Source organism: Perlucidibaca sp., from assembly GCF_057084925.1.
Genome location: NZ_JBXMRC010000011.1, coordinates 55,919 through 113,589, shown reverse-complemented (window position 1 = coordinate 113,589; position 57,671 = coordinate 55,919). Strand labels below are relative to the sequence as shown.

At 57.3% G+C, this 57,671-nt stretch carries 40 protein-coding genes, 1 tRNA gene and 1 riboswitch (2 of these 42 running past the window's edge); of the genes, 22 read left to right on the top strand and 19 right to left on the bottom strand.

The genetic code is table 11. From position 1 onward, the window contains the following. Positions 1–705: the 5' portion of an adenosylmethionine--8-amino-7-oxononanoate transaminase gene (locus AC14IB_RS03735; RefSeq protein WP_484230622.1), read on the bottom strand. The gene continues 681 nt to the left of window position 1, outside the view; 705 of the gene's 1,386 nt are visible here — the first part of the coding sequence; the start codon lies at positions 703–705; its stop codon lies off the left edge, out of view. A 56-nt stretch (positions 706–761) separates the two neighbouring features. On the opposite strand from AC14IB_RS03735, the gene chrA reads away from it, so the two are divergent. The 3 genes from chrA to AC14IB_RS03720 are packed head-to-tail and all read left to right on the top strand — an operon-like array spanning position 762 to position 2,840. Next, positions 762–2,114 carry a chromate efflux transporter gene (gene chrA / locus AC14IB_RS03730; protein ID WP_484230621.1) on the top strand — a complete coding sequence of 451 codons (1,353 nt, stop codon included), beginning with the start codon at positions 762–764 and terminating at the stop codon, positions 2,112–2,114. Positions 2,115–2,169: 55 nt separating this feature from the next. Beyond that, complete coding sequence (locus tag AC14IB_RS03725) at positions 2,170–2,427, top strand: type II toxin-antitoxin system Phd/YefM family antitoxin (protein WP_484230620.1); 258 nt, start codon at positions 2,170–2,172, stop codon at positions 2,425–2,427. After that, on the top strand, positions 2,424–2,840 hold the full coding sequence (locus AC14IB_RS03720; RefSeq protein ID WP_484230619.1) for a PIN domain-containing protein: 417 nt from the start codon (positions 2,424–2,426) through the stop codon (positions 2,838–2,840). Before AC14IB_RS03725 ends, AC14IB_RS03720 begins: the two co-directional genes overlap by 4 nt. Positions 2,841–2,859: 19 nt before the next feature. Here the strand turns inward: AC14IB_RS03720 and AC14IB_RS03715 are convergent, their stop codons facing one another. The 7 genes from AC14IB_RS03715 to ahcY all read right to left on the bottom strand — a co-directional run bounded on the left by AC14IB_RS03715 (position 2,860) and on the right by ahcY (position 10,422). Continuing rightward, positions 2,860–3,711, bottom strand: coding sequence for a GIY-YIG nuclease family protein (locus AC14IB_RS03715; RefSeq protein WP_484230618.1), 852 nt, complete (start codon positions 3,709–3,711; stop codon positions 2,860–2,862). A gap of 23 nt (positions 3,712–3,734) precedes the next feature. Beyond that, entirely contained in the window at positions 3,735–4,247 is a 513-nt protein-coding gene (locus AC14IB_RS03710; protein WP_484230655.1) for a uracil-DNA glycosylase, read from the bottom strand. Between the two features lie 199 nt (positions 4,248–4,446). After that, positions 4,447–5,688, bottom strand: coding sequence for a dicarboxylate/amino acid:cation symporter (locus AC14IB_RS03705; RefSeq protein WP_484230617.1), 1,242 nt, complete (start codon positions 5,686–5,688; stop codon positions 4,447–4,449). Positions 5,689–5,708: 20 nt separating this feature from the next. Next, positions 5,709–7,463 carry a gamma-glutamyltransferase family protein gene (locus AC14IB_RS03700; RefSeq protein ID WP_484230616.1) on the bottom strand — a complete coding sequence of 585 codons (1,755 nt, stop codon included), beginning with the start codon at positions 7,461–7,463 and terminating at the stop codon, positions 5,709–5,711. Beyond that, positions 7,460–8,095 carry a hypothetical protein gene (locus tag AC14IB_RS03695; protein WP_484230615.1) on the bottom strand — a complete coding sequence of 212 codons (636 nt, stop codon included), beginning with the start codon at positions 8,093–8,095 and terminating at the stop codon, positions 7,460–7,462. Before AC14IB_RS03695 ends, AC14IB_RS03700 begins: the two co-directional genes overlap by 4 nt. Positions 8,096–8,168: 73 nt before the next feature. Then, entirely contained in the window at positions 8,169–9,008 is an 840-nt protein-coding gene (gene metF / locus AC14IB_RS03690; protein WP_484230614.1) for a methylenetetrahydrofolate reductase [NAD(P)H], read from the bottom strand. A 1-nt stretch (position 9,009) separates the two neighbouring features. Continuing rightward, positions 9,010–10,422 carry an adenosylhomocysteinase gene (gene ahcY, locus AC14IB_RS03685; protein ID WP_484230613.1) on the bottom strand — a complete coding sequence of 471 codons (1,413 nt, stop codon included), beginning with the start codon at positions 10,420–10,422 and terminating at the stop codon, positions 9,010–9,012. 15 nt (positions 10,423–10,437) lie between these two features. Further along, positions 10,438–10,524, bottom strand: a riboswitch (S-adenosyl-L-homocysteine riboswitch). A gap of 145 nt (positions 10,525–10,669) precedes the next feature. On the opposite strand from ahcY, the gene AC14IB_RS03680 reads away from it, so the two are divergent. Beyond that, the gene (locus AC14IB_RS03680; RefSeq protein WP_484230612.1) at positions 10,670–11,305 is read left to right on the top strand and encodes a hypothetical protein; all 636 of its coding nucleotides are present in this window, start codon (positions 10,670–10,672) and stop codon (positions 11,303–11,305) included. Positions 11,306–11,337: 32 nt separating this feature from the next. Here AC14IB_RS03680 and AC14IB_RS03675 read toward each other — a convergent pair whose 3' ends face one another. Then, complete coding sequence (locus AC14IB_RS03675; RefSeq protein ID WP_484230611.1) at positions 11,338–11,679, bottom strand: DMT family protein; 342 nt, start codon at positions 11,677–11,679, stop codon at positions 11,338–11,340. A 112-nt stretch (positions 11,680–11,791) separates the two neighbouring features. On the opposite strand from AC14IB_RS03675, the gene AC14IB_RS03670 reads away from it, so the two are divergent. Next, the gene (locus AC14IB_RS03670; protein WP_484230610.1) at positions 11,792–13,609 is read left to right on the top strand and encodes a metallophosphoesterase family protein; all 1,818 of its coding nucleotides are present in this window, start codon (positions 11,792–11,794) and stop codon (positions 13,607–13,609) included. A gap of 17 nt (positions 13,610–13,626) precedes the next feature. Next, positions 13,627–15,357, top strand: a complete 1,731-nt coding sequence (locus AC14IB_RS03665; RefSeq protein WP_484230609.1) for an alkaline phosphatase D family protein — start codon at positions 13,627–13,629, stop codon at positions 15,355–15,357. Between the two features lie 7 nt (positions 15,358–15,364). Here AC14IB_RS03665 and AC14IB_RS03660 read toward each other — a convergent pair whose 3' ends face one another. From AC14IB_RS03660 to AC14IB_RS03645, 4 genes are all read right to left on the bottom strand, one after another. Next, on the bottom strand, positions 15,365–16,036 hold the full coding sequence (locus tag AC14IB_RS03660) for a sterol desaturase family protein (RefSeq protein WP_484230608.1): 672 nt from the start codon (positions 16,034–16,036) through the stop codon (positions 15,365–15,367). Continuing rightward, positions 16,033–17,661, bottom strand: a complete 1,629-nt coding sequence (locus AC14IB_RS03655) for a phytoene desaturase family protein (protein WP_484230607.1) — start codon at positions 17,659–17,661, stop codon at positions 16,033–16,035. Before AC14IB_RS03655 ends, AC14IB_RS03660 begins: the two co-directional genes overlap by 4 nt. A 177-nt stretch (positions 17,662–17,838) precedes the next feature. Further along, complete coding sequence (metK, locus tag AC14IB_RS03650) at positions 17,839–19,065, bottom strand: methionine adenosyltransferase (protein ID WP_484230606.1); 1,227 nt, start codon at positions 19,063–19,065, stop codon at positions 17,839–17,841. 13 nt (positions 19,066–19,078) lie between these two features. Then, on the bottom strand, positions 19,079–20,080 hold the full coding sequence (locus AC14IB_RS03645; RefSeq protein ID WP_484230605.1) for an ArsR/SmtB family transcription factor: 1,002 nt from the start codon (positions 20,078–20,080) through the stop codon (positions 19,079–19,081). Positions 20,081–20,255: 175 nt separating this feature from the next. On the opposite strand from AC14IB_RS03645, the gene tkt reads away from it, so the two are divergent. From tkt to AC14IB_RS03615, 6 genes are all read left to right on the top strand, one after another. Then, on the top strand, positions 20,256–22,256 hold the full coding sequence (gene tkt / locus AC14IB_RS03640; protein ID WP_484230604.1) for a transketolase: 2,001 nt from the start codon (positions 20,256–20,258) through the stop codon (positions 22,254–22,256). Continuing rightward, positions 22,222–23,295, top strand: a complete 1,074-nt coding sequence (locus AC14IB_RS03635) for a type I glyceraldehyde-3-phosphate dehydrogenase (protein ID WP_484230603.1) — start codon at positions 22,222–22,224, stop codon at positions 23,293–23,295. Before tkt ends, AC14IB_RS03635 begins: the two co-directional genes overlap by 35 nt. A gap of 360 nt (positions 23,296–23,655) precedes the next feature. Then, positions 23,656–24,846 (top strand): phosphoglycerate kinase, encoded by a 1,191-nt coding sequence (locus AC14IB_RS03630; RefSeq protein WP_484230602.1) that lies wholly within the window; start codon positions 23,656–23,658, stop codon positions 24,844–24,846. Positions 24,847–24,865: 19 nt separating this feature from the next. Further along, positions 24,866–25,930: a class II fructose-bisphosphate aldolase gene (gene fba / locus AC14IB_RS03625; RefSeq protein ID WP_484230601.1), complete on the top strand. Its 1,065-nt coding sequence runs from the start codon at positions 24,866–24,868 to the stop codon at positions 25,928–25,930. A 13-nt stretch (positions 25,931–25,943) separates the two neighbouring features. After that, positions 25,944–26,897: an alpha/beta hydrolase gene (locus tag AC14IB_RS03620; RefSeq protein WP_484230600.1), complete on the top strand. Its 954-nt coding sequence runs from the start codon at positions 25,944–25,946 to the stop codon at positions 26,895–26,897. Positions 26,898–26,983: 86 nt separating this feature from the next. After that, complete coding sequence (locus AC14IB_RS03615) at positions 26,984–27,415, top strand: SRPBCC family protein (RefSeq protein WP_068857952.1); 432 nt, start codon at positions 26,984–26,986, stop codon at positions 27,413–27,415. A 14-nt stretch (positions 27,416–27,429) separates the two neighbouring features. Here the strand turns inward: AC14IB_RS03615 and AC14IB_RS03610 are convergent, their stop codons facing one another. Continuing rightward, positions 27,430–28,449, bottom strand: coding sequence for a hypothetical protein (locus AC14IB_RS03610; protein WP_484230599.1), 1,020 nt, complete (start codon positions 28,447–28,449; stop codon positions 27,430–27,432). Between the two features lie 188 nt (positions 28,450–28,637). Between AC14IB_RS03610 and AC14IB_RS03605 the strand changes: the two genes are divergently transcribed. After that, on the top strand, positions 28,638–31,250 hold the full coding sequence (locus tag AC14IB_RS03605; protein ID WP_484230598.1) for a hypothetical protein: 2,613 nt from the start codon (positions 28,638–28,640) through the stop codon (positions 31,248–31,250). Here the strand turns inward: AC14IB_RS03605 and AC14IB_RS03600 are convergent. The 3 genes from AC14IB_RS03600 to AC14IB_RS03590 form a co-directional block, all read right to left on the bottom strand. Next, positions 31,240–31,911: a nitroreductase gene (locus AC14IB_RS03600; protein WP_068857955.1), complete on the bottom strand. Its 672-nt coding sequence runs from the start codon at positions 31,909–31,911 to the stop codon at positions 31,240–31,242. The two genes, AC14IB_RS03605 and AC14IB_RS03600, sit on opposite strands and share 11 nt — an antisense overlap. A gap of 54 nt (positions 31,912–31,965) precedes the next feature. Beyond that, positions 31,966–33,249 carry a DUF3422 family protein gene (locus AC14IB_RS03595; protein ID WP_484230597.1) on the bottom strand — a complete coding sequence of 428 codons (1,284 nt, stop codon included), beginning with the start codon at positions 33,247–33,249 and terminating at the stop codon, positions 31,966–31,968. Positions 33,250–33,276: 27 nt separating this feature from the next. Continuing rightward, positions 33,277–33,355: transfer RNA gene (locus AC14IB_RS03590), tRNA-Ile, on the bottom strand. 294 nt (positions 33,356–33,649) lie between these two features. On the opposite strand from AC14IB_RS03590, the gene AC14IB_RS03585 reads away from it, so the two are divergent. The 5 genes from AC14IB_RS03585 to AC14IB_RS03565 all read left to right on the top strand — a co-directional run bounded on the left by AC14IB_RS03585 (position 33,650) and on the right by AC14IB_RS03565 (position 50,361). Continuing rightward, a complete protein-coding gene (locus tag AC14IB_RS03585) occupies positions 33,650–34,090 on the top strand; it encodes a hypothetical protein (protein ID WP_484230596.1) in 441 nt (146 codons plus the stop codon). A 34-nt stretch (positions 34,091–34,124) separates the two neighbouring features. Beyond that, the gene (locus AC14IB_RS03580; protein ID WP_484230595.1) at positions 34,125–36,713 is read left to right on the top strand and encodes a hypothetical protein; all 2,589 of its coding nucleotides are present in this window, start codon (positions 34,125–34,127) and stop codon (positions 36,711–36,713) included. Positions 36,714–36,793: 80 nt separating this feature from the next. Next, the gene (locus tag AC14IB_RS03575; RefSeq protein WP_484230594.1) at positions 36,794–43,180 is read left to right on the top strand and encodes a hypothetical protein; all 6,387 of its coding nucleotides are present in this window, start codon (positions 36,794–36,796) and stop codon (positions 43,178–43,180) included. Beyond that, positions 43,177–44,283, top strand: coding sequence for an OmpA family protein (locus tag AC14IB_RS03570; protein WP_484230593.1), 1,107 nt, complete (start codon positions 43,177–43,179; stop codon positions 44,281–44,283). The genes AC14IB_RS03575 and AC14IB_RS03570 overlap by 4 nt, the downstream gene beginning before the upstream one ends. Then, positions 44,284–50,361, top strand: a complete 6,078-nt coding sequence (locus AC14IB_RS03565; protein WP_484230592.1) for a DUF7933 domain-containing protein — start codon at positions 44,284–44,286, stop codon at positions 50,359–50,361. On the opposite strand, the gene AC14IB_RS03560 is transcribed toward AC14IB_RS03565, so the two are convergent. After that, positions 50,345–50,971 carry a TetR/AcrR family transcriptional regulator gene (locus AC14IB_RS03560; RefSeq protein ID WP_484230591.1) on the bottom strand — a complete coding sequence of 209 codons (627 nt, stop codon included), beginning with the start codon at positions 50,969–50,971 and terminating at the stop codon, positions 50,345–50,347. The genes AC14IB_RS03565 and AC14IB_RS03560 overlap by 17 nt on opposite strands. Positions 50,972–51,041: 70 nt before the next feature. Here AC14IB_RS03560 and AC14IB_RS03555 point away from each other — a divergent pair, with 70 nt between their 5' ends. From AC14IB_RS03555 to AC14IB_RS03545, 3 genes are all read left to right on the top strand, one after another. After that, on the top strand, positions 51,042–53,063 hold the full coding sequence (locus AC14IB_RS03555; RefSeq protein ID WP_484230590.1) for an oxidoreductase: 2,022 nt from the start codon (positions 51,042–51,044) through the stop codon (positions 53,061–53,063). A gap of 78 nt (positions 53,064–53,141) precedes the next feature. Further along, on the top strand, positions 53,142–53,969 hold the full coding sequence (locus tag AC14IB_RS03550; protein WP_484230589.1) for an SDR family NAD(P)-dependent oxidoreductase: 828 nt from the start codon (positions 53,142–53,144) through the stop codon (positions 53,967–53,969). A 6-nt stretch (positions 53,970–53,975) separates the two neighbouring features. Further along, a complete protein-coding gene (locus AC14IB_RS03545; protein ID WP_484230588.1) occupies positions 53,976–54,884 on the top strand; it encodes an alpha/beta fold hydrolase in 909 nt (302 codons plus the stop codon). A gap of 7 nt (positions 54,885–54,891) precedes the next feature. Here AC14IB_RS03545 and metE read toward each other — a convergent pair whose 3' ends face one another. Further along, positions 54,892–57,198: a 5-methyltetrahydropteroyltriglutamate--homocysteine S-methyltransferase gene (gene metE / locus AC14IB_RS03540; protein WP_484230587.1), complete on the bottom strand. Its 2,307-nt coding sequence runs from the start codon at positions 57,196–57,198 to the stop codon at positions 54,892–54,894. Positions 57,199–57,302: 104 nt separating this feature from the next. On the opposite strand from metE, the gene AC14IB_RS03535 reads away from it, so the two are divergent. Further along, positions 57,303–57,671 carry the beginning of a LysR substrate-binding domain-containing protein gene (locus AC14IB_RS03535; RefSeq protein ID WP_484230586.1) on the top strand. The gene runs 546 nt beyond the window's last position, so the window shows 369 of its 915 coding nt (coding positions 1–369); it begins with the start codon at positions 57,303–57,305; the stop codon falls past the right edge of the window.

The following is a 57,671-nucleotide window of genomic DNA, read 5'->3' as shown; positions in this document are numbered from 1 at the left end:
GTAGATCGGGTGGTACATGCGCATGCCGGCCGCACCCTGAATCAGGGGCTCGACGATGACGGCGGCGACCTCGTGTGCATGCTCGGCGAGCAGCAGCTCCATCGCCGCCATGGCGCGGCGGGCTGCGCTCACACAATCCTCATCGGGCAGGCGGCTGGCCGGCGATGGCGCGCGCAACGGCGGCTGCAGCATCGGCCGATACGTCTCGGAAAACAACGGAATGTCGGTGACGCCGAGCGCGCCAATAGTCTCGCCGTGATAGCTGTTTTCCAGTGCGATGAAACGCGTCTTGCCCGCCTGCCCGAGGTTGCGCCAGGCATGTAGGCTCATTTTCAGCGCGACCTCGATGCCGGAGCTGCCGTTGTCGGCATAGAAGCATTTGCTCAGGCCGGGCGGTGCCAGCGCGACCAGGCGCTCGCTGAGTTCGACGATGGCCTCATGCGTGAAGCCGGCGAGGATGACATGCTCCAGCGTATCGGCCTGCTGCCGGAGTGCAGCGTTGAGCTCGGGGTGGGCATGCCCGAAGAGATTGACCCACCACGAGCTGATGGCGTCCATGTAGCGCTTGCCGTCGAAGTCCTCCAGCCAGATGCCCTCGCCACGGCGAATCGGTACCAGCGGCAGCTGCTCGTGATCGTGCATCTGCGTGCAGGGGTGCCAGACATGTTTCAGGTCGCGGCGGGCAATGTCGTGGTTGCTGGTCATCTGGATATCGTCAGGCTCTGGCACAATAGCGCAACTCTACCAACAGGGCCCGCCACATGCAGCCTGTCGATGCGCCATCCCCCGTTTCTTTTCGCGAAGCCCTGAGTTTCTGGTTCAAGCTCGGCTGGATCAGCTTCGGCGGCCCGGCCGGGCAGATCGCGCTCATGCATCAGGAGCTGGTCGAACGCCGGCGCTGGCTGTCCGAGCGCCGCTTTCTGCACGCGCTGAACTACTGCATGGTGCTGCCGGGGCCGGAGGCGCAGCAGCTGGCGACTTACATCGGCTGGCTCATGCACCGGACCTGGGGTGGCATCGCGGCCGGCGCGCTGTTCGTGCTGCCGTCGCTGTTCATTCTGATCGCGCTGTCGTGGATCTATCTCGCCTTTGGTGAGCTGCCGGTGGTCGCCGGTATCTTCTATGGCATCAAGCCGGCGGTCACCGCCATCGTGCTGCACGCGGCGCATCGCATCGGCTCGCGGGCGCTGAAGAATGGCTGGCTCTGGGCCATCGCCGCCGCTGCTTTTGTTGCCATCTTTGCGCTGCAGCTGCCGTTTCCGCTCATCGTGGTCACGGCGGCTTTGGTCGGCTGGCTGGGTGGGCACTATCGGCCGGATGCCTTCGCACTCGGCGGCGGCCACGGCGGTCAGGTTAAAGCACGAACTGCATCAGCTCTGATCGACGATGATACGCCGACCCCCAACCATGCCCGCTTTCGCTGGACGAGCCTGCTCAAGGTCGTCAGTGTCGGCGCGCTGCTCTGGCTGCTGCCCATGGCCGCGCTCATGCTCACGCAAGGCTGGGACGGCACGCTGACGCAGATGGCCTGGTTCTTCACCACCGCCGCGCTGATGACCTTCGGCGGCGCCTACGCCGTGCTGCCCTATGTCTATCAGGGCGCGGTTACGCACTACGGCTGGCTCACACCCACGCAAATGATCGACGGCCTCGCACTCGGCGAAACCACGCCCGGCCCACTGATCATGGTCGTTGCCTTCGTGGCCTTTGTCGGTGGCTATGTGAAGGCCGTGTTTGGCCCCGACCAGCTGTTTCTCGCCGGCGCTGTCGCCGCCTGCCTGGTGACCTGGTTCACTTTCCTGCCCTCGTTCCTGTTCATTCTCGCCGGTGGCCCGTTGGTCGAATCCACGCACGACGACCTCAAATTCACCGCGCCGCTGACCGCGATCACGGCCGCCGTGGTCGGCGTCATCGTCAACCTCGCGCTGTTCTTTGCTTGGCATGTGTTCTGGCCAAAAGGCGTCGCTGGTGGCGTGCTTGCCAGCGCTGATTGGGGCTCGATCGTGATTGCTGGATTGGCGGCGCTGGCGCTATTTCGCTATCAGCGCAGTGTCATGCAGGTGATTTTGGGGGCGGCGGTGTTGGGGTTGGGGTGGTCGTTGGTGGTGGTTTGACGGCAGCTGTAAAAACTAACAGACTAGTTATATGACTAGTTTTTTGGGGTGTGAAATGCATACATGGCCAGTTCAAGATGCGAAAGCGCGGTTCAGCGAATTCCTGGATGCGTGCTTGGTGGAAGGTCCGCAAATGGTGACCAGAAGAGGCGCTGAGGCAGCCGTGCTGGTGCCAGTGCAAGAGTGGCGTCGCTTGCAGTCGGCCGCCCGCCCGTCCTTGAAGCAGCTGCTTCTTTCTGACCAGGCTCGTGCCGACATGATCGTGCCGGCGCGGGGTCGAGCGAAGCGTCGTCCTGTGGAGCCAATGCTTTGAGCGTCTCGTTCTTGCTTGATACCAATGTGGTTTCAGAGCTCCGCAAGCAGCGCCCACACGGTGGCGTTGTTGCCTGGCTGGAATCAATAGATGACGCCCAGCTGTATTTATCTGCGGTGACACTCGGCGAGATTCAAGCAGGCATCGAGCTGACGCGAGAGCAAGACCCTGACAAAGCCAATGAAATTGAGGCCTGGCTGGAGTTGGTTTCTGGGGCGTATAACATCTTGCCGATGGATACGGCAGCGTTCAGAGCTTGGGCGCGACTGATGCACAGAAAGTCCGATACGCTCTATGAAGACGCCATGATCGCTGCGATAGCGAAGGTACACGGGCTGACAGTTGCCACGCGAAATGTGGCTGATTTCAATGCGCTGGGATTGGAGGTTATTAATCCATTTGCGGCTGCGTAGGCCGTAGTTTCAGGGTTGGTTAATTTTCTAAGCTTTCAAGCTGCTTAAGTTGCAGCCCATCTTTGTTTACCCATGCAGTTAACCCATTTGCACTTCCCCCGTGAATTGTTGCTGCAGCGGAACTAGGGCTGGAAAACTCCACATCTTTAGTAAATATGTATGCACCTTCTTTCTCAGTTAACGCACCTTCATCAATGAGTTTTTTTCGCTGAACAAGCACGCTCGGCCACTTTTTAGCAGAGGTCCTTTCTTCTAATACTGCATGAGATCCTTTCAAGACAACAATGCCATTTGGGGTCAGATAACCTGTAGCAATCAGACCTTTTATATTGCAGTTAAGAAGATCTTTCTTAATCCTTCCGGAAGCAGTAAATGATTGATCAAGAAACGCATCAACACCCAAAACGGGTAATATTTGCTGCATTTTTTCAAGAAAAACCTCCATTTCCTCCCTGTCGGACTCTGGCAGTCTAGCCCCGCTACTTTGGCTGTTTATAACAATTGACCGTTCAGTTTTTCTAGCAATATCAATTAAACGGCCTTCAAGATATTTAATATGGGCTTTAGTTAGATTTTCATCTTTTGTGCTGAAGAAGGTGATGTTATTCCAGAAATCTTTGGATAGATGCGATTTTACCCTGTCTCTGATGCACTCGGCCTCACCAATGTATATGGCGCTCTTATTAGTCTCTGGGTCAAATCCAGTTAGAAAATAAACCCCAGATGCTTTTGACTCCTCTCGTTCAAGAAGTTTTTCAAACTCACTACGTGGCCCGGAAACAGCTTTCCCAGTCCAATTTGAAAGCTCGACAGTTCGAAGCCGCTTAGGGTCCCCATATGCAAGAAACATTTTCAGTGTTGCTGTTGGCACAGAGTCTCCTTAGACCTAAGGCATTAGCTAAGCGGAGCGCTTAGAAATTCAGTTCTAGCATCTTGACTATCAATATGCTCGCAAACTTGGAGGAAAACCGAAAGTAGTTTTTCGCGATTACCCGGGGCATTATTTACAAATAGCGGGCTCGGATGCGGTGAAGTAAATACTCGATACTTTTCAGAGTTGAAATGAGTCCGGGCATTCTCGGCTTTCCGGCCGAGCAGAACTATGGTTGTTACCTTGGGCAGCAATTTCATCAATCGATGTAACGGCTTAAGCCCTTCAAGGAGATCGAAGGGGGTCGCAGCGCGAATCTTGGTGCCGTTACCAATGTACCAAGGCACAACACTCCAGAGGACAGTCTTGTTTCGTTCGATGCCCGCCTCTTGAAGAAGCTCAAACAAGTTCTTTGCAGTTTCGTCTGGATTATTTTGTGAAATGAATCCAGAGCTGACGGCCATAGATCCCGGCGCTTCGAGTAAAAGTAGCACTGTCGCATCGACTCCTCCATCCCATGGGTTGAAGTATGGGATGTCAGCATTTAGGCCTGTTCCTGTCGTAATGTCTCGACAAAATCCGTGAGAGGAGTGATGTGCCGCTCTCGCAGTTGATGCATGCGCTCTGCCTTGACTCGAGGGTTGCCGAGTAGCTTGGGGGCATCAGTTAGCATGCTTATGATCCAACTTAGAAAGTGTCACAGCCCAAGGGCATAATAATTTCAACTTACACAGATTAGCGACGAGAGTGACTTGTTTGATGCGCAAACCTAGCCACCATCCGCGCCGCCACCGAATCACTCCACACATTCACCGCCGTGCGACACATGTCCAGCGGCCTATCCGTAATCAGCAATAGCCCCAGCGCCTCCGCCGGCATGCCCAGTCGTTGCAGAATCAGCGCTATGGCGACCAGGCTGGCAGCCGGAATACCAGCCATACCAATCGATGTCGCCAGTGACAGCGCGACCACCACGACTTGGTCCGCAAGGCTGAGGTCGAAGCCCAGCAGCTGAGCCAGAAATAGCACGGCCACGCATTCATAAAGCGCGGTGCCATCCATGTTCAGCGTCGCGCCCAGCGGCACGGTCAGGCTGGTCACGCCGGGATCGACGCCGGCGCGTTCGTTCAGGCAGCGCAGAGTCAGCGGGAGGGTGGCGGTGGACGATGCCGTGGAGAAGGCCATCCACAGGGCCGGGCTCATGGCGCGGGCATGGTCGCGCGGGGAGACGCGGGCCAGTTGCCAGAGCACCAGCCCGAGACTGACGCCGGCGTGCAGCAGCAGGCCGACGATGACCGTGGCCATGAACCACGCCAGCGGCTGCAGTGCGGCCCAGCCCATCTGGCTGGCGCTGTTGCACACCAGTGCCGCCACGCCAATCGGTGCGGCTTTTAGCAGCCACAGCACCAGGGTTAGCAGCACCTGCTGCAGACCGTCCCAGAACTGCCGCTGCACCTCGCGCAGGGCCTCCGGCAGGGTGCGAATGGCCATGCCCACGAGCAGCGCGAAAAGTACCAAAGCGAGCAAATTGGCCTCGTTGGCCGCCTTGAACAGATTGCTGGGCACGATGGCGAGCAGCGAGTCTGCCCAGCTCGGCGATGTCAGGGCGGGCAGGCTACCTGCCGCACCCGCCGAGGCCAGCCAGCCGCCAGCCGGTGCGGTGGCGTGCAGGCCGGGGGCAATGGTATTAGCCACGAACAAGCCGACCAGTACGGCGAGCAAGGTGCTGAGGCCGTAGAAGCTGATCGCCAGCGCGCCTAGGCGCCCGAGGCGTTGATTCAAGTTGCCGATGCCGGCAATCAGCGTGACCACCACCAGCGGCAGGGCTACCGCTTTCAGCGCATTCAGGAACAGGTTGCCGATAACGCGACTGATCTCAAGCGTCAGGGCTTTGGTCGCTGGCTCAACATAATTCAGCCCGGCGGCGAGCAGAATGCCGACGGTGAGGGCGATGAATATCTGGCGGTGTAGGGGCATGATGGTCTCTCGGTCAACAATCAATAGCCGGCGGCGCGACCTTCGCGACGGGGATCGGCAGCACCTTGCAAGCCTTTTGCATGACGCACGATGACGCCGAGGCCGCTGGCCATCTCGACATCGCGGATGTCATGGCCGCGCTCCGCCAGATCAGCGCGGCGTTCGGCCGGGAAGCCATTCTCCAGCTCGGTGATGCCGTTGCGATTCAGCACATGCAGCGCGCTGACCAGCGCACCGGCATCGTGCTCGCCGTTAAGCCATCGCGCAATCACGCCGGTATTAAAGCCAATGATGCGGCTGCCCCCGGGCGAGCCAACGCTGAGCACGGGCTTGCCGGCGGCGTTTAGCACCAAGGTGGGTGACATGGCGCTGCGCGGGCGCTTGCCGGCCGCCACGCGATTCGCCAAGAGCAGACCATCAAGCGCTGGCACAAAGCTGAAGTCGGTGAGCTGATTATTCATGAGTAGGCCATTCACCATGAGGCGGCTGCCAAACGCATCTTCAATGGAGCTGGTCATGGCCAGCCAATGGCCACGAGCGTCCACAATAGTGAAATGACTGGTGCCATGCTCCAGCACTTGCGGGTCGGTGGCCAGGCTCAGGGAGGGAAAAACATACCCTGCGGAGACGTTTCCAGCGGCTCGTTCACCGATCAGCGCGGCACGGGCTTGCACATAAGCAGAGCTGAGCAGGCCATCTACGGGAACGGGCACAAACGCGGGGTCGGCGCTGTAGCGCTGGCGATCGGCAAAACCCAGGCGCTGGGCTTCAATGAGGCGATGATCCAGCGGCAAGGCGGCATTGGCCTGCGTCATCAATAAGATATTTTCGATCACGGTGAGGCCGCCTGCCGGCGGTGGCGAGGAACAGATGCGACCGGCGTGTGCAGCCCAGGTTAGCGGTCGGCAAAGCGCAGGCGTGACCTTGGCTTGATAGGTTTGCCAGTCCGCAGGGCTGATGTCGCTACCGGCAGCTTGCAGTTGCTGCACAAACGAGTCGGCCCATTTTCCCTGATAGAACGCGCGAGGACCTTCTTTCGCTAACGACTTCAGCAGGGTTGCGTAGGCAGGGTTTTTTAAGCGCGTACCGGATGGCCAAGGTTGGCCTTCGGGGTCTAAAAAGTACGATGCCGTGCTCGGGCTGCGCGCTAACAATTCATCTTGTGCAGACAATCGGTACAGCCGATCGGAGACCGGCGCGCCCGTTTCCGCTAAGGCGATGGCGGGTGCGAGTAGCTTAGACCATGGCAGTCGGCCCCAACGCTGGTGTGCTTCTGCCAGTGCCGCTACCGTACCGGGAATGCCCACGGCGCGGGCATCAGTTAAGGCCTCATTGAATTGCATGGGCTGTTGATCGGCCTGTAAAAATCGATTCACCGTGGCTGCAGCAGGTGCGGATTCGCGGCCATCAATTGCAGTGACCTCGCCGTGATGAGCATGCAGCAAAAAGCTGCCGCCGCCAAAGCCGGAAGACTGAGGCTCCACGAGACCCAGTACGGCTTGCGCGGCTACGGCGGCATCTGCGGCTGATCCACCGGCTCGCAGCATAGACAAGGCTGCTGCGGTGGCCAGTGGGTGAGCCGTGACCACCATGGCTTGTTTACCGCTGGCGACACTCAGCGGATAGCGACCGGTTGCGGCTTCGGGCGTGGCTTGCCGCTGCGCTATCGCTGCTAAGGCTTGAGCGTGAGCGGCAGATGAAGCGGTAGATGGGGCGGCATGAACGGTGGCCACCGAAAGGGCTAAGGCTAAGCCGAGCCAAGGGAACTGAGTCATGGTGCGCTCACCACTTTGCTGATGATGTCGGTCACGGCGCCGTTTAGGGCGGCTTGGACTACCTGTGCGGCATACGCCGGATCGCTACCGATGCGGGCGCAACTATAGGCAACCTTATCGCTCAGACGGCTGTTCGCGTAACCGCTGCTCCAGACGAGCTTTCCAGCGTTATCAATGAGATCGGCACGCATGAACCACATGGCTTCGCAGCGTGTATTGGCGATGTCTTTGCCAAAGATGGCCACGCGCCGAACATCAAAGCGCCAGGCGACTTGGGCGGATGCGGTTTTCTGTGCGGCCAGTGCAGGGGCATTCACCTGCAGCTGACGGAGGAATTCGGCGTTAACGTATTGGTTAACGTTAAATAATTTATCTAAAGCTTGTACGGCAAAAGCGGGCTGATTCGGGTCAGGATTGGCCATCAAGCCGTACTGCGGTGCGCGGCTGGCCAGTGAAGCGTAACGCGTCTGAGCAGGGTAGCGTACGGGTTGATCGAGACGAAAGCCGCCGTGCTTTTGAAGTTTGGCGCTGTCTAAGCCCGCCACGAAGAACGGTTGTACTGGCTTGGTCGGCGCAGTTTGGCAGGCGGCCAACAAGCCAAAGACGCTGATGAAGAAAAGCAGGCGACACATAAGCAAGTCCGAAAAAACAAAAGGCAGGCCTGCTCAATTAGCAGACCTGCCTTTGCGGTACAAGCGTCCGTGCTTATCGAACTTCTGCTAGTCCTAAGTTTTTCCACAAAGTCTGCGTCGGCTCGGCCAGGTTCATGCTGTAGAAGTGCAGACCCGGTGCACCGCCATCGAGCAGCTGGCGGCACAGACGAGTAATCACTTCTTCACCGAATTGCTGGATGCTGACGCTGTCATCACCAAAGCTGGCAACTTGCTTGCGGATCCAGCGCGGAATCTCGGCGCCACAGGCATCCGAGAAGCGCACGAGGTTGGCGAAATTGGTGATTGGCATGATGCCGGGAATCACCGGAATATCGCAGCCCGCCGCACGCACGCGCTCGACAAAGTGGAAGTAGCAATCCGCATTGAAAAAGTACTGGGTGATGGCGCTGTTGGCTCCCGCATTCGCCTTGGCCGCAAAGTGTTTCACTTCGCTGGCCAAATCGGGCGATTGCGGATGCGACTCGGGGTAGGCCGCCACTTCAATTTTGAAGTGATCGCCATGCCGCTCGCGAATAAAGCGCACCAAATCTGCCGCGAATGGCAGCTCGCCTAAGCCACGACCCATGCCCGAGGGAAGGTCGCCGCGCAGTGCCACGATGCGCTTCACGCCCAGCGAGTGATAGAGATCGAGCAAATCGCCGACCTCTTCTTTGCTGTCACCAATGCAAGACAGGTGCGGGGCCACATCGTATCCCAGCGCCAGCACATCCTTGACCGTACCCAGCGTGCGATCACGCGTGGAGCCACCGGCACCATAGGTCACCGAAAAAAATTCGGGGCCTAAGGTGCCAAGGCGCCGCGCAACTTCACGCAGCTTCTCGGCGCCGACATCGGTCTTAGCCGGGAAAAATTCAATGCTGAAATGGCTCATATTAGTACTTGTAGGACTCTGGCTTGAACGGACCATCCACAGGCACGCCGATATACTCGGCCTGAGCGCTGGTGAGCTTGGTCATGACGCCACCGAAGCCGGCGACCATGGCCGCAGCCACTTCTTCGTCCAGCTTCTTCGGCAGCACTTCTACACGAATCTTGCCTGGCTTCTGCTCGGCTGGCAGATCAGCAAAACGCTCGCCATAGAGATGGATTTGCGCCAGTACTTGGTTCGCGAACGAGCCATCCATGATGCGCGATGGGTGGCCAGTGGCGTTGCCGAGGTTCACCAGGCGGCCTTCCGAGAGCAGAATCAGATAGTTGGGATCGGTTGGGCTGGCTTCTGCGCCGGGAGCCGTGCGATAGACCTTGTGAACCTGTGGCTTGATTTCTTCCCAAACCCAGTTTTTGCGCATGAAGGCGGTATCGATCTCGGTGTCGAAGTGGCCGATGTTGCAGACCACGGCGCCGTTCTTCAGCGCGCCCAGCATGGCGCTGTCGCAGACCTTGTCGTTGCCGGTGGTGGTCACGATCAGGTCGGTCTCGCCGAGCAGGCGGGCATCCACGTCTTCGGCGCGGCCGGTGACGATGCCGTTCTTGTAGGCCGACACGACTTCATAGCCGTCCATGCAGGCCTGCATGGCGCAGATCGGGTCGATCTCGGTCACGCGTACGATCATGCCTTCCTGACGCAGCGAGGCGGCCGAGCCCTTGCCCACGTCGCCGTAGCCGATGACCAGGGCGCGACGGCCCATCAGCAGCATGTCGGTGCCGCGCTTGATGGCGTCGTTGAGCGAGTGACGGCAGCCGAACTTGTTGTCGTTCTTCGACTTGGTGACCGAATCGTTGACGTTGATCGCCGGCACCTTGAGTTCGCCCTTGGCGGCCATCTCGATCAGGCGCATCACGCCGGTCGTGGTCTCTTCGGTGATGCCGTGGATCGTCTCCAGCATCTGTGGGTATTTCTGGTGGATGAGGCCGGTCACATCACCGCCGTCATCGAGAATCATATTGGCCGCCCACGGCTTGCCTTCGCTGAGCACGGTCTGCTCAATGCACCACCAGAACTCTTCTTCGGTCTGACCCTTCCAGGCGAACACCGGCACACCGGCGGCAGCAATAGCGGCGGCAGCATGATCTTGCGTGGAGAAAATATTGCACGACGACCAACGCACTTCGGCACCGAGCGCGACCAGTGTTTCGATCAGCACGGCGGTTTGGATGGTCATGTGAATGCACCCGATGATCTTCGCGCCCTTGAGCGGTTGAGTCGGTGCGTAGCGAGCGCGTAAGCCCATCAGGGCAGGCATTTCGGCTTCAGCCAGAATGATTTCTTTGCGGCCATAATTGGCCAGGCTAATGTCACGAACTTTAAAGTCGGTGAAGGTTTGCAGGTTAACTTGAGCGTTCATCGGGAGACTCTCCGGGGTGAACGGGCGCCGTTGAAGATAATTGCGATTGAGCCTGACAATGTTTTCCGGGAGAAAAAGATTGCTGCAGCGCCCCTCAATCGCCGGACAAGCGCGCAGTATAGCGAGGCTCAGCCTAATATCCAAATATTTCGATATTCTATTTATTGTGCAGGTTTTGTACGCTAATCCTAGGTTTGGCGTTAGCGCTGTGATAGTTTTTAGGCCAGTCTACTTTTGAGGGAACATCATGCAACGTTTAGTGATTGCCAGTGTCTTAGCAGGTCTATCGATGGCAGCGCATGCCGATACGTTTGCGATTATTCCCCAGGCCGGCCTGGCCGGTGTTGGCGCCACGGTGCAATGGGGATTCACGCCTTATTTGGCTCTGTCGGCGGGTTATACCGGGCTCAATTACTCGATTAAGGATGTCAAAACTGACGACGCTACTTATAGCGGTGACCTGAACTTGAAAAACCCCCAAGTCTTTTTGAATTGGGCACCCTTTGGTGGTCACTTTAAAGTTTCTCTCGGAGCTATTAATCAACAAACAGATTTTGCATTAACTGCAGATGATTACACTGACCCACAAAACCCTCAGGTAAGTCGGGTTAAAGTCAAAGGTGGCTTCGCACAGAGCGTCGCACCCGCATTGACTCTGGGCTTTGAGTCGGACTGGACTAAGCCTGGCTTGGGCTATCATTTAAGTGTTGGTGGGATGTATGCAGGAAAACCAAATGTCACCGTGGATATTCAATGTAACTCTGGAACCCCGAATGACACCTGCTTCGGCCTAGAGCGCGATGAAGAGCGCAAGATCGAAGATGAGCTGAAGAAGTATCAAGTACTCCCCATTCTGCAAGCCGGTTTAATCTTCCGCATGTAACCCATCGAGGCAGTGGGGTTTCGACCCTGCTGCTAGGTGCGGAAAATAAAATACACGGCCGCCATTAAACAAAGCCCAGCCCAGAGAAAATCGAGCCTTAAGGGCTCTTTCATAAAAATCACCACGAAAGGTACAAAAAGTAGCAGGGTGATGGCTTCTTGCAAGATTTTCAGTTGACTGACTGTGAGCACGGTATGGCCAATACGATTGGCCGGTACCATGAGCATGTATTCAAATAACGCGATGCCCCAGCTGAAGGCGATGGCGATCCACAGCGGCTTTGTGGGGAGTGTGCGTAAGTGCGCATACCACGCAAACAGCATAAATACGTTCGATAACAGCAGTAAGCCGATGGTCGTCGCGATGGGGTGCATAAGCGCTCCTTGTGGTGTCACGTGGCTGTCATAAAAGATGAAATCTGGCTAAACTTCGCTCAAATAAAAGCGCCTACGGGCCACAACTATAAAAATAAAACTGAGGCAAATTATGCGCCAACTTGCATTAGCGGCCTTGTTCTTTGTTATCACCGCAATGGTCGCCAGTTGTGGCTTTGATCGCGAAACTTCATCGAAGTCGCCGGCGGGAAATGTCGCCGCGAATGCGCGCTCACCTGCCGCCTGTGAGTTCTTCAGCCGCGATGCCTTTGTCACGCGCCAGGAATTGGCAGCGGGCTCGCGCAGCAACAATGCCAATCTCATGCTGCGCTTCTTGCATTACACCGACGACCATATTCTCGATGACGAGGGGCAGACCATTAATGGGGCGGCTTTCACGGACCCCATCTACCCGATTTTTGAGTCGGCTCAGCGACTGCAAGAAGAGTATTCCGATGAGGTGTTGAATAACCTGATTGGCCTAACCAATGATTGCCTCAAGCGCTATCCCGCCGAGTTCATGATCGTGACTGGCGATAGCGCAGACTTGACTACCGTGGCCGAGGCGCGCCGCTTCATAGATAACTTAGATGGCACCTTCGACCAACTCAGTGCCTTCGAAAAAAACTGTGTTGCTGGGCTACCAGCGGGCGCACCCACAGCGGTGATTGATCAGACGTGTACGCGATTTACGGGGCGCGGTGTACCCGACAGTCAAAGCGAAGATCCCAATGTGAATGACCCTAGCTTCCAATTCACGCTCACGCGTACCGTTCGCCAAATGCTGAATCAATTTGCCGCGCAAATGGGTCGGGCCGCTGATGGTAGCTTGGACCCTTCACGTCAAACGCTGACCCGCTCACCGGGGTTGCCCGCTGAACTGCGTTGCAACGAAGGTGAAAAGGACTGCCTGAATCAAGCCCTAAAAACACCTTGGTATATCGCCTTTGGTAATCACGATGGCTACTTGCGGGGTACCGCGGCTGTGGGTGCTGGCATAAATGAGTTGTCGTTCCTGACCTCGGGTCGCCACCACATGAATCAGCGTGAGTTCATTAATGAATTTTTCGAAACGCGCAGTCAGCCCAAAGGTCATGGCTTTAACTTAGCCGATGCCACGCGCCGCAATGACGCAGACCCTCGCAACGACGGCTATTACGCATTCAATGCCGGAGCCGGAAAGTTCCGCATGATTGTGCTCAACACCATCATCGATGGCACCGACCCGCGCCTGCCAACGGACTTGGTGCGTAACCCATTGGCGCTCTCTGATGGCACGGTGGATGCAGCGCAATTTGCGTGGCTACAGGCACAGCTGAAGCAGGCATGGGCGGCGAAGCAACTGGTCATGGTGTTTTCCCATCACCCTGATCTGACGTTTGCTGAGTTTGGTCTGTTCGCTCAAGCGGTACCGACCGATGTCACAGCCGCGCAAGTCAATGCCGAGCTCGCCAGTTTTCCTAACGTATTGGCTTGGGTTGCCGGGCATACCCACCTGCATCGCGTACGCGCCTTTGAAGTCAAGCCATCGGCGGACGGTCTTGCCGGCAGCAATGGCGTGGTCACGACACCCGTGAGTTGCCGTCAAACCGGTAAGGCGAGTGATGGGCGGTCGTACTGTCGTGGCTTTTGGCAAATTGAAACCGCCTCGCTCATCGATTTCCCGCAAGAGCAGCGGCTTATTGAAGTGTTCGATAACGGCAATGGCACCGGCACCTTGCGTGGCCCTGTATTAACTCATCGCTATGAAAAATCACGCAAGCTGGCAGAGGCCGATGATCGCTGCCAGTTCTATGTGTTGGATCCGAATAGCCTGCAGGCGCTCAGCACCGATGCCGGTTTGAATGTGGTGTGCAGTGCGGAGGCAACCCGTCAGGGCAAGCCCAGTGATCGCAATGTGGAACTCATGTTCCGCATGCCAACGTTTTAATGAGAGAGGCTATTGATATGTACCATCCCCATTTATCGCGCCGTCAGCTGTTAAGCCTCATGGGTGCGTCTGCGGTCACGGTTGTTGCCACGGCCTGTGGTACTTCCGAAAGCAATACGGACACGAAAGGGGGCGCCTCGTCGATTACCGCCACCGGTGACTCAGCGCGACGCTTTCGTCATGGCGTGGCCTCCGGTGAGCCGCTGCCTGAGGCGGTGGTGATTTGGACGCGTGTGACCCCGAGCGATGATGCCTTGCCCGGCTCGAACAAAGGCGCGCCGACCGAAGTGTTTTGGGAAGTCTCACGAGACGCCGACTTCAAAACGATTGTGCAGTCGGGAAAGGTCATGTCATCGGCAGCGCGGGATCACACCCTGCATATTGATGTCACTGGCCTGCAGGCCAGCACCTCTTATTGGTATCGCTTTGCCACGCAGGATGGCGTGTCGCCCACGGGGAGAACCAAAACCGCGCCGGCGCTTAATGCGAAGCCTGCGGCCTTGCGTTTCGGCATGGTCACCTGCGCTGAATATGAGTTTGGATTTTTTGCGGCCTACCGTCATTTAGCCGCGCGCAATGACATTGAAGCCGTGTTGCATATGGGCGATTACATCTACGAGTTTGGCACCAGCTATGGTCCGGTCGCGACGCCGGGGGCGGGCTTTGGGCGTGTCCATAATCCGCCAAAAGAGATCACCACGCTCAGTGATTACCGCACGCGTTATGGCCAATACCGCAGCGATCCTGACTTGCAGAAACTGCATGCTCGCCACCCCTTCATCACCATTTATGACGATCACGAGATTGCCAATGACTGGTGGCGTGAAGGCGCTGAAAATCACGATGACAGTGAAGGCGCCTTTATTGATCGTCTAGCGGCGGGTCTGCAAGCGTGGCGGGAGTGGTTGCCGTTGCGTCAGTTCTCAGCAACCGATCCGCTGCGGGCATGGCGACGCATGCAATTCGGTGACTTAGTGGATCTTTGGGCGATCGATACGCGCCTGTATCGCGACCAACAACCGACCAATGCCATTGTTGGCTATGGTTCCGTGGACCCCGCCGTGGATAGCCCCACGCGCACGATGCTCGGCGCCGAGCAAAAGTCGTGGCTTAAAGCCAGTCTGGCCGCCAGTACCGCGCGCTGGAAAGTCCTGAGCAACCAAGTGCCGTTCTATCCCTTCGTGGTGGGCGCCGCGTTGCCCAATGTGCTTGAGCAACTACTGGATCCCTTAGACGGCACTCTGCCGCCTTTACCCGCGACCCTGACCGTTGAAGATTGGAATGGCTACCGCGCCGAACAGCAAGAAATGATGGCGGTGATGGCCGAAGCCAAAAACGTGGTGGTGCTGACCGGCGATTACCACGAATCGTTTGCCGCCGAAGTACCTATCCATCCCGGTGATTACCTATTGAATGGCAACTCGGTGGCCGTGGAATTTATTTGCCCCTCGGTGACCTCGCCTGGGTTGTCAGAAACCTTAGAAGGCGTTGGCATTGGCCCGCTGAGCTCGCTGATCAATCCCGTTTTCGAGCTGAATCTGACGTTGGCAAATCCCTGGGTGAAATACCACGAAGGCTTTTCGAATGGCTTCGCCGTTGTTGAGTTTGGTCGAGAGCGCACGCAAATGGACTATTGGTTTATTGCGGACCGCAGCAAGGCTGACACAACGGCAACCGTGGCGGCTTCTTGGGAAGTGCGTCAGGGCGCGGCAAAACTCTTCAAAGCTGCCGCGCCATTAACGATCTAAGTGGCGCTTACTTTGCTGGGGTGCGCTCAGGGTGTTTGAGCGTGCCCATGACCCAATCGGTCAGAGGGAAGGTGAGGTTGAAGTTCACTTCAGTCATGTGGCGGCGGTCATGATGGATGCGATGCAGTGCCGCCATGGTACTTAAGCCCGGCACGAGGCGATGCAGCCAGTGGCCATCCGGTAAGTGGTCGCTGAAATGCACCAACTCGTAGAGCAAATACGTGCCCACGATGCCGGTTAGCCAGAGTGCGCCGGCGTTGGCACTGACTAGCGAGCCCAGGGCGAAATAGCCGGGCAGACCAATAAGCGTAATGACCACCAAAATTAGCCAGCCAGGAAAGAGCACCACGCGCCAATCGCGTGAGGTGCTCCAGAGCATGTTGTTTTCGGTGAAAAAGCTGTGATGGTCACCGGTGTGACGTTGGTAAAAAAGCTTAGCGGGCGGCCATTTCTGGTGCCCGAGTTTTTTGTGAATACTGTACTCGCCGACGTTGCCTAAGAGCAGCGTGAACAACAGAACCAACCACTCTGCTGCAGATACCTGAGCTAATTGACTGGCAGCATAAATCATCACGGCGATGCCAATGCTCGCTACCCAGGTCGCGTGGAGCGGCCCGGAATAGCGTGGGCTGATACCCGCCCGATACCGCTGACGAAAGTCTTCCGTGGCATGGGTCATGTCGATGCCTCCTGTTGTGTCGGTTGCCAGTTCTTCAAAAGGTCCATGACGGAATTAGCCTTGCGGCCCATGAGCGCGCAGGTCGTAAGCATGCCTGCCATGAGCGCACCGCCCACGCCTGCGGTCACCACATCTTGCCCCGTGAGTGCCAAGCCTGGAATAGGCGTGATGGGGTGCAGCCACGTTTGTCGGAATCGCGCCACGTCATGATCTAGCCCATAAATTTCACCTTGCGGATAGTTACCAAACCATGCGGTAGAGAGCGGCGTTGATAGCTCAGCATAGACCAGTGCCTCACGCAGCTGCGGCAATTCTTTGAAGAGAGCCTCGAGCAAGCGCTGCTGCAGATTAGCCTTGAAGGTGTCGTAGTCTTCGCCGCGTTGACCCCAAGTCGTATCCTGCCATTTCTCGAACCATTCCCATGGGGCCATGGTCAGCACCTCCACGGTGCTCTTGCCGGGGTAATTGCTGTCCCACTCGGGGTCTTTTGCTGACGGGAACGAGACATAGAGCATGGGGAAGGGCGCGTTCACATCAGCCTGAAAGGCCTCAACATTGGCCTCATGATGTGCGTTGGGGTAAATCCACAGGTTGGTTTTGGGTAGCCCTAATTCCGCTGCAGTGCCTTTGAAGCCGGCATAAATGCACAGGTGTGCGCCTGAGGTTTTCACCTGCTTGAGCTTGGCCGGGTAACCCAGCGATTCACGCAGTGCCTCGGGCAATAACTGCTCATACGTCACACGCGCACCGGCTGCACTCACCACCTGATCTGCGCGCAGAATGTCACCATTGGCCATGCGCACACCGCAAGCGCGACCCTTCTCAATCACAATCTCTTCAACCTTGGCGTAAGTGAAGACTTCGCCTCCGCCTGCGCGAATCACCGGCACGATGGTGTCTGGAATCATCCAAGAGCCACCCACGGGATAGCTGCCGCCGCCAAAATAATGTTTCACCACGGTGGCGTGCATGAGAAAGGAGGCATCGCGAGGGACCATGCCGTAGTCACCCCATTGACCGGTGAGCACGCCAATTAATTCCTGATCTTGGGTGAGTTCTTCCAAGACCTCTCGGACACTGCGGAAGCAGTTTTTCGGCACCAGCAGGGGGCGCGCGGCATGATAGGTTCGGCCTAACCAGCGCGGCATCGCTTGCCCGGCAAAGAACTTTTGGGCGGAGCGGGCGGCTTCATCAATGAGCTCGATGTAGCGGCGAATTGCTGCCTCTTCGGCTGGAAACTGGGCGATGAGATTGTCGGCCAGCGCGCCACGGCCCGCCACGAAGTCAACAAGGCGATCGCCAATGATGATGCGGTCATAGACGGGGTCCATGGGCGCCCATTTCAGCGCGCCATCGCTAATTACATCAAAGAGTCGGCGTAGTGTGCTGTGCGGTTTGTGCACTTCACCGATGTAGTGCACGCCCACGTCCCACTCAAAGCCTTCGCGTTCATAACTGTGGGTGAAGCCGCCGGCGGTGTAGTGTTGTTCAAGAACGCAGACCCGCTTGCCGAGCTTGCTCATCAGCGCGGCCAAGCTCAGCCCGCCAATACCGGAACCAATCACAATCACATCGTAATGCTCAGCGGCACGGCCACTGCGGTAACGGCGTCCGGATCGACGCATAAGACTCCCTCGCTCTTGTTCGCTCGCTGCTTCTGGGGGCAGGATGCATGAGCCGAGCTTTGCGGAGAACGTCGCAATACGCAAGCCTTGACCATGAAAAAGCCGCGCTGTGCAGAAGCGCAGCGCGGCTGATGTTAACGGGGCTGGTGAGGGCGGCCCGTTGGAGAGAGTGGGCGCTTAGAGGCCCGCTGCCGCACGAAGGGCGTCGGCCTTGTCGGTGCGCTCCCAGGTGAACGCAGTTGCCGTGTGCGACTTGGCGACTTTACGGCCCGCTTCCAGCACGGTGTAGTCGTAGGTGCGCTCGAAGGGGTTACGACCAAAGTGGCCATACGAGGCTGTTGGCCCATAAATGGGGTGCAACAGGTCGAGCTGGCGGGTTAGGCCATACGGACGCAACTCGAAGTGCTCACGCACTAATTGCACAATGCGATCATCGCTGACCTTGCCGGTGCCGAAGGTGTTGATCGACACTGAGGTCGGCTCGGCCACGCCAATGGCATACGACACCTGGATTTCGCAGCGGTCAGCAAGGCCAGCAGCGACGATGTTCTTCGCTACATAGCGGCCTGCGTATGCAGCCGAACGGTCAACCTTGGACGGATCCTTTCCGGAGAACGCGCCGCCGCCGTGACGGGCCATGCCACCGTAGCTGTCTACGATGATCTTGCGGCCCGTCAGGCCGCAATCGCCCATCGGACCACCAATCTCAAAGCGGCCAGTCGGGTTAATGAAGAATTTGGTGTCCTTGTTCAGCCACTCGGCTGGCAGCACTTGCTTGATGATCAGCTCCATCACGCCTTCGCGCAGTGTGGCATCGCTCACGTCCGGCGAATGTTGGGTGGAAAGCACCACGGCTTCAACGGCGACGGGCTTGCCATCGGCATAACGGAAGGTGACCTGCGATTTGGCATCGGGGCGCAGGAAGGCAAGTTCGCCGGACTTGCGGGCTTCGGCCTGACGCTCAACGAGGCGGTGCGAGTACAGAATCGGTGCTGGCATCAACAGTTCGGTTTCATTGCTGGCATAGCCAAACATCAGGCCTTGGTCGCCCGCACCTTGATCTTCCGGCTTAGCGCGGTCCACGCCTTGATTGATGTCGGGCGACTGTTGGCCGAGCAAATTCAACACGCCACAGGTCTTGCCGTCAAAACACACGTCGGAAGAGTCGTAGCCAATGTCGAGGATGACTTTACGGATGATGCTCTCGTAATCGACGACGGCGGTCGTGGTGATTTCACCGGCGACCATCGCAACGCCCGTCTTCACCAACGTTTCGCAGGCGACGCGGGCATATGGGTCTTGCACGATGATGGCGTCGAGAATGGCGTCGGAAATCTGGTCCGCCATTTTGTCTGGGTGGCCTTCGGAAACGGACTCCGAGGTGAAGATGCTGTATTCGCTCATGCGGGGTTCCTGCTCAGGTCAATGCAATGGGGTTTACGGTCGTGGCGCTGACCGGTTGGGTAAATTCGCGCAGCTGCAAACGGAAGCCGTTGCGCTGCGCTTGATATTCTTCGTGACTGGGGACGAGGCCGGCGTCAGCGGCCCAGGCCGTCAGCGTGTCCGGGTGGAAGCCGGGCCACACATCACCGCAGACTTCGCGGGCTTTTTCGCCCTGGCTGTGCTCACAAAGCTCGGTCAGCAAAAAGCATCCGCCCGGAGCGAGTAACGCCGCGACGTGATGAAAAATGTCGGCGGGTTTAGCGATATGGTGCAGCACCATATTCATCACAATGGCGTTTGCGGGCGGGAGGTTCAGCAGTAAGGCGCTGGCCGTGTCGCCATGCACAAAGCGAATGTTACTCACCTGCTGTTGGCGCGCTCGCGCTTTGGCTTGCGTCAGCATTTCGGCACTGACATCTAAGGCAATCACTTCTTTTGCGATAGACGCAAACTCGGGTAGCAACTCGCCGCCGCCGGGCCCGATTTCCAACACAATGGCATCACTGGCGTGGGCGGCCGTGCGCTCCACCACGCGAGGGCCGTAGTCACTCAGTCGCGCGATTAAATCCTGATGCTCACGGTATTCGTTGCCGAACTGCGCGAAGAAGCGCCGACTGGCCTCGGCGCGAGTGGCTTGCACAGCCTCTAAGCGCTGACTGGTCAATGTGTCGGTGGTGGTCGCGTCAAGGGCGCAAAACAACTCGGCTACGAGGGCGGATGGTGCTGGCGCTCGTCGGTAATACAAGTTGGTGCCTTCTCGCCGATGCACCACCAAACCGGCTTCCGACAAGATTTTCAGGTGATGACTCATCGACGGTTGCTTGATGTCGAAGAGCTGACAGAGCTCCAATACACCAAAGGCGTCGCGGGCTAAAACGCGCAGCACGCCCAGGCGCAGGCGATCACCGGCCGCCCAGGCCAAATTGGCCAGGTGGTCGAGTGGAGACTTTTCAGTGCTGATGTCGGATTCGCTCATGGGGCGAGAGTGTAGCTGCAGCGAATTTAAATATCAAAATATATAAATATAGAAAACTGTTGATGGAGTTTTCCACTCAAGTCGTTTGCCCCCGACCCCTGTAATCGGTGAAAATTGCCCCTTTCGTGCAAACCGTGTCCTAACGGTTTGCGCATGAGCCGACTGGAGCCACTGCATGCCCGCGCTGCCGCTGAATCAACGCCATTACGCCAATGCCATCCGCGCCCTTGCCATGGATGCCGTGAAGAAGGCCAACTCCGGTCACCCCGGCGCGCCCATGGGCATGGCCGATATCGCTGAAGTTCTGTGGCGTCAGTTCATGCGTTTTAACCCGAGCAACCCGAATTGGGTGAACCGGGACCGTTTTGTGCTCTCCAATGGTCACGGTTCGATGCTGCAATACGCACTACTGCACCTAACCGGCTACGACCTCGGCATCGATGACCTCAAGCAGTTCCGTCAGCTCCACAGCCGTACGCCAGGCCACCCCGAGTTCGGTTATGCCCCCGGCATCGAAACCACCACCGGCCCGCTCGGCCAGGGCATCGCCAATGCCATCGGTATGGCGCTGGCCGAGAAGACGCTGGCGGCGCAGTTCAACCGCGACGGCTTCCCGGTGGTCGACCACTACACCTACTGCTTCCTCGGTGACGGCTGCCTGATGGAAGGCATCTCGCACGAGGTCTGCTCGCTGGCGGGCACCTTGGGTCTGGGTAAGCTCATTGCCTATTACGACGACAATGGCATTTCGATTGATGGCGAAGTGGAGGGCTGGTTTACCGATGACACCGTGCAGCGCTTCCAGTCCTATGGCTGGCAGGTGATCGGTCCTATCGACGGTCACGACAGCGACGCCATCCGCACCGCCACGCTGGAAGCTCAGGCTGACAGCGCACGCCCCACCTTGATTATCTGCAAGACCGTGATTGGTGCTGGCTCGCCGAACAAGCAGGGCAAAGAAGATTGCCACGGTGCACCGTTGGGTGATGCCGAAATTGCACTGACACGTGAAGCGCTGGGCTGGACGCACGCGCCATTTGACGTGCCGCAAGAGATTTACGATGCCTGGGATGGCCGCGCGAAAGGCGATGCCTTGGAGCAAAACTGGGATGGCCTGTGGTCGTCCTACGCGAAAGCTCACCCTGCACTGGCTGCTGAACTGAAGCGCCGCCTCGCGGGCGATCTGCCTGCTGATTTCACTGCCAAGGCCAATGAGTGGATCGCTGCTTGCGACGCAAAGGCCGAGACCATCGCCTCGCGTAAAGCCTCACAGAACACGCTGAATGCCTTTGGGCCGCTGTTGCCGGAGCTGCTGGGCGGTTCCGCTGACCTCGCCGGCTCCAACCTGACGCTGTGGAAGGGTTGCAAGGGTGTGCAAGACCACGCCGACGGTAACTACGTTTACTACGGCGTGCGCGAATTCGGCATGAGCGCCATCATGAACGGTGTTGCTTTGCACGGCGGCTTTGTGCCCTATGGCGCGACCTTCTTGATGTTCATGGAATATGCCCGTAACGCCCTGCGTATGGCTGCACTAATGAAGCAGCGCGCGATCCATGTCTATACCCACGACTCCATCGGTCTCGGTGAGGACGGGCCAACGCACCAGCCGGTCGAGCAGCTGGCCAGCTTGCGTCAGACGCCTAACCTGGCATCGTGGCGTCCAGCTGATACCGTTGAGTCGGCAGTGGCATGGCGTGAAGCGTTGCTGCGAAAAGAGGGCCCGACCGCGCTGGTATTCTCGCGCCAAAACCTGCCGCACCAGACCCGCACGGCGCAGCAGATTGCGGATATCGCCCGTGGCGGCTATGTGCTGCGCGATGCCGCTCAGATTGACATCATTTTAATTAGCTCCGGCTCGGAAGTGTCTGTCGCGCAGGCCGCTGCCGATCAGCTCTCTGCAGAGGGTCTGGGTGTTCGCGTGGTGTCCATGCCCTCGCCGGATATTTTCCTCAAGCAAGATGCGGCCTATCGCGAGCAAGTGTTACCGATGGCGGTGCGCAAGCGAGTCGCCGTTGAAGCCTCGATCAGTGACTATTGGTACCGCTTCACCGGTCTCGATGGCGCGGTTATTGGCATGACCACTTACGGCGAATCGGCTCCGGCGGGCGACTTGTACAAGCACTTCGGCATCACCGCATATGCCGTGGTTGCTGCCGCCAAAGGCTTGGCCTGAGCGGGACGTTAACGGCGAGCGGCCGGACATGACCTTGCGCGTTGCCATCAATGGCTTCGGTCGAATCGGCCGCCATGTGCTGCGCGCGCTGATTGAAGCGGGTGAGCGTCAGCCGCTGCAAATTGTGGCAATTAACGACCTCGGCGAGCCGGAAGCGCTGCTGCATTTGCTGCGTTACGACACCACACACGGCCGTTTTCCCGGCGATGTTGTTCTCGAGGATCGCATCCTACGTGTCGGCAGCCAGCGCATCGCGTTCTATAACGAGCCGCACCCCGAGAAGCTGCCCTGGCGTCACCTTGCGGTGGATGTGGTCTTGGAGTGCACCGGTCATTTTCGCGCCCATGCTCAGGCAGCGCGCCACCTTGAAGCCGGAGCGGGGCGCGTCATCATCGGCGCTGCACCGTTCGACAGCGCTGATGCCATCATCGTGCATGGCGTCAACGAAGCCGATTTGCGCCCCGAGCACCGCGTCATTTCCGCGGCCAGCTGCACCTCGCACGCACTCTGCCCGCTGCTGCAGGCGTTCGAGCAGATGACCGGCATCGAGTCGGCGCTGATGACCGAAATACACGCCTACACCTCGGATCAAGTCCTCTTGGATCATGTTCATCGCGACCCCCGTCGTGGCCGCGCCGGCGCACAGAACATGATTCCGACCACCTCCAGCGCACTGGGCGTGGCTCGAAAAATTTTTCCAGAGCTGGCCGACAAGTTAGGCGGCTACTCGCTGCGCGTGCCGACCGTGAATGTTGCCGCCATTGATTTAACCGTGCAGATGAGTCGCCCACTGAGCGTGGATTTATTGCATGACGGTTTGCGTCAATACGCGGCCCTTCATGGCGCAGGCTGGATGGCCATAAACGATGAGCCGCTGGTGTCGGCAGACTTCAATCATCGTACCGAGTCGCTGATTCTGGATTTGACGCAGACTGAAGTGGTCGGCAGCCAAGTGAAAGTGTTTGCGTGGTACGACAATGAGTGGGGATATGCGAATCGGCTGCTCGATTTGTGTGCTGCATTGGCTGTTTTGCGGTAGTGCGCTGTAAAGCATGTGGTGGCTGCGTGGCCCCGCACTGACGGGAAAACGCATAAACCCGTCCATGGGGCTCTCCTCGGCATCCATGCCTCGGACGTTTCCCGCCAGTGCGGGGCCACGCAGCCACCACACGCGTTCAGTGCCGCGCCGAACCGGATGAGAGACGGTCGTTGGTTCTGCCACCGACTGTCAAAAGAGAATTGATGCTGTCTCTGGAGCGGAGGGGGTGCAGGGTGTGGAAGCGTGCGAGGCATGGATGCCGAGAAGAGCCCCATGGAGGGGTTTATGCGTCTTCCGCACACTGTATCCCCTCCGCTCCAGAGGCAGAGCCTGTTTATTGCAAGATAGGAAGCTAAGAAAATGACCGTCCTGAAAATGACCGACCTCGACCTGCGCAACCAGCGCGTGCTGATCCGCGAAGACCTGAACGTGCCGGTCAAGAACGGCGTGATCCGTTCCGATGCCCGCCTCGTGGCCTCACTGCCGACCATCAAGCTGGCGCTGGAGAAGGGCGCGGCCGTGCTGGTCTGCTCGCACCTGGGTCGTCCTGTCGAAGGCGAATACAGCGAAGAGAATTCGCTGAAGCCAGTCGCTGAGTGGCTCTCCGCCAAGCTCGGCCAGACCGTGCCGCTGATCGCCGATTATCTTGATGGCGTTGCAGTCGAGCCGGGTCAGGTTGTGCTGCTGGAGAACGTGCGCTTCAACAAGGGCGAGAAGAAAAACCTCGACGAGCTGACGCAGAAATATGCCGCGCTCTGTGATGTCTTTGTGATGGATGCTTTTGGTACTGCCCACCGTGCAGAAGGTTCAACGCACGGCGTTGCTCAATTCGCCAAAGTCGCTGCCGCCGGCCCGCTGCTGGCGGCCGAACTGGAAGCCTTGGGTAAGGCGCTGGACAAACCAGCACGCCCGATGGCCGCCATCGTGGCGGGCTCGAAAGTGTCCACTAAGCTCGATGTGCTTACCTCGTTATCGTCGATCTGCGATCAGCTTATTGTCGGTGGTGGCATCGCCAATACTTTCCTAGCGGCCGCTGGGTTCCCGGTCGGTAAGTCGCTGTGCGAACACGACCTGCTTGATACCGCGCGTGCCATCGCCGCCAAGGTCAGCGTGCCACTGCCTACCGATGTCGTGGTGGCGGAAGTCACCGGCCCGATTGAGGACTTCTTTGCCTTCGTGCAAGCCGCCACGCCGGTGGTCAAGGCCGTTGCTGATGTTGGCCCCAATGACATGATTCTCGATGTCGGTCCAGAGACCGCTGCGCGCTTCGCCGAGCTGCTGAAAGCCGCCAAGACCATCCTCTGGAACGGCCCAGTTGGTGTGTTCGAAGTCGATGCCTTCGGCGCAGGCACCAAGGCTCTGAGTCTGGCTATCGCTGAGTCGGATGCCTTCTCGATTGCCGGCGGCGGTGATACCTTGGCGGCCATCGACAAGTACGGCGTTGCCGATCGCGTGTCCTACATTTCCACCGGTGGTGGTGCTTTCCTTGAGTTCGTCGAGGGCAAGGTGCTGCCGGCGGTTGCCGCGCTCGAAGCAGCGGCTAAAAAATAATTTTTCAGGAGAAACTCATATGGCTCTCATCAGCCTGCGTCAATTGCTCGATCACGCCGCTGAACATCAGTACGGAGTACCGGCGTTCAACGTCAATAACCTCGAACAGATGCGCGCGATCATGGAAGCAGCTGCGAAGACCGATTCGCCGGTGATCGTGCAGGCCTCGGCCGGTGCCCGCAAGTACGCTGGCGCGCCGTTCCTGCGCCACCTCATCCTAGCGGCCATCGAGGAGTTCCCGCAGATTCCGGTGGTCATGCATCAGGACCACGGTACTTCGCCGGCGATCTGCCAGCGCTCCATCCAGCTTGGTTTCAGCTCGGTCATGATGGATGGCTCGCTGGGTGAAGACGGCAAGACCCCGACCAGCTACGAGTACAACGTCAGCGTCACCCGCCGCGTGGTCGAGATGGCGCATGCCTGTGGCGTCTCGGTGGAGGGCGAAATCGGTTGCTTGGGTTCGCTGGAAACTGGCATGGCCGGTGAAGAAGATGGTGTTGGCGCCGAAGGCGTGCTCGACCATTCGCAGCTGCTGACCGATCCGGAAGAGGCTGCACGCTTCGTGCAGGATACCGGTGTGGATGCCCTAGCGATTGCCATCGGCACCTCGCACGGCGCCTACAAGTTCACGCGTCCGCCCACCGGCGATATCCTGGCCATCGACCGCATCAAGGAAATCCACCAGCGCATCCCGAACACGCACCTCGTCATGCACGGTTCGTCGAGCGTGCCGCAGGACTGGCTGGCGATCATCAACCAGTACGGTGGCGACATCAAAGAGACTTACGGCGTGCCGGTCGAGCAGATCGTGGAAGCCATCAAGCACGGCGTGCGCAAGGTCAACATCGACACCGACCTGCGTTTGGCCTCGACCGGCGCCATTCGTCGCCACATGGCGTTGAATCCAGCCGAGTTTGACCCGCGCAAGTTCTTCAAGGACACCATTGTGGCCATGCGCGATGTCTGCATTGATCGCTACCAAGCCTTCAACTGTGCCGGTCAGGCCAGCAAGATTCGTGCATTGTCGTTGGATGCGATGACCGAGCGCTATATTCGAGGTGAGTTGCGTCAGCAGGTGCAGTAAGTAGACGACGGCGATGAAATTTAGCCCAGAGAAGGCTCGCGCTGCGTTACCGCGATTAGATCTGAATGTGCGAGCTCCGCTGCGCGGCGTTTTGCAGGACTATGCTGCTCACTACGGCTTAGATCGGCTGGTGCAAGCGACTGCAGCTACCCACTTTGTGGGCAAGCTCGAGGCCTACGGCTACGACATTGCCACGCAGGTGTTCTTGCCGCGCACACCTGCGAAGGGCACTTTGCTGGTACTGCATGGCTACTTTGATCATGTTGGTCTGTTCACGCACTTAATTCAGCGGGGCTTGGAGCGGGGTTATGCCGTGGCGTCCTATGACCTGCCGGGTCATGGGCTGTCGAATGGCGCATCGGGAGATATAGAAGAGTTTGTGCACTACCAGGAAGTCTTGCACGACATTCTGCAGGCATTGAAGCCAGAGTTGCCCGGCCCTTGGGTAGCGGTGGGGCAGAGTACCGGTGGTGCAATTTTGCAGCATCACGTGCTCAGCTCCTTGCAGGCAGGAAAGCGCCCGGCATTTGAGCGTGTGCAACTATGGGCGCCTCTCGTGCGACCGGCGCAATGGCGAAAGATCAACTTCGGCTACCGATTGCTGCATCGTTTCCGGAGCACAGTCCCCCGACACTTTCGACGTAGTTCCAGCGATCAAGCCTTTCTAGACTTTATCTGGCACCACGATCCCTTGCAGCATCGGCAAGTCCCGATGGGCTGGTTGGGCAGTATGATTCGCTGGGACGACCTCATGCAGGGGATGCCCGCGTGTCGATACCCAATAAGTGTGGTGCAAGGCGATCAAGACGAAACCGTTGATTGGCGCTTTAACGTTAATTATGTGCGTCAGCACTTCTATGTAGAAGGCTATGTTGAGGTGGCAGGCGCCGCACATCACCTGGCCAATGAGCAGGAAGCCCTGCGCGAGCAGTGTTTGCGTGCCCTCGATCGCTATCTGTTGAAGTGACACGCGGGCTTGCCCTCAAGGGGGCTGCTCCGGCATCATCGATCATCGATCAAATCTGACGATAACTATTTTCAGAAGAGGGTGACATGGCCAGACAACACATCGAAATTTTGCATTCCTTCCCATTTTCCGTCGATAAGCTGTATGGCTTTCTCGCAGTTCATGAAAATCTGTCCGCGATTTTTCCGGCCAAGATCAAGCGCGTAAAAGATGGTCAAGATCATGCTAATGGCGTGGGCTCAACTCGTCGCATGACGATTGCACCGGGCGTGGTTTTAGAAGAAACGGTCACGAAAGCCGAAACCAATGAGCTGATTGAATACACCATTAGCAAAGGCGGTTGGCCGGTCAAGAATCACTACGGCGTGATGCGCTTTTACTCGGCCGAAAATGGCTGCCGTTTACACTACACCATTGACTTTGATTCGGCGCTGCCGGGCACTGGCTGGGTGGTGAAGAAGGCGTTAGAAGCGCCCATTCGAGCCGGTTTGAAAAAGTTGGCGGCACGCGGTCTGTAAGTGAAAAGTGGGTATCAACCGGCGTTGATACCCACCAGCACCTCTAAGCGACCGGGGCGTACCCGAAGATCGCGAATTTCAAATTGATTAACCAATTGCATGAGTAGGTCGCGGCTGTCCTTGAGTGTGGTCAAACCCGGCAACACGCTTAAGTCACTTAGGCTGAGCAGCTTGTCGACCATCCAGGCGCGGTTATTCAGCAACTCAATCAAGTCGGATTTTTGCAGGTCGATGCGCCACAAACGCGGGCCTTCGCGGCGAAAGCCTGGCAGATCTTCTAACATTTGATTAATGGGCGAGCGCGTGGGCAGCCGATTTGCCATAAAAAAGCTGCCTCTAGCGATTTGTCTTGTGGCCCAGTTAGCGACCAAATTCGTCTGACGAAACTGTGCATCAAGAGACTCGTCCACCTGTCGAACGCGAAGGTACTGTTCGTCCCGAGAGATCTTGCATTCCAATACATCGAACTCGAGCTCAACGGTATAGACCAAGCGATTTTGGTGGCCATCAACCGCCACGGTTAATCGGTCATCGCCGCAATAAACGGCAACATGGTCCACACTGGGGTTGCGCTTGGCGATTTGCCGAACTTGCTTATTCAGCAGGCTTTCAGGCAAGGCAAGCGTGAGGGTAGATTTTCGAAGGTAGGCTTGCGCCATCTGCAGGGCGACTTCTTTGGCAATCTGGCTGGCCGCCTTAGCGGTATCCCCGGCGATTTGTGCGGCGACTTTGGCGCCATCTTCGGCGAGCTGGGCAACGACTTGCGCGCCTTCAGAGGCAATCTGAATAGCTGAGCGTGCCGTTTCGCTGGCTATTTCCGTCACACTCTTGGCCGTTTCGTTGGCTAGTCCGGCAATTTCCCTCGCCGTTTCGCTGGCAGCGCCGGCGACGTCACGTGCAGCGGAGCTGGCACGCTCGGCGAGCTCTCGCGCACTGCGTACGGCATTGCGCATCGAGTGATCGAGCGCGGTTCGCGTTTTACTCGGCTGGGAAATGGGTTCGGATGGAATGTCTGGATTGACGTCATCATTCATGGCGCATGCGCTCAACAGGTGGCTCAGCAGAAGTGGCCAAGTAGTCACGATGGGAGTGCATGGTAGCGCGGCGAAGCGGGGATGAGCAAAGCGCGAGTGATTAAATTCTGGCCGACAACGAGGGGCTGCGCTAAACTACCGACAACAAGAGCTGTCACATCAGCAAATAATAAAAATAAGAGGTCGTTATGCCCCGCCAACTTGCGCTTCGAGCCATTTTTCTAAGTCTTATCTTTGCGCTCTCTGCATGCTCTTCAAGCTCTGATGTCATTGTGGGTCCGGGCGGCGGTGATCCGCCCCCGCCACCACCAAGCCCTGAAGTTGACAGCACGGAGGCACGCACCCGCTACGAGTTCAATAACCGTTGCGTCGTCTTGCAGTCGCTGAGTAACTCGCGCTTTGTTGCGAGCTCAGGCGCTGGGTTTGCTGCATCGGCCACCGCTATCTCAGGGGCGGAAGCTTTCTACTTCAAGCCCACGGCGCTCGGTGACTACCTGCTGTTGACGAAGTCAGGCAACCTGCTCACAGCGAATACGCCGATAACCAGTAACCCATTATCCGCAGCCACAAACGCAAATATCATCACGGTCAACGTACTGGGTGACATCACCAATTATGTTAAGCCGCCGGTCACAAATCGCGAACCCACTGAGGCTGAAATTACGGCCTATCGGTCGTTTGTAGACCCGCTCTTGTCAGGCAAAATCTACACGCTCACCGCCGCCGCAACCGGCCAGCGCGTTCAAACCACGAGCGACGGTGCGTTGAGCCAAGGTGCGGCTACTTCAGCTCTGCCACAGCAGTTCCGTTTGCTCACTGTTTCTGCCGAAAGCTGCGCTACATTCCCTGAAGCGCAGAACAACGCGGTAGGTGAAACGTTCAAGGGCACGACAGAGGATGGCCGTGTATTGGGCATGGTCGATGCCCATGTGCATTTGAGCGCAACCAATTTCTTGGGTAACGCGCAATATGGCGACCCTTTCCACCGCTTTGGCGTGACGCATGCCCTAGCCGATTGCAAGGGCGATCATGGCGAGAACGGCATGCTCGATCTGATCGGCAGCCTATTTGTGAATGACCTTGATGGACACCTTACCGATGGCTATCCGACCTTTTCTGATTGGCCGTCACGCGGCAGCTTGACCCATGAAGCGATCTACTGGAAATGGTTAGAGCGTGCGTGGATGGGCGGCTTGCGCATCATGGTTAATGATTTGGTTGAAAATGAAACGCTGTGTGAATTGCAGCGCAACGTGACCAAAAATCCCTTGCTCGACTGCAATGAAATGAATAGCGCCGCTCGCCAAGTTGGTACGCTCTATGCCATGCAGGATTACATTGATGCCCAGTACGGCGGTCGCGGAAAAGGTTGGTTCCGGATTGTTTTGTCCCCTGCAGAGGCTCGTCAGGTTATTGCTGAAGGCAAGCTGGCGCTGGTGATTGGTATTGAGATTTCCAACGTGCTGGACTGCAAGGTGAACTACAACCCCCTGCGTCAGCAAGAGCCTTGGCAGGAAACGGGTACCGGCGCAACGGAAAATAGTTATACCTGTACCGAAGCCTCTATGAAGCAGCAATTGGGGCGCTTACTCGGTTTGGGCGTGCGGCAGATCATTACTATCCACGAGTTCGATAACGCCTTCGGTGGAAACGGTATTTTTGATGGAACGATTCTCAACTTAGGTAATCGTGAAAATAGCGGCGGCATCCCCTCTGGTGATCTCACAACAATCACCAATGCATTAAGCTCGGGCTCGCCCTCACAGATCTCTCCACTGGGCTATTTACAATCCGCAGAGCGGCCCACGGGTGAGTTCTGGACAACCTATGACTGTCCGGAAGAAGGCGTTAATGGCTTCGACTACCTCTGGGGTAGCTCAGGTGGTGCGACCATGACCAGCCTAAACACTTTAGGGTTGCCGCTTCCCGGTGAAGTGTGTCCGTTCTTGGGGCAGGGCGGCCGCCCCGGCGGGCTTTTCTTGTGCTACCCCGCCAAGAAGCAATGTAATGCGCGTTGGATGACCCCCATGGGCTTGCTGACCTACAAGGAAATTATGAAGGCGGGGATGATCTTTGATATTGATCACCTCGAGCTGGAAATGAAGACTCAGGCGCTGGAACTTGCAGAAGCGCAAACGCCGGCTTATCCATTTGTGTCCACCCACGGCACGTTTGGCGGCACCAGCAAAGACCAAGCGCGCCGTATCCTAAAAAATAACGGTTTTATCTACCCCAGTTTGGGTAATGCGCCCAGCCTGCTCGCTGATAAGCGCGAAGTGAAGGCGCTTTGGGAGTCGCTGCCCGCACCACGGCCATTCTTTGGTTTTGGTTTCGGAACCGACACCAATGGCCTGTCAGCGCAAGCCGGGCCGCGCAGTAATGTGCCGGAAACTAAGCGCGTGAAATACCCCTTCACGCTCTTTACCGGCGAGCCATTCAGCTCTATCCCCGAATTTAAAAACGCCGCTCAATTTAAGCCGGTGGTTTTTAATCAACCGTCCGAACGAAATGCGGCGGGTATTGGTAAAACATGGTCGCTGGATGTGGATGGCAGCGCGCACTACGGCATGCTCAGCGATTTCGTTGAAGAGCTGCGCCAGGAAGGCACGGCCACGGACATGCAGGATGTGTTTAATGCCGCTGAGCGCTATCTGCAAACCTGGGAAAGTACTTTGGCTTCTCAGCAGGGCATTAAACTGGCGGGAAATGTGGTGAAGGAGCCAACGGCGAAGGCGATTCTCCGCCCTGCACCCAAGCCCGCCAGTCCGCTGCCGATTCCTTTCGCGCTGCCTAGTCCTTGAACTGAACGTTTTCTGCTAACGGCGCACGTACTGTGCGTGCGTTGTTAGCAGCAATGGCGGGATCTTCATACCCAAACGAAATGCCGAACAGGATGGCGATGTCTTCGCTAATGCCGAAGGCTTCGCGCACATCCGTGGGGTAATAGCCCATGGAGCCCTGCGCACACGAGCTGATTCCGTGCGCGGTCATGGCCAGCATCAGCGTCTGCGCGTACATGCCCACATCCAGCGCCATGGGAATGCCAAAGGACTTGTCCATGCCAATAAAGCAAACGTGTGGCGCATCAAAAAGTTCGAAATTGCGCAGGGTGGCTTGCATACGACCCATTCTGTCGCCGCGCTCAATGCCCATTGCACCATAGAGCGCCTGCGCGCATTCCACTTGGCGGTCACGATGTGTGCCAGTTAATGACGGCATGAAGCCGATATCTGGGGTCATGGCGCGGCCACTGGCCACGCCATCCAAAAAGCCTTGTCGTAATTTATCGCGTGTTGCGCCAGAGGCGACGTAGACCTGCCACGGCTGAACATTGCAGTTGGACGGTGCCCATTGCGCCAGTTCGAAAACCGCATTTAAGGTGGCTTCAGGGATCGGTGTGGGTAAATAGCCACGGACAGAGCGGCGTTGGCGGAGGCAATCTTCAAAGCTAATGGCGGTCACGGTGCGCGTCCTCGAGAAGTGAGGACGGCACGGTAGCAAATTTAGACTAAGCGGTCACTGGCCTAGGCCGCGTCTTAACTGGCGCATACCTCGCCACACCAGCGCGACACAGACAGGGACTGAGAGTCCGGTAATCAATGCAGGATGCGCCAGGAGTTGCATCTCATGTAGAGACTCAGCGGCATATTTCACCAGGCCGACTAAGTAATAGCTAATAGCCACGACCGACAGCCCCTCGACTGCTTGTTGCAGTTTGAGTTGGATTTGACTGCGCTGGTTCATGGCGTGAAGCAGTTCCTGATTTTGAGCCTCAAGGGTGAGGTCAATGCGCGTGCGCAGCAGTTCACTGGCCCGATCGATGCGTCGCGCGAGGTCGTCGAGCTGACTCACAGCGGCTTCGCAGGTGCGGAAAGCCGGTGTCAGGCGGCGGGGTAAAAACTCACTAAAGGTTTGCAGACCAGACTCCTCCTGCTCACGTAATCCCGCTAGACGATTTTGAATTAACTCGTAGTAGGCGCGTGCGGCGGAGAAGCGAAAATTGGTTTGGGAGCGCAGGTGCTCAATCTCGGCTGCTAGCGTAGAGAGCGCTGAGAGCAGGCGGCGTTCATCCCCTAAGCCCCGAATCGCATTTATTTCAGCGGTGATGGTGGCGAGCTGCTCGTCCATGGAGGTGAGCGCAGGCGCCATTTGGCGCGCCAACGGGAACGCCAACAGCAGCATCATGCGATAGGTTTCTAGCTCCAATAAGCGACGCACTAAGCGCCCAAGCTGGCAGGGATTTAGGCTGCCATTTTGGATCAGTATGCGCCCCATGCTGTCGTTATGGAGGCGGAAAGCAGTCCACAATCGTGCCTTTCGGTCGATTACCCACGAACTAATAAGCCGATGGCCATCGAAGTGTTTACGCACGCTGTCGGCATCGGGAGCGCGTGTCGGTAAGGCATGAATTTCAATGTGCACGCCGCTAATGATTTTGCCCGGCAGCTGCGCTAGCCATGCGCTAGGCAGCAAGGAAAGCGCGGGAACCAAAAATGGCGCGGCGGCAGCTTCGGCGTGAATGACGGTATAGGTTGAAAACTCGGTGTGACGTTCCCAGCGCAATTCCAGCTGACCAAAATGTAAATGCTGACAAGCCTGTGAGTTGGCTGGGGGTGGAAAGCCTAAGTGCAAGCACAGCTGGGTGAGATGCTGTACTTCTGCTTCGCGTGTCTGCCCTTCGTGCAGCAGCGCCAGTTGCGAAATACGAGCTCCTTGGCCAAGTACCGGAAAAGGTCTGGCATGCAGCTCATTGAAAAGCGTGTTGTGCTCTGGGTGTAGAGGCAGATAGCTAGTCGTCACGGGGCAGGTTCAATGCAGAAAAGGGATTGGTAGGCCCCCCGGGAGTCGAACCCGGCACCAACGGATTATGAGTCCGCTGCTCTAACCAAGCATGAGCTAGAGGCCCATTGTGTCGGCGCTAAGTCGATCGGCGCCAGCAAACGGAGCGAGAGTGTAGCAAGAGAAAAGCCATTTGTACTGAGCTTTACATGAATTACGTGACTTACAGGTCTGTAACAAGCGGCTCGTAAAGTCGTCAAATAGATGACGAAATCCATTTCAAGTAATTACCGCGAGTAACAATTTAATAACAAGGTGGCCAGAATGTAAGTATTTCTTTCGGGCTAGAATGGCATCGTTTAAATAATGGGCAACAAATATGTTTTTACTGGCACGATTAACAGCGTTTATGTTTCTGCTTGTGTCAACGTCTCTGTGGGCAGCGGGGCCGCTGGCGATTGAGCTTAAGTCGGAGAAAGTCACAACCGTTATGGTGCTCGGTAAGCCCGAGGAGCGTCGCGAAGCGGCGAAAGCGGTAAAGCCCTCAGAATTAATTGAGTACCGTGCTAACTACAAAAACACCAGCGCCAAAGAGCTGCGTGGTGTTCAAGCTGTTTTGCCGATTCCTTCGGGCATGACCGTTGATTTGAGTTCGGCGAAACCATTGCTGGTGCAAGCCAGCACTGATGGTCGCCTGTTTTATCCGGTGCCGCTGACTCGACAGGTTCGAGCAGCGGATGGACAGTTGAAAACCGTGAATGTGCCTCTGAGTGAGTATCGTGCCCTGCGCTGGTCGCTGGGTGCATTGGCGGCGGGCGCCTCGCGGGAAGTGGTTTTGCGGGCGCGCGTTAACGCTAACTAAGGACACGCATTAGTTTAAATATTGGAGCTACACCATGAATGCCACTCAGTGGAAGAAACGGTTAGTCGCAGGTGTTTTTGCCTGTGCTTTCCTGCCTGCAGCATACGCTGCGGCACCGGCAGCCAATACCGTCATCGGTAACCAAGCGTCGGCCAGTTATACCGACGCGGCTGGTAATGAATTTACGGCAACGTCCAACTTGGTGACCTCGACAGTTCAGCAGGTTTATAGCCTGACGCTGACTGCGACGCAGTCCAAGTCGGCGGCTCAAGGTCAGTTTGTCTATTTCCCGCATACGCTGACCAACACCGGCAATGGTGCAGATGTATTTGCGCTCACCAAGGCTGATGGCACTCCTGGCGTAACAAACCTGGCAGCACCTAAGGTTTTCCGTGATAACAATGCCAATGGCGTTGTGGATGTCGGCGATCAAGAAATTACCTCGATCAATCTGGCGGCGGGCGAGCAGGTTGCGTTAATTGTTCAAACGCAAACGACCACCAACCAGACTGACTCGGTCACGCTGACAGCAACCAGTCAGGGCGACAACACAAAAACAGTGACCAACACCGACACGGTGAACGTTGTCACGGGCGCCGTCATTGAAGTCACCAAGTCGATTAGTAAGACATCTGGTGTGGCGGGCGATGAATACATCTACACCCTGACCTATCAGAACATTGGTAACGCACCCGCGGCTCCGGTGAAGCTTTCCGATGTGCTCGATAGCAACCTGACTTATAAGGCGGGTACTGGGCGTTCAAACACGAACACCACGCTCACGGATGCCGCTGATGCAGAAACTAACTCTGCGGGCGTCACGTACAGCGTTACCGGCCAGACCATTAGTGCTCAAGTCGCTAGTGTTCCAGCGGGTGGCAGCGGTACGTTGCAATTCACGGTCACTGTTAAGGTGGCAACGCCAGCGGGTGTAATCAACAACACCGCTAAGTACTGCTTTAATGATTCGAACTGTGCGCCTACTACGAATACCAACACAGTGGCTTTCCAGGTCAATCAGGCAGCATCAGTCGTTGCCTATGACGTGGGCAATGCCAGCACAGGTAATGGTGGCGACGATAAGGTGCTTGTAGCCTCTGCTAACCAAGGCGGCACGGTTACGTTCACCGACTTCATCTACAACACGGGTAATGGTGTTGATCAGTTCAACATTAAAATTGCTCCGGGCACTTTCCCGGCTGGTACGAGCTTCCAGCTCTATAAATCCGATGGGTTCACGCCATTGCTGGATACCAATGGCGATGGTGCGCCTGACACCGGTGACGTTTCGCCAAGCACCACAGTGCCTTACAACGTGGTCGTGAAAGCGCAGCTGCCTAAGGACTTCTCGCCTGCACCCGGTAATGGTCCGTATACCGCTACCTTGACGGCGACTTCTGTGGTTGACCCAACAAAATCAGACACTGTGCTGAATGAGTTGACGACAATTAAGAGGGCAACAGTCGACCTTACTAACGGCGCTGACAGTAGTGCGGGTACTACTCAGGCTGGTGGGCTGGGTGTGGGTGCAGGTACAGATTCGGCTATTACAACGAAAACGGTAGTACCCGGAAGCGTTGTGAAATTCTCGTTAGTTGTTACCAATCCATCTGCAGCAGATAACGGCGTAGCTGATACCTATGCCTTGTCGGCAGTGAATGAGTTCTCTGCGCCTTACACGGCCTTTAGTGCGCCAGGCTACACAGTCGCTTTCTTCCAGGATGCAACTGCATCTGGTGCGGCGTGTACCACGCTGGGTGCGCAGGTTAGCGACACGGGAAATATCAATGCGGGCGCTTCGGCAAAGTTCTGTGCTCAAGTGACTGTATCCGCCTCGGCCGCTCCTGCGACTACCAAGATATACTTCCGCGTAGTTTCGCAGCTGACCGGTGCGACCGATATCAAGCGTGACGACGTGGTCGTCGGTGAAACGCACAAAATCGCGTTGAACCCTGACAATGTTCAGCAAGCCTTCCCCGGTGGCGTTGTGGTGTACACCCACACATTGCAGAACTTGGGTAACGTGGCTGAGAGCGTCACCGTGACAAAGGCAGACAGCAACGGTGTATTTGCCTCGGTCATGTATTTCGACTCCAACAACAATGGCGTATTTGATGAGAATGATGCCTTGCTCACTGCACCACTGGCCCTGACGAAAGCAGGCACTGTTGGTGATAGCGTTAAGGTATTCGTTCGTGTCTCGGTGCCGTCGAACGTGGCTGCTGGTTCATCGAACGTCACGACATTGACTGCCACAGCAGGCACGGCTACGGATACCGCCGTGGACACAACGAATGTTGTGTCGGGTTTTGTTCAGCTCGATAAGAAGGCCGCGAAAGACAGCAACTGTGATGGCATTCTCGATGTTGCAGATGCCTCACAAATCAAACCAGGTGAGTGCATCATTTACACCGTAACGGCCAAGAATAATGGCTCCACTACGGCCACGGGCGTACGCGTTGCCGATACGGTGCCTGCTTTCACCAGCCTCAATGGCACTCCGGGTTGCAGCGTCACTGGTTGCAATGCCGTGGTCTCTGGTAACGCCATCCGTACGGATGCCGTGAATCTGGAGCCAGGCCAGACAGTTGTTCTGACCTTCCGAGTCAAAGTCGCTGAGTAATCAGCTGCTGCGGTAAATGCAATGCCCGGATGGCCTCAATGCGTCCGGGCATTGTTCTGTCAGCCATAAGGTTTTTTGACATGATTCGTAAGCTCTACTTACTGCTGTTGCTGAGTCTAGGCGTCGTCATGATGCCGGCTTGGTCGCAGCCGTCGGTAGGGCAAACGATTTCAAACCAAGCACAAGCAACCTATCTTAATGACGCCGGTGAAGAGTTCAGTGCGTTATCGAATAGCGTTGTGTCGGTGGTCACTCAGGTATCAGCATTTCAGCTTAATACGAATAATCAGTTCCGCCGGATCGCTAAGGGCGATCAAATTGTTTTCCAGCATACGATTAAAAATACCGGCAATGGCCCGGACCAATTTCTCCTCAGCGCGCAATCTGCGCAGTTGAGCAATGTCTTGATCTATCCCGATGAAGATCAAAACGGTAAGCCGGATTTAGGTTCTGCGCCTATCTCGCAAACGCGCGTGCTGCAGCCGGGCGAGGTGGCGTATGTGGTGATGGTGGCCGTGATGCCAACCGACGCCGAGACGGATGCCCGCTTTACCCTGCAAATCACGGCACGTGCAACGGCTACGAGCCAGCCAGCAACCTCGCAAACGAATGTGGATGTGGCGCAGGCTATTGATAACGGCACGGCAGCGGTCTTACGTGTCACTAAGGCCTTGTCGCGTAGCTTAGGTGCGGCGGGAACAGGCGAAGAAATTACCGTGACGGTGACTTACGATAACTTAGGTCAGCGCGAAGCGCGTGATGTTGAAATTGTGGACATCATCGGCGCCAGCACGGGGCGCTATAACAGCTCAGGATTTCGCTACGTCACGGGTTCTGCGCGTTGGCAATCACAGAGTAATCAAACACTCACGGATGCCGAAAATAGCGAGCCCAGCACCGCGGTAGACTATGCGGTGGTTGATCAGGGCGCAGCAAAGAAGCTTTCCTTCAAGTTGCGCTCCCTGCCCGCAGGCAGTCAGGGCATTTTTACCTTCCGTGTCACCGTAGATGCCACGGCGGCCACAGGAACCAGTACGACTGAAAATGGCCTAGCGGTAAGTTTTACGCAGATCGGCAGTGACGGCATGCCCACGCAGATCAATCAACTGGGCAATAACATCGTGACCTATGAGGTGCAGCGCGCCGGAAGCGATGCCATTGATCTCACGGTGAGCAAACAGCATCGCGGTGACAGCTTCTTCGTTGGCGTGGTGGGGCGATACCAAATCAATGTGGCCAACGTGGGTCAGCAGCCGACGACGGAGCCAGTACAGGTTGTGGATGCTCTTCCTGCGTCGTTTATGTGGGTGCCCGAAGAGACCAAGGAAACGGCGTGGCAATGTGCCGGTGCCATGCGTCCAGATGGCGGCATCACGGTGACTTGTAACTACACTCCAACCATTGGCGGTGGCCAGGCTGCTGAGCCCTTAGTGATTGGTGTGCGCCCAACCAGTGCGGCGCAGGACACTCAGCAAACTAACATCGCGACGGTGTCGGGCGGTGGAGAAGCAGCACCTGAGCAAGGCAACAATAGTGGCCAAGATGTTGTCGATGTTTTTCCATCCGCTACGCTCAGTGGCGAGGCTTGGTTGGATACTAACCATGATCGCATCCGCCAAAACGAAAAATCACTCGTTGGCTACACGGTTGAGTTGCTTCGCGACGGCCGTGTAGTCGCCATGACCCAGACCGATGACAATGGTCGTTATGTCATCGAGGGAATTCGGCCCGGAACGGGTTATCAGCTGCGCTTCCGTGAGCCAGTGACAGGCTCGGCTATTTTGGGTCGGCCGGAGGATCAGAGGTCTGGCCCGAATGTCCCCAACAAAGCGGTTAACACCGACGGTACTTTGCGTTATCTGGAGCCGCTCAAAGCAGGCGACAACTTTGCCAACCAAAGTTTGCCTTTAGACCCATCAGGCGTTGTATACGACTCAGTGACACGCCAGCCCGTTAAAGGCGCTACTGTGACCCTTCAGGGGCCGCCAGGCTTTGTGCCAAGCCAGCATTTAATTGGTGGAAACAGCAATGTCAGCCAAAGCACGGGTGATGATGGCTACTACCAGTTCCTTTTACTGGCAGGCGCACCCTCTGGCGTGTATACGCTTCAGGTTGATGCTGCCACGGGTTATAAGGCTGCGCCGTCCCTGCTCATTCCCGCGAGCGCTACCGCCGCTAATGATGCTTGCGGCAACGAGGCAAACTGTTTAACACCGCCTACCGGTACGTCGCCTTATTCGGTGAATAGAAACCCGCAGAATGGCGGCAAAGCCCCCCAAACGGGCACCGATACGACGTATTACTTCCGCTTCAACATTACTGTGGGAAGTGCGCCCGATGTGGTTGACAACCACATCCCGCTTGATCCCAACGGCGCGCCGTCGCCGAATGAAAACAACAATCTCTTTGTTGAGAAAACCGCCAATCGTAGCGAAGCCAGCGTGGGTGATGTGGTGGACTACAAGTTGGCGCTGCGCAATGTCAGTAGTGTTGAGATGCTTGGTTTAAAGCTGGAGGATGACCTACCTTTTGGTTTTGTGTATGTGCCCGGCAGTGCGCGCTTTGTGCCTGAAGATGGCTCAAAACCTGTGCCAATCATCACTGCCAGCAGTCGCAATCGTTTGACCTTTGACTTGCCGCAATCACTTGCGCCAAATGCTATCGCGACCGTGGTGTATCGCGTGCGGGTGGGTGCAGGGGCGCAGCGCGGTAATGGCATTAACACGGTATTCGGTACCAGCAGCCAGGGCTTCCGCTCAAATACCGCCAGCCAGAAAATTACGGTCATTGGTGGGGTCTTTGCCGATGAAGGTTTTGTGCTTGGAAAGATTTTTGTTGATTGCGACGGCAATGGCGTTCAAGGCAAAGAAGAGATTGGCATTCCGGGTGTGCGCTTCTATTTAGAGGATGGCAGCTTTGTCATTTCCGACAGCGAAGGTAAATACAGTCTTTATGGGCTGACGCCGCAAACGCACGTGCTCAAGGCAGATGCCACGACGTTGCCGCAAGGTTCAGTCTTGGTCGCTACGGCTAATCGCCATGCGGGCGACGGCAATAGCCGCTTCATTGACCTTAAAAAAGGGGAGCTGCATCGCGCGGACTTTGCCGAGGGCAGTTGTTCGCCGGAAGTCTTGCAGCAAGTGCAGGAGCGTCGTCGCTTAGGTGAGGTATTCAAGGCCGAGACGGATCAGCGCTTAGGCACGCGTTTAGAAACCAACGCAACGGTAGCCACAGCCGATAATCTTAAAACCTTGCCCGCCACCGGCGTGATTGGCGACAACAAAGCAGACTTTTCAAAATTCTGGCAACAGGCAGCGGCCAAGCCGAGTAATGACCCGAATGTCCTGGCCACTGTTAAAAGCTCGAATCGTTCGCTGGCCACAGCGCCCGCAGCCACCTTAGAAGAGCAATTAAAAGCACTGGATAACAGCCTGGCATTTGTCGGTTTGAATGATGGCGATACCTTGCCGATTGATCAGATCGATTTGCTGGTGAAGGCTCCGCTGAACTCGCAGCTGCTGATTCTGGTTAATGACGAAACACTGCCATCGCGCCACCTTGCCCGTAAAGTGGAAGACAGCACCCGCGCACTGATGGCCTGGGAGCTGTTGGGCATTAACTTGAAGCCGGGCAAAAACACGCTGACCCTGATCGCCAAGGATGGATTTGGTAATGAGCGCGGCCGTCGTCAAGTCACGGTAGTAGCGCCCGCAAACCTCGCCATTTTGAAGGCGTTCGTAGCGCCACGCGATGTCGTTGCGGATGGCCGTAGCACGGCAGAAATTCGTGTGCAGTTGCGCGATGCCGCCGGCGTGCCGGTCACGGTGCGTACCCCACTGACCTTGGAGGCGGCTGCTGGAGAGTGGTTAGAGAAAGATCTCAACCCAGACGAGCCTGGTACGCAGGTCTTTATGGCCGGTGGCGAAGCCTTCTTTAAGTTGCAGTCACCGCAAGAGCCAGGTGATGTTCCGGTTGCGATTAGTTCCGGTGTGCTGGTGTCGCGCATTTCACAGTCTTTCCTGCCTGAACTACGCCCCATGCTGGCCGTGGGCTTATTGGAAGGTACGCTGCGAATTAATAACCTGGGTCGTGGCAATGTCCTGCCCGTGCGTGAGCGCGACAGCTTTGAGCGTGAGCTCAAGCTCTTATCGTCTGAACGGGGTGGTGCGCGTGCGGCCATGTTCCTGAAGGGTCGCGTTAAGGGCGAGTATCTGCTGACGCTGTCGTATGACTCCGACAAGGCCGTGCGTGATCGTCTCTTTCGCGATATTCGCCCCGATGAGTTCTATCCGGTGTATGGCGATGCCTCCGTGCGTGGCTATGACGCGCAATCGACAGGTCGCTTCTATATTCGTGTTGATCACCGTAAGTCCTTCTTACTATATGGTGATTTCAGCACCGCCCCGGAAAGCGATGGCCGCGAGCTGACGCAGTACAGCCGTGGACTCACCGGCTTGAAATTACATCGAGATGTCGGTGCATTAAAAACGAATGTGTTTGTGGCAAATGACAGCACAAAGCAGGTCGTGGATGAGTTCCGCGCTAACGGCACTTCTGGCCCCTTTAGCCTGAGCAAGCGCGGCATCTTTATGAATAGTGAGCGCGTAGAAATTGTCACGCGTGATCGCAATCAGCCGGCGCTGGTCTTGTCCACGCAAACCCTGCAACGCTTTGTCGACTACGAAGTGGAGAGCTTCAGTGGCCGCCTGTTGTTTAAGTCGCCGGTCGCCAGTGTCGATCAAGAGCTGAATCCCCGCTTTATTCGTGTCACCTATGAGGTTGAACAAGGCGGCGATAAGTTCTGGGTATATGGCGCGGATGCACAGTACCAACTCACCCCGAATTTCAGTGTTGGCGCCATGATGGCCCGGGATGAAAACCCCTTGGCGCCGTATCAACTAGTCGGTGCAAATGCCAGCTATAAGGTCGGTGAAAATACGCGCGCTATTTTAGAGATGGCGCAGTCGGATTCGATACTGCTGGGAACGGGCATGGCGTCACGTATTGAAGTACGGCATGACACCGGCAAGGTAGCCTTACAGGTACGTGCTTTGGATGCCGACGAAAGCTTTGAGAATCCCACGGGTGGCGTCACCAAAGGTCGCCAAGAAATTCGTGTGAATGCCAAAGTGAAGCTCACCAGCGATACGGCTTTGGCCAGTGAATTGCTTTACAGCAACGATGTCACTGCAAATACCTCCCGCGCTGGCGGCCTGCTGAATGTGATTCAGCGCGTGGGCAACACCACCGAGCTCGAACTGGGCGTACGCCATGTCACGCAGTCAGGCCAGGGCACGGAAAATACGCCTGACATCAACACCATCCGCGCTCGAGTTAACCAAGAGTTGCCGTGGATAGGCGCGGCAAAAATTTATGCCGAGCTCGAACAGGATGTGAATGAGAGTGCTCAGCGCGTTGCCGCTTTAGGTGGCGACTACAGTTTCCAAAATCGTGGCCGCGCCTATTTCCGACATGAGCTGATTTCGACCTTACAAGGCCAGTATGCGCTCAGCGATCAGCAGCAGCGCAATGCCACGGTCGTTGGTATTGAAACGGATTATCTCAAGCAGGGTCGTTTGTTTAGTGAATACCGCATCCGGGATGCACTGGCGCAGCGTGACGCCGAAGCGGCTATTGGCGTGCGTCAAAACTGGGATATCGCGCAGGGCATTCGCGTGGGCGGTAGCGCCGAACGTGTGCATGTCTTCTCGGGTGCCGCCGCGGGTGAAAGCATCGCCTTAACCTCGCAATTGGACTACAGCGCCAGCGAGTACTGGAAGGGTAATGCCCGCGTGGAATGGCGTGATGGCACGGACAGCAATTCGTGGCTGGCCTCACTGGCAGTGGCCGTTAAGCTCGAGCGTGATTGGACGCTGTTGGGCCGTACCATCTATAACTTGACGCAAAATAACGATGGCAGCGAAAGAACGCTCGCCCGCGGACAGATCGGCGTAGCCTACCGCGACACCGACACCAATCGCTGGAATGGCTTGGCCCGCTACGAGCGCTTGTACGAACAAGACAGTACCAGTGTTGCGCTGCCGATCGATCGTGTAGCGGACATCGTGAGTCTGTCGGCGAATTGGCAGCCCGCAAGAGCTTGGACCTTCAGTGGTCGCCTGGCCGGTAAGTTGGGCCGTGATCGTCTAGCCGATATCAGTACCAGCACGCGCTCCGGCTTACTGTCTGGCCGCGCCTTATGGGATGTCACCGAGCGCTGGGATTTGGGCCTGATGGCCAGTACGTTAGTGGTTCAAAATGCCGGCCAAGAGTATGGTCTGGGCGCTGAAGCTGGCTACTTAGTGAAGGCCAATTTCTGGTTATCCGGTGGCTACAATCTGTTCGGCTTTAGCGAGCAAGACTTGGCTGGCGGCGAATATCTGGACCAAGGCGCTTATGTGCGTCTGCGTCTCAAATTTGATGAAACGGCATTCGATAAAGCGTCTGCACACGGGGTAGCACCATGAGCCTGAAACGACTTTCCTTGCTCATTTTGGCGAGCATGCCCTTGGCCCTTTGGGCGGATGGCGAAGTGGGTGGCAGCGCCGCCGGTTTGTCATTGCCGTCTGAGCGTGTGGTGAGCTCGGTCATGGCACGTGACGAAAAAGCCTTTGCAAACCTGCAGCAGCGCATGTCGCTGCTGAACAGCGAGCGCGGCGTGGCAATCAATTCTTACGCCTTGGCGAAAGCGCAAGCGTGGTGGGATTTAGCCAACGCGGAATATCGCATGAATGATCGCAGTGACTATGTGCGCGCTGTGCTTGCAGAGGTAGAGCGCTTACTGGTGCTCATGGAATCTGATAAACCAGCGGACCTGACGCGTGTTGAGCCTAAGCCGTCCAAGCCTTTGCGCGATGATATGTGGCGGGCCGTGGCAGAGCTAAAAGCAGCGAGTGCCTTTGCTTGTGCTGAGGCCAATACGGCGCGCTTGGAAGTCATGCTGGCGGGCGCTGGCCATGATTACGATGAGCTGGGTTGGCGTCATGCCGTGCCCCGTGTCGCTATGGCTGAACGTCTCCTAAAGCTCGCTAAAAATGACCTCGACGATGAGGCTTGCAAGCCAAAATCTGAGCCGGTGCCAGTGTCAGAGGTTGTTGCCGCACCCGCTGAAGCGTCCACGACAGTCGCAGAGCCTGCGCCTGTGATCGTGCAGGATAGCCCGGTCTGTGTGCCGCTTCCTGCCCCTGCGCCAGAACCTACCGTGAAGGTCTACGCTGATCGCGTTCACTTCGCCTTCGCCAGCGATGTCTTGAGCTTGCGTTCACAAGAGTTGCTGATGGCGTGGATCGAATTGTTGCGTTCGCAGCCAGACTTGGCAGTAGACCTTATCGGCCATACGGATATGCAGGGTATGGATGGGCTGAATGAGAAGCTGTCGGCCCGTCGTGTCCTGGCGGTGAGAGAGTTCTTTATGGCAGCGGGTATTTCGCCGAAGCGTCTGCTCACACAGGCCCAAGGTAAACGCGCACCCACATCATTACAGGCGGCGGAGAACCGTCGCGTGGAGTTGAGGTTGCGTGGTGATATCCCGGGCATTCGCTTGCAGCGCCAGCAGCAGGATGTGCAATAAATGCGTGGCACGATGATGCGGCGGTTACTCCGTGCAAGCGCTTGGCTACTCTGCGCGGGCATTGCATCCGTCACACAGGCTGCATATGTGAGCCGTTACTCGCAAAATGCCAACGGCGGCATCCTGTTTACGGGTAACGCCCTTGGCCTATCACGTAACGGTGCCAGTTTCACGCAGCAGGGCACCAGCGGCAGTATCGGCGCGTTCATTAATAGTGAAGGGAGTGCCGCGTGGGGGACTTATCCAGCACCGACCATCGGTGCAAATGCCGCTAGCACGACGCTTTGGCAGAATAATGTCTCGGAGGCAACGCTCAATCTGCCAGCAGGCAGCAGTATTCTCTACGCGGAGCTGATTTGGGGGGGGGACTTCAACTCGGGTGGTTCCAACGTTACCGCGCTGCGCTCCACGCCTGTGACGTTTAGTACACCTAGCGGTACTTACTCCGTCTCGCCTGAGGGGGCCACTGCGCAAGAAAATGTCACTCGTTATGTGCGTAGTGCCAATGTGACTGGATTGGTGCAATTGGGTGGCTCGGGTCGTTACAAAGTCAAAGGTGTTCCGGCCTCGTATGGCAATGACGCGAATAACCACACAGCCGGTTGGACGCTGGCGGTCATCTATGGGAATAGTGCTCAGCCTGCGCGCAATTTGAGTTTATTTGTCGGTTCAGAGCGTGATGGCGCAGCACCTGCATCGGTGAGTGGTTTCTGTACACCAACCCAAGGGGCTTTGCGCGCCCGCGCCTATGTCAGCGCGATTGAAGGTGACAGCAACATTACCGGCGACTCTTTTCGCTTCGGACCAACCGCCACGCTGGGTACAGCAAATCGCCTGAGCGGCCCGAACAACCCCATTAATAACTTTTTCGCCGGTCAGATTAATGGCGACTCAGGCGCGCTCGATACTTCCGGCACGTTGGGTTCGCGCAATCATAATGCGGCGGCCGGTACGGCCATTGCGGGAGGTCGTCAGGGCTGGGACATCACCAGTGTGGATGCTTCCGCGCAGATGCAATTTAACCAGACCTCCGCTTTTGCCCAAGGCACCACCAATGGTGATGCCTTCACCATTTCCAGTCTTGGCTTAGCGATTGATCTAGCCGCCCCACGCTTTAATGTGACCAGCTCAAAATCGGTTGATAAAACAGTTACATACGTGGGCGATGTGCTGACTTACTCGGTTAGTATCCAAAACACCGGTGATGCGGCTTCCGATACCACCACGTTTTTTGACACCCCTCCAGCAGGCACCAGCTTTGTTTCCGGCTCGGTGTTTGTTAATGGCATTGCTCAGCCCACGGCCAGTCCGCTCACGGGTGTGCCAGTCGGCAGTGTGGCGGCTGGTGCTACGACCACGGTTCGTTTTCAGACGCGGGTTAACACCTTGCCCGCATCGCCTGCTCCCGCAACGTATGTCAATACGGCCCGTTGGGATTACGACTACATTCCCTGTGGTGGCCGCCCGCGTCAGACCGGCAGTACATTCTCGAATAGCATTACCTCCCGCGCCGTTCGCTTGGAGCCCACGAAAACGGTTAGTCCTCAAGGTGCGGTGGCGCCAGGCGCGGTGCTGACCTACACCATCACGGTGCCGAATACCGGAGCGATCGCCAGTTCCGCTACGACGCTGCGCGATCTGATCCCGGCAAACACGACGTATGTGGCTGGCAGTACGCGCTTAAACGGCGGGGCGGTAGCTGATGTGGCGGGAGCCATGCCCTATGTCGCGGGCGGCCTGATCAATAGTCCGGGCGCGTCCGCGGGCGTGATTAACACGGGGGCATCTGCCGTTGTGCAGTTCCAAGTCACGGTATCCACCGCGTCCCCACAAATCACCAATACGGCAACCATTGATGCGGATGGGAACGGCCCTATCCAGCCCCAAAGTGTCACGGCCACGAACTCTGGCCTGCAGTCGCCACGGGTGAGTAAAGCGTTTAGTCCGACCTCCATCGCCGAGGGCGGGGTTTCGCGGGCAACCATCACCCTGAATAACGATAACGCCAGCACCCTCACGCAATTAGCGTTTAATGACACCCTGCCGTCTGGCCTGGTGGTTTCGTCCACGCCCAATGTGACCAACACCTGCTCTGGCACTGTGACCGGTAATGCGGGTGATATTACGGTCAAGCTGACGGGCGGTGTGCTCGCGGGTGGTGGCACCTGCGCCGTGGCATTCAATGTCACCGCAGCGAGCAGTGGAAGCTATACCAATACGTTGGCCGCTGGCTCGGTCACTAGCCAGGAGGCTGGGGCCAATACCACCGCTGGCTCAGCAACACTGACGGTGGTCAGAGCGCCACAAGTGAGTAAGTCCTTTTCTCCGGCGACCATTTTGCCGGGGCAAGTGGCCACCCTAACGCTTGATATTACAAACCCGCAGGCGACGCCGCTCACTGCAGTGAACCTGACCGACAACTTACCTGCAGGCGTCAGGGTAGCGGCGACACCGACGGTCAGCAATACCTGTGCGGGAAGTGTCAGTGCTGCTGCAAACGCCACCACAGTCAGCTTGTCTAATGGCACGGTGGCTTCATCCGGAATTTGCCGTATTACCGTGGCCGTGACCGCTAGTAACTCGGGTAGCTACCTGAATACGATTCCAGCAGGCGGTCTCAGTACGGCTCAGGGCAATAGCACTGCTCCTGCCAGTGCAACGTTAAATGTCAGTGCCTTGGAGGTGCAGAAGTCTTTCGCGCCTAACCCAGTTGGGCGCAATGTGGATTCGTTGCTGACCATTACCCTCAACAATGCCGTGCCAACCGCCATCACGGGTGTTAGCTTTACCGATACCTTTCCATCGGGATTGGTCATCGGGCCATTGCCAGGGGCCACGAATAACTGCGGCGGCACATTAACCGCGGCCGGCAGCAGTGGCAGTGTACGACTGGTGGGTGGGGTTATTCCCGCGTCGGGTAGTTGCCAAATCTCGGTGAATGTCCGCGCTGCGAATTCCGGCGCATATACCAATACCATTCCGGTTGGGGGAGTGACTTCAACCAACGGTGGTAGCAATGAAGTGAAGGCTGAAGACACCTTGTCGGTGGGTCAGCCCAGTGTCTCGAAAGTGTTCAATGCCAGCACCATCGTTGAAGGCGGTACATCCGCTTTAACCATTACCTTGCTCAATCCCAACCCCGCAACTGCAACCAACGTTAGCCTTGACGATAACCTGCCAACAGGTTTGGTAGCGTCTACCCCCGGTGGAACCTGCGCGGGTACTAAAGCAGCCAGTGGCGCGTCGGTAACGCTTCGTGGCGGCACCATTCCCGCGCCTGTGCTGGGGTTGCTGGGCTCCAACACCTGTACGGTAACGGCTAACATCACCGGTACGGCGGGTGTGTATACCAACGTCATCCCTCCAGGCAATTTACAAACCTCGGCAGGCAATAACACCGAGCCAGCACAAGCGGTGCTGACCATTTTGTCCCGACCTGTGGCGAGCAAAATCTTTGCACCTGCGATCATTTCGCCGGGTGCACGCAGTGAGCTCACCATCACGCTGACCAACAATAATGCGCTGCCTTTAGACGCCGTTCAGCTCACCGATATTTTGCCAACAACACCCGGGCAAATGCGTGTTGCGGATGTGGTCAGTAATAGTTGCGGTGGGTCATTGGAAGGCGCAGCTGGGGTACCACTCGCTGCAGGTGCGGATCGCGTGCGGCTGTTGAACGGTGGCGTGCCAGCAAATGGCAGCTGTGCCATTGTGGTCGGCGTGACCGTGCCGGTAACACCCACCTCGGGCACGTACACCAACACCATTCCTGCGGCCAACTACAGCGGTAATGGCAATGGCGTAACGGCCGCCGGTGCCTCCGCCGCCACGGCGAATTTAGCCGTTGCTTTGCTGCCACCCGATATCAACAAAGCCTTTAGCCCCGCCACCATCGGGCTGAACGACCCCTCGGTATTGACCTTTACGCTGACCAATCCCAACCCATCTGCGGCATTGGCAGGGGTTAATTTTGCCGACGTGTTCCCCACGCTGCCGGGCGCCATGAGGATTGCTGCGCCACTCAGTACCAGCAACACCTGTTCCGGCACCCTGCAGGATAGTGATGGCGCCGCATTGGCGGCTGGTGATTCAGGCATTCGCTTAATCAACGGGGCTCTGCCTGCTGGGGGCAGTTGCACCCTGTCGGTGCGTGTCTCCGTGAACGCCGCCGGCAGTTACCTCAATACCTCGGGTGCTGTTGGCGCAACGGGTACGCCAGCGGGTAATACGGCGTCAGCAAGCCTCGGCGTGGTAGCGCCGGCGAATGTCAGCAAGTCTTTCTTGCCCAGTGAGATCGGCGCGGGGCGCACCAGCCAGTTGCGTATCACGATCAGTAACTCCAGCGGGACCGATGAGCTGACGGGTGTCGCCGTCAGTGATACATATCCTGCGGGCTTGCTTAATGCATCGCCGAGTAACATGCAAACGGCGTGCACCGCCGGATCCAGCGTGACCGTGACCGGTGGTGCGGCAGCGGGTAATACCTTAAACCTCAGCAATGGCACCCTGAAGCCGAGCGGCAGTTGTACGGTCAGTGTTGAGGTCACCGCAGCGACAGTGGGTAGCTATGTCAACACGACCAGCGTCGTCACTTCAACGAATGGCGGAACAGGTGCAAGCGCTACGGCCACGCTCGTGGTCTCCGGCTTCGGCCTATCGGGTACGGTTTACCACGATATCAATGCTGACCATGTTCAGGCTGCGCCGGAAGCAGGCACGAACTTGCCGCTGTTTGTGAAGTTGCTAACGCGCACCGGCGCCACCTGTGCCAGCACGGCGCAGCAAGCCGCGACCGTTAACCCAAGCACTGGCGCTTACGCATTTACCGGTGTGAGCGAGGGTAGCTATTGCTTGGTGCTGGATACAAACAACACGCTAACGGAAGTATCGGCGACCTATCCTGCCGGTTGGGTCGGCACAGAAAACGATCCAGGTTTGCGCTCCATTGACTTGGCGGCTGGCGATAGCGCACAGCTCAATTTCGGTTTGGTTCAGGGCGCGCGTCTGAGTGGCCGAGTCTTTGAAGATAACGGTAGCAGTGGTGGTACGGCCAATAACGGCGTTCTGGATGGCCAGGAGTCGGGCCTGAATGACGTCGCGATTGAAGTCCGCCACAGCAGCTGTGGCAGTGGTTCTTTGCCTCTGTGCGCCAGCACCCGAACGGGCAGCGATGGCCGCTGGACAGTGGTGGTGCCATCGGTATCGACATTGACATCGGTCCAAGTGATTGAGCGCAATCCGTCGCCTTTTGTCTCGATTGGCGGCAGTGCCGGCAACACCGGTGGCGCCTATGTTCGCAGCACCGATACCACCACATTCACCTTGGTGCCAGGCACGCGCTACATCGGCATCGACTTTGCAGATGTGCGCAGCAATTCCTTCACACCCAATAATGCGGGTGCGATGGGAGCCTCGGGTGTGTTGTTCTATCCACATAGCTTTGTTGCGGGCAGTGCGGGAACCGTCACCTTTACCCGTTCCGCCACCGCTTCGCCTGCGTTTACGGGCTGGGTCGAAACCCTTTACTTAGATGACTGCGACGGCGTTTTAGAGAACGGCGAAACGACACCTTACAACGGTGCGGCTATTTCAGTTGCAGCGGGCGGCAAGGTGTGTCTGATCCAGCGCGAAAGTCTGACGCCAGGTGCGCCTAACGGCCTGCGTAATGAAGCGCGAATTGATGCGCAGTTCAACTACAGCAATGCCAGTCCTGCGCTGACGACAACGGCGCAAGTCGCCGATGTAACCGTGACGGGCAATCAAGGTTCGGGATTACAGCTTACTAAAGCGGTTGATAAGCCCACCGCTAAACCGGGTGAAACGCTGGTTTATAGCTTGCTGTACCGTAATGTCAGCACCGAAGCGTTGCGTAATGTTTTCATTAGCGATGTAACGCCGGCCTACACGGCGTTTGTCTCGGCATCCTGTCTAGAGCCGTTACCTGTCAGCATCACCGCCTGTGCAGTAACCACGCAGCCCGGTGTGGGTGCGGTAGGCAATATTCGCTGGGATTTGACGGGCGGCCTAGCGCCCGGCGCGGAAGGCCGGGTCACCTTCTCTGTTAAAGTGGACGAGTAGTGATGGTGCCCAGCACCGCCTGCCGCAACAGTTGAATCGCGTGCTTGGCAATCTCTTCGATGGTCTCAGCAGTAAAGGCAAGACCATCGTTGTACATGCAGCACAGTCCATGCAGCGTGGCCCAAGCCACCTGCGCCAAACGTAAGGGGTTCGCGTTTTCCGGCAGGATGCCAAGCTGTTGCAAGTGCAATAAGCGTTCACTTTGCAGGCGGAAGCTGTGCCGCGCTTTGCGCTGAAAGTCTGCAGCCTCTTGGCTGGTCCAAATCCGGCGTCCAAAAAGCAACTCGTATAACGCCGGTTCATCACGGGCAAATCGCACATACGCTAAAACAAATGCGCTTAAGGCATCGTCATCCTTGGGATGACGCATAGCTGAGGCGATGGCCTCATCAAAGGCATCAATCGCTGCTTCACCGAGTTGGGCTAGCAGGGCGTCCTTGTTACGAAAATGGTGATACAGCGCCGGTGTGGAGACGCCCACGCGCTCGGCGAGCTGGCGCAGACTGATCGCTTCAATGCCGACTTCACGGACTAAGTCCAAGCCCGCGTCAATTAAGCTGCGTTTGAGATCGCCGTGGTGATAGGCCTGTTTTTCTTGCGGACTTGACATGCCCGTAAATCCTCGTATCTTAACGGCGTTAACTTTACCGCCTTTTTCCGGCGATGACGAGGATTTAAACATGACTGCTTTCTCCAATATGCTGGCTCCGCTCGATCTCGGCTTCACCACGCTGCGCAACCGCATCGTCATGGGCTCTATGCACACCGGCCTCGAAGATCGCTTCTGGAACTACGGCAAACTGGCTGCCTATTTTGGCGAGCGTGCCAAGGGCGGTACCGCGCTGATGATCACCGGCGGTATCGCGATGAATCGCCAGGGTTGGCTGCTGCCGGCAGCGGGCACCATGAATACCTATGGCGACATCATCAATCACCGCCGCGTGACCTCGGCTGTGCATGAGCACGATGGCAAGATCCTGATGCAGGTATTGCACGCTGGTCGCTATGCCTACCATCCATTCTCGGTGTCGTCGTCGGCTGTTAAGTCGCCTATCAATCCGTTCAAGCCGAAAGCGATGAGCGAGAAGCTCATTCTGCAGACCATTAAGGATTATGCGCACACGGCGCGTCTAGCGCAGCTGGCGGGTTATGACGGCATCGAAATCATGGGCTCGGAAGGCTATCTACTGAACCAGTTCATCTGCTCGCGCGTGAACCAGCGTACCGATCGCTGGGGTGGCCCGATCGAGAACCGCATGCGTCTGCCGCTGGAGATCGTCAAGGCCGTACGTGAAAAGGTCGGCCCGAACTTCATTCTCTGCTATCGCCTGTCACTGATCGATATGGTGCCGGGTGGCAACACCTGGGAAGAAGTCGTGACCATTGCCAAGGCGCTGGAAGCGGCTGGCATCAACATTCTCAATACCGGCATTGGCTGGCATGAAGCGCGCGTTCCGACCATTGCTACGCAGGTGCCGCGTGCGGCCTTCCGCAGTGTGACTGCGCGCATCAAGAAAGAATTGAAAATCCCAGTGATGGCCTCGAACCGCATCAACACGCCTGAAATGTGTGATGACATCGTCGGCAGCGGTGATGCTGATTTGATTTCGATGGCGCGTCCGCTGCTGGCCGATCCGGACTTCGTTAACAAAACCATCGCCGGCAAGCCAGAAGCCATCAACACCTGTATCGCGTGTAACCAAGGCTGTCTCGATTTGACCTTCTCAAATCAACGCGCGACCTGTCTGGTCAATCCGCGTGCCGGCTACGAGACTGAGCTGGTCTACGTGAAGGCGCGTAAGTCGAAGAAGGTGGCAGTAGTGGGTGGTGGCATGGCCGGTCTGACGGCGGCGACAGTGGCGGCGGATCGTGGCCATGAAGTGACCCTGTTCGAAGCAGCAGCGGATATCGGCGGTCAGTTCAATATGGCAGCGGCTGTGCCAGGCAAGGAAGAGTTCCAGGAAACCATCCGCTACTACCGCAATGAATTGGCGCGCACCGGCGTACAGGTCAAGCTCAACAGCAAAGTCACCGCCGAGCAGCTAGCCGGCTTTGATGATGTGATCATCGCGACGGGTGTAAAGCCGCGCACGCCGCGCTTCCCCGGCGTGGATCACGCCAAGGTGCTGAGCTACCCGCAGGTGCTGCGCGGCGAAGTGCAGGTCGGTCAGCGCGTAGCCGTGATCGGCTCGGGCGGCATCGGCGTGGATATGTGCGCGTACTTGCTGGAAGAGCGCAATCAGTCCGTCGAACATTGGGCCAAGCATTGGGGCGTGGATTTCGAGGTGCAGGAAAACGGCCTGAAGGCGCCGGAGCGCCGCTTCGCTCAGCGCGAAATCACTATGCTGCAACGCAAGCCGGGCCAGAAGAAAATGGGTGCCGGCCCGGGCAAAACCACGGGCTGGGCGCACAAGGCCTTGCTCGGTCAGTTCGGCGTAAAAATGATGGCCGAAGTCGAGTATCTGAAGGTAGATGATCTGGGCTTGCACATTCGTGTGGGCGGTACGGAAGAGCACATTCTCGATGTCGATCATGTGATTCTCTGCGCTGGTCAGGAGTCGGTGACTGATCTGATTCCGCGTGATGCTGAAGGCAAGATCACCGACAAGCGCTATCACGTGATTGGCGGAGCCAAGCTCGCGGGAGAGTTGGATGCGCGTCGAGCCATCCGCGAGGGCGCGGAGCTGGCGGCCAGATTGTAAGCCTGAAAAAGTTTATTGACAGTCAGCGTTGTCAAATGTACCTTGCCAGCGTTCACTGTCAATAACAGGTCATTACTGATGAAAGATTTCAAGAATAAAGTCGCTGCCATTACCGGCGCTAGCTCGGGTATGGGTCGTTCTTTGGCTGTGTTGCTGGCCAGCCGTGGCTGCCATGTTGCACTCAGCGACATTAACGAAACTGGCTTGGCAGAGACCGTAAAACTGCTCAATGGCACAGGTGTGAAAGTCACTTCGCAAAAGCTCGATGTGTCTAATAAAGATGCCGTATTTGCTTGGGCCGACCAAGTGGCTCGTGACCACGGTAAGGTCAACCTGATCTTCAACAATGCCGGCGTTGCGCTTGGCAGTGCTGTTGACGGCGGCAGCTACGAAGATCTGGAATGGATCATGAACATCAATTTCTGGGGCGTGGTGCACGGGACTAAGGCCTTCCTGCCGTACCTGAAAGATGCTGGCGAAGGCCACATCATCAACACTTCTAGTGTGTTTGGTTTGATGGCGGTGCCCTCGCAGAGCGCCTACAACGCCTCCAAGTTTGCAGTCCGTGGCTTCACCGAAGCGTTGCGCCAGGAACTGGAAATGCAAAAGGTGAATGTCAGCGCAACCAGCGTTCACCCAGGCGGCATCAAGACCAACATCGCGAAAGCAGCGCGTATGGATAACTCGGTGAATAAACTGGGTTTAAGCACCAACAGCACCGAGAAATTTGAAAAGCTGTTCACGACCACCGCCGATGAAGCGGCTGCCGTCATCATCCGTGGCGTGGAAAAGAACGATCGCCGCGTACTGATCGGTAAGGATGCCGTGGCCATCGATCTGATGGTTCGCTTCTTCCCATCGGCCTACCAAAAACTGGTATCCATGAGCTCCAAGCGCATGAAGTAACGCTTCATGGCACATGTTCCTCTGCGTGATGGCGCAGCCTTGCATGTCCGCGTCCTCGGGCGCGGTCAGCCGGTTTTGATGTTGCCGGGTCTGGGCATGAGTGGCAGCAGCTGGCTGCCGTTCATCCTGCCGCATCTCGGGCGTTTCCGGTTTTACCTGGTGGATTTTCGCGGTGCTGGCGGTTCGGCCGAGGTCGCACTAAAACCCGGCGATGTCTTTCAGGCACACATGGAAGATGTGCAGGATGTCATCGCGCATTTCGGGCTACGTGACTTTCTCCTCGTGGGTATTTCGCTAGGTGGCACCACCTCGCTGCACTTACAGCGCGAGGGCGGCTTTACGGCGGTTAAGCGCTACATGCATATCGATCAGTCGCCTTGCGTCGGCAATCGTACAGATTGGTCGCATGGTTTGTTCGGTTCGCGGCAGCCTGAGTTGTTCGTCAAATTGCGCGAGATTGTTGCCGTGCTGGACAGGCATCCGGAGTGTGCTCGTTTTGCCGATCTGCCATTGGTCGCACGGCAGGAGGCCGGCGACACGTTGGCCGAAGTGCTGGCGCTGATGGCGGGTGGCAAGGCCCTGCGACCGCTGTTACGTGGCGTGATGCGTTTGCCGCGCGCACTGCTTCAGCATGTGCCACTGCCGATGGCTCGACTGGAGGACATGCGCACCTACCTCGCCGCTTATGCAGCAGGCGGCCATGATTACCGCGGCAGTCTGGCCCGCGATGCCGTGCCGGTGACCGTGATCACCGGGGTGCGTTCGCTGCTGTATGCCGAAGCCGGTCAGGCGTTGGTGGCCTCTGCGCATTCAGGTTCGCGCATCGTGCGCTTCGAGCGCTCCGGCCATGTCCCGCTAAAGGACGAGCCGTTGCGTTTTGCGCGCGAGTTAGGACGTTTTCTGCGAGAGGCCTGAGCCGCTATCAGGCTTCGACCGTCAGCTCGGCACGCATACGCTGAGTTGCGTTGACCATCTCCGCAAGCGCCGCTTTCACCTCCGGCCATCCACGCGTCTTCAAGCCACAGTCCGGATTAACCCAGAGTCGTTCGGCCGGGATGCGCTTGAGCGCTTCGGCGAGCAAATGGGCCATGGCATCCGCCTGCGGCACGCGCGGGGAGTGGATGTCATAAACGCCGGGGCCGATCGCATTCGGGTAGTCAAACTCGTTGAACACCGTGAGCAGCTCCATCGCCGAGCGGGCGGTTTCAATGGTGATGACATCGGCATCCATGGCGGCAATCTGGGCGATGCAATCGTTGAATTCCGAATAGCACATGTGCGTATGAATCTGCGTGTCGTCGCCGACGCCGCTGGCGCTGAGGCGGAAGGCGTTGACGGCCCAGCGCCAGTAGTCGGCTTGCGATGATTTGCGTAGCGGCAAGCCTTCACGAAACGCCGGCTCGTCAATCTGGATGATGCCGATGCCGGCCTTCTCGAGATCGCAGACTTCATCGCGAATGGCGATTGCGATCTGTCGGGCGATGATCTCGCGCGACAGGTCGTCGCGCAGGAATGACCAGCACAGAATGGTGACCGGGCCGGTGAGCATGCCTTTCATGGGACGTTTCGTCAGCGATTGCGCAAATTTGGCCCAGGCCACGGTCATGGCTTCTGATCGGCTGACATCGCCTGCGATGATGGGTGGCTTTACGCAGCGGCTGCCGTAGCTTTGCACCCAGCCGTTGCGGGTAAAGAGGAAGCCGTCGAGCAACTCGCCGAAATACTCGACCATGTCGTTGCGTTCGGGCTCGCCATGCACCAGCACATCCAGTCCCAGATCTTCCTGGACCTGCACCGACTCGACGATGAAGGCGCGCATGGCGTGAGCGTATTCGGACGCACCCAGATGGCCGGCCTTGTAGGCGGCTCTGGCCTTGCGAATTTCCGGCGTTTGCGGAAAGGAGCCGATGGTGGTGGTCGGCAGCATGGGTAGATTGAGTTTGCGTTGCTGCAACGGCGCACGTACCGCGAAGGCGGTGCGTTCAGCATCTTGCGGCGTGAGTGCGGCCAGGCGAGTGCTGACGGCAGCATTGTTGCGCCAGGGCGCATGGGCTCGATCGTTCAGCGCGGCACTGGCAGCGTTGAGAGCGGTAACAACATCAGTTGCTTGCGGCTCAAGCACAGCGCGCTTGAGCAGGGCGACTTCGCTGAGCTTTTGCACGGCAAAGGCGAGCCACTGACGAGTACCGGGTGCGAGTTCGGTTTCGCCGGCGAGATCCACAGGCGCATGTTGCAACGAGGCCGAGCTGGCAATCCACAGACGGTCACCGAGACGGGCATGGGCCGTGTGGGCAATCTCGCTCAGTCGTGCCAGATCGGCGCGCCAGATATTGCGGGCATCGATCAGGCCCAGCGACAGAATTTTGTATTCGCTCAGGTTATCTAGCACCTGCCGCCACTCATCACCACTGCGTGTGACATCAATGTGCAGGCCTGCGACAGGCAGGCGTGTGGCCAGCCAGAGGTTATCGGCCAGCGGTGCGAAGTAGGTCGCCAGCAGCAGATTGATGCGCCGTGTCTGCAGCCGGTTGTAGGCCGACTCGATGGCCGCCTGCCAGGCCAGCGGCAAATCCAGCGACAGAATCGGCTCATCAATCTGCAGCCAGCTCACGCCCAGATCGGCGAGGCGGTTGATGGCCTCGACATAGATCGGAAGGATGCGATCGAGCAGAGCGAGACGATCAAAGTCATCGCCATGAACCTTGCTCAGCCAGAGGTAGCTCACCGGCCCCAGCAGCACGGCTTTCACCGGATAACCCAGTGCCTGGGCCTCGCGCACCTCATCAAACAGACGCTGCGATGACAGCGCAAAGGCCTGATCGACGGTGAGTTCGGGCACGAGATAGTGATAGTTGGTATCAAACCATTTGGTCATTTCAGCGGCCGGTGCATCGCAGCCGCACGGCGTTCGGCCACGGGCCATCAGAAACAGCGTATTGAGATCGACTTCCGTGCTCGTGCCAACTGTATGGCCATGACCCCGAAAACGCGCTGGGATGGCGCCGAGCAGGGCGCTGGTGTTGAGCACCTGATCGTAGAACGCGAAGTCGCCGACGGTGACGAAGTCCAGGCCAGCGGCCTGCTGCTGCGCCCAATGGCGTGCGCGCAGGTCGCGGCCGGTCTGCTCGAGCGCAGCGCGGTCAGACTTGCCGGCCCAGTACGATTCAAGCGCGAACTTGAGTTCGCGGGCGGCGCCAATGCGGGGGAAACCGAGGATATGTGCTTGCATGATGTGCTCCAGAAATCAGGCAGGCAGTGTGGCGGCAGTTTTTTGTTGAAACAAACTCATAATTTTAAGATTATTAGTGAAATTATTTCACTTATGGTTCGTTCATGGATATTCGTCAGCTCCGCACCTTGAAGGCCATCCACGATACCGGTTCGTTGGTTGCCGCCGCTGAGCGCCTGCATCTGACGCAGTCCGCGCTATCGCACCAGTTACGTGAGCTGGAGGCGGAAGTGGATGCCGTGGTGCTGATTCGCAAGACGCGTCCGCCGCGCTTCACCCAGATCGGCGAGCGCTTGCTGGCGCTGGCGGATACCGTGCTGCAGGCCTTGCGCGAGGCTGAGCGCGACATCATCAAGCTGCGCGGCGGTCAGGCGGGTCGTCTGATCATGGCCATCGAGTGCCACAGTTGCTACGAGTGGTTGATGCCGACGCTAAACATCTTTCGTCAGCACTGGCCCGAGGTCGAAATTGAC

Coding starts and splice junctions, on each gene's coding strand:
- AC14IB_RS03630 (WP_484230602.1), top strand. CDS start 23,656: ATGACCGTCCTGAAAATGACCGACCTCGACCTGCGCAACCAGCGCGTG.
- AC14IB_RS03580 (WP_484230595.1), top strand. CDS start 34,125: ATGAATGCCACTCAGTGGAAGAAACGGTTAGTCGCAGGTGTTTTTGCC.
- AC14IB_RS03655 (WP_484230607.1), bottom strand. CDS start 17,661: ATGCGTCGATCCGGACGCCGTTACCGCAGTGGCCGTGCCGCTGAGCAT.
- ahcY (WP_484230613.1), bottom strand. CDS start 10,422: ATGAACGCTCAAGTTAACCTGCAAACCTTCACCGACTTTAAAGTTCGT.
- AC14IB_RS03555 (WP_484230590.1), top strand. CDS start 51,042: ATGACTGCTTTCTCCAATATGCTGGCTCCGCTCGATCTCGGCTTCACC.
- AC14IB_RS03620 (WP_484230600.1), top strand. CDS start 25,944: ATGAAATTTAGCCCAGAGAAGGCTCGCGCTGCGTTACCGCGATTAGAT.
- AC14IB_RS03660 (WP_484230608.1), bottom strand. CDS start 16,036: ATGACCCATGCCACGGAAGACTTTCGTCAGCGGTATCGGGCGGGTATC.
- AC14IB_RS03565 (WP_484230592.1), top strand. CDS start 44,284: ATGCGTGGCACGATGATGCGGCGGTTACTCCGTGCAAGCGCTTGGCTA.
- AC14IB_RS03670 (WP_484230610.1), top strand. CDS start 11,792: ATGCGCCAACTTGCATTAGCGGCCTTGTTCTTTGTTATCACCGCAATG.
- AC14IB_RS03705 (WP_484230617.1), bottom strand. CDS start 5,688: ATGCCCCTACACCGCCAGATATTCATCGCCCTCACCGTCGGCATTCTG.
- AC14IB_RS03645 (WP_484230605.1), bottom strand. CDS start 20,080: ATGAGCGAATCCGACATCAGCACTGAAAAGTCTCCACTCGACCACCTG.
- tkt (WP_484230604.1), top strand. CDS start 20,256: ATGCCCGCGCTGCCGCTGAATCAACGCCATTACGCCAATGCCATCCGC.
- AC14IB_RS03610 (WP_484230599.1), bottom strand. CDS start 28,449: ATGAATGATGACGTCAATCCAGACATTCCATCCGAACCCATTTCCCAG.
- chrA (WP_484230621.1), top strand. CDS start 762: ATGCAGCCTGTCGATGCGCCATCCCCCGTTTCTTTTCGCGAAGCCCTG.
- AC14IB_RS03725 (WP_484230620.1), top strand. CDS start 2,170: ATGCATACATGGCCAGTTCAAGATGCGAAAGCGCGGTTCAGCGAATTC.
- AC14IB_RS03570 (WP_484230593.1), top strand. CDS start 43,177: ATGAGCCTGAAACGACTTTCCTTGCTCATTTTGGCGAGCATGCCCTTG.
- AC14IB_RS03605 (WP_484230598.1), top strand. CDS start 28,638: ATGCCCCGCCAACTTGCGCTTCGAGCCATTTTTCTAAGTCTTATCTTT.
- AC14IB_RS03635 (WP_484230603.1), top strand. CDS start 22,222: ATGCCGTGGTTGCTGCCGCCAAAGGCTTGGCCTGAGCGGGACGTTAAC.
- AC14IB_RS03680 (WP_484230612.1), top strand. CDS start 10,670: ATGCAACGTTTAGTGATTGCCAGTGTCTTAGCAGGTCTATCGATGGCA.
- AC14IB_RS03675 (WP_484230611.1), bottom strand. CDS start 11,679: ATGCACCCCATCGCGACGACCATCGGCTTACTGCTGTTATCGAACGTA.
- AC14IB_RS03545 (WP_484230588.1), top strand. CDS start 53,976: ATGGCACATGTTCCTCTGCGTGATGGCGCAGCCTTGCATGTCCGCGTC.
- AC14IB_RS03550 (WP_484230589.1), top strand. CDS start 53,142: ATGAAAGATTTCAAGAATAAAGTCGCTGCCATTACCGGCGCTAGCTCG.
- fba (WP_484230601.1), top strand. CDS start 24,866: ATGGCTCTCATCAGCCTGCGTCAATTGCTCGATCACGCCGCTGAACAT.
- metE (WP_484230587.1), bottom strand. CDS start 57,198: ATGCAAGCACATATCCTCGGTTTCCCCCGCATTGGCGCCGCCCGCGAA.
- AC14IB_RS03560 (WP_484230591.1), bottom strand. CDS start 50,971: ATGTCAAGTCCGCAAGAAAAACAGGCCTATCACCACGGCGATCTCAAA.
- AC14IB_RS03695 (WP_484230615.1), bottom strand. CDS start 8,095: ATGTGTCGCCTGCTTTTCTTCATCAGCGTCTTTGGCTTGTTGGCCGCC.
- AC14IB_RS03700 (WP_484230616.1), bottom strand. CDS start 7,463: ATGACTCAGTTCCCTTGGCTCGGCTTAGCCTTAGCCCTTTCGGTGGCC.
- AC14IB_RS03615 (WP_068857952.1), top strand. CDS start 26,984: ATGGCCAGACAACACATCGAAATTTTGCATTCCTTCCCATTTTCCGTC.
- AC14IB_RS03665 (WP_484230609.1), top strand. CDS start 13,627: ATGTACCATCCCCATTTATCGCGCCGTCAGCTGTTAAGCCTCATGGGT.
- metF (WP_484230614.1), bottom strand. CDS start 9,008: ATGAGCCATTTCAGCATTGAATTTTTCCCGGCTAAGACCGATGTCGGC.
- metK (WP_484230606.1), bottom strand. CDS start 19,065: ATGAGCGAATACAGCATCTTCACCTCGGAGTCCGTTTCCGAAGGCCAC.
- AC14IB_RS03575 (WP_484230594.1), top strand. CDS start 36,794: ATGATTCGTAAGCTCTACTTACTGCTGTTGCTGAGTCTAGGCGTCGTC.